Below are 57,671 nucleotides of genomic sequence, written 5' to 3' on the forward strand. Positions count from 1 at the left end.
AAGATAAATGTCGTATTGGGTGTCTGAAAGACAAGGTATCTAATACAGGTGGCAAATGTATTTATTGTGAGGCTCAGGTTATGTTGGCGGCGGCAACAAGTGGTTTTGTAATGGGTGGAACGCTCATAATTGCGGTAGGGGCGCAAAACAGTTTTCTTATCGAACAATCGATGAAGCGACAATGGACAACCCTGTTTGTATTGTTGTTTATCTTAAGCGACGCCATTTCTATTAGCTTAGGTGCAATGGGCTTTGGATTGTTGCTACAAGAATACCCGACACTTGTGACTATTACTAAGTGGGCTGGTGTTGCCTTCTTACTTTGGATTGCCTACAACAAAATCAAGTCATCTATGGCTAACGATGCACTAGTGCTTGAGATGGCTAAAAAGCAGTTATCGTTTAAAAAGGCTATCTTAATTGCGCTTGCCGTTACTTGGTTAAACCCACATTTTTACCTTGATACCTTGCTGTTGATGGGTAATTTGGCCAGCCAATGGCAAGAAAATAAATGGTGGTTTGTGGGCGGCGCTATTGGTGCTTCTGTTGTGTGGTTCGTTGGTTTAAGTACGCTCACTGCTCGTTTTGCACATCATATGCAACGCCCCAATTTCTGGCGTTGGTTTAACCGCCTCAATGCGGCAGTACTCGGTATGGTTAGTCTTCAATTGGCGAGTTTATAACCGCGACGGTTAATCGTAGTGTCACAAAAAAGCCCGCATACATTGCGGGCTTTTGCATTTATACAGGGCGTTTTTTTAGTTGTAGCCCAATTGTTTGCGTAGCTCTGCCATAAAGGCGTTGATACGCTCAGCATTTTTACCTAGGTCGCTTTTTCCAACGCGCGACTTACTGCGAACGTCAACCAAGGTGTCGTCGTTTTTAGCGGTAAGGCGAATAACTACGTCGTCTTTAAAACCAAACCAGGTTGTCGTATCTGTTGCCTCTAGCGTATTAGGCAAGGCTCCTTGTGTTACACGCTCCCATCCTAGTGCATCGATGGCTTTTTCTGAGGCGGCAAACACGTTGTCTATCTCTTGAGGTAGCAGCTGAGTTTTTATTTCAGGGTAGGCTTCTAACTGCTGTTTAGTGACTTCACCACCTTCGTAGCTTACTGGGTTGGGTGCGCCTTCACGAAGTGGCGCAATAGCGACAAATTCAGGCGGATTGGTCACGTCAGTGGTAATGTCATGAATAGGTGGAACAGCTCCCGCTTTACTCATCATGCTCACAGGCATAGCAACGGCGATAATTGCAAGCAATGCATACACAAAGGTACTACCCCAGCTTACGTTTTTACGGTTTATTAGAACTTGTAGGATAATTAAAACGATGGCCGCGCCGCCGACATAAACACCAAAGCGCAATGACGTAAAGGCCGTGCTAAGGCTGACACCAGCGTACTGATAAAGTGGGCCAGGCAATACCACCATTAAGAAGCCAACGATGCTGGCCAGGGCAATTAGTACTTTCAAGTGAACTCCAAATTTTTTGTTGTAGTTTGGTGAGATGCTACTTTAACAGCCAAACGCGACTTTTGGTTTACTTTATCGTAAATATACCGTCTGTTGTTGATAGCTTAGCGTAGCGTAATTAAGATAACTTACCGAAGCGCCTTATGCGAATAACCTGGAGTAATGCCGTTGAATAACAGCAGCGAAGTCGTCGATGACTATGAGCTTAACGCCGACATGCTTGTTGATGCGCTCTCAACCATGCGGGATACCTTTGAAAAAGGAACTAGCGAGTTTGCATTAATCACCACGCTAAAACAGCCGCCGTTTCTTTTTTTCGATGACGATGCACTTCGCGACCCTCTTATGTTGTTTAGGACACATTTTGTCTTGTTCCATGCGCTGTATCGCTTAAAAGTTCTGTGGCGGGAAAGCGGGGTAGGTGAGCTGACTATACACACCCTGAATATAAAGCTTCTATCTCGGCAAGCTACGACATCAGACACATTACATGCATCAAACGAATTGCGTGAGCATGATGCTTTGGCTGCCTATTACTTGTCATGGTCTAACTTTCAGCAAACCGATGCGCAAGATGTTGAAGGGTTGCTTAATGACTTTTGGGAGAAAATGGTCAAGGGTGAAATCCTGTTTTTAACTGACGATGAGGTGAAAGACGCCCATAATACGCTTGAGATAACGCCAGATGAACATGCGCATATATCTCTTACAACACTGAAAAAGTGCTATAAAAAAGCCCTCCTCAAAGTGCATCCAGATAAAGGGGGAGTCAAGAGGGAGCGCAGAAAGTTATCCGTGCTTTTAAAGTATTAAAGCAACATTATTCCAGCTCAGCTGCCGCTACCGTCATTGACCGATAAGTTAAGCAAGTTCAGCTTCCTTTGCTTTAACTAGTGCGTTGAAGTGCGCACAATATAAACCAAACGCGGCATACTTCGTATACACGCCGCACGGCATCACACCATTATTTTTAAACAGTCTGCGAGTGTACGGGCAATTGCTCGGCAGACAACTCAGCGCATCACAAGCGCTTTGCTATAATTAATTTATTCTTGGGTAGGCGAGCAACAGGTTGTTCTTGCCCTTCTATGTTATTGGGAATTGGAAAGTCTATGAGACGCATAGTTTATGTTACTGCAGCATTGGTCACCTTGTTGGGTATGACTGCATGTTCAAATGAAGGCGAACAACAGCAAGGTGCTTCGCAAAGCATGCCAGCGCCAGCGGTATCTGTTGTTAAGTTGGCCAAGCAACCTGTAGTGCATGAAATGATTTTGCCTGGCCGCGTAAGTCCATCTCGACAGTCACAGGTTCGTCCGCAGGTAGATGGTGTAATTACCGAGCGTTTGTTTGAGGAAGGTGCACAAGTCGAAAAGGGGCAGCAGCTTTACCAAATTGACGAAGCGCGCTATTTAGCGCAGTTAAACAGCGCGAGAGCCGATTTGAAAAGCGCACAGGCAAACCTTAAAACCCTTGAAGCAAAAGCGAGACGCTATGACGACTTAGTCGCGCAAAATGCCGTCAGTAAGCAAGAGTATGACGATGTCATTGCCCAAAAAGAGCAGGCACAAGCGGCAATCAGCGTGGCAGAGGCCGCAGTCGATGTGGCCAAAGTGAATATGGGATACACCAAAGTTTATGCGCCAATCAGTGGTCGAATTAGTCGCTCTTTTGTGACAGAAGGTACTTTGGTTACAACTAACCAGTCGCAGCAACTTGCCACCATTACGCAACTTGATCCCGTTTATATCGATATGCAGGAGTCTGGCTCAGCAATTCTAACGCTTAGACAAGCGATGAGTAAGCTAGGTGCAATGGATGTAGAGTTGACTGTAGATGAAGCCACAGGCGAACGCTATGGGCAAACGGGCAGCGTTAAGTTTTCAGAAGTAACTGTAGATGAAACCACGGGCTCGGTTACGCTTCGCGCGGAAATGCCGAACCCTGATGGCGTTTTACTGCCAGGGCTTTTTGTCAAAGGCCATGTAATCACTGGTCGCGAAAACGCGCTTTTGGTTCCGCAACGAGCAACAACACGTCAGCCCGATGGTTCGCTGTCGGTTTATGTGGTGAATCAAAATAATGAAGTGGAAGGCCGTACACTGAACATAGGGAAGATCTATCGCGATAAGTACGTAGTGTTAGGCGGCGTTAATGAAGGAGAACGCGTCATTGTTACTGCAGCTATCAAAAAGTAAAACCGGGTGCAAAAGTTAACCCATCAGATTGGCAACCTTCATCACGCGGCTCTCGCTAGTCAGGCAAGGAATTACGTATTATGGCTCGCTTTTTTATAGACAGACCCGTGTTTGCATGGGTGCTGGCAATTATCACGATGATGGCTGGGATCCTTGCCATCTACACCTTGCCCATTGAGCAATACCCTAAAGTGGCTCCGCCCACGGTTAGCATTAGTGCTACCTATCCTGGGGCGTCAGCTGAAACGGTTGAAAACTCTGTCACGCAGGTTATTGAGCAGAACTTGTCGGGCATAGACAACCTGCGCTATTTCTCTGCAAGCAGTTCAAATAGCAGTATGTCGATAAACCTAACCTTTGAGCCTGGCACTGACCCAGACATTGCACAGGTGCAAACGCAGAACAAAGTGCAGGGCGCACTTCCTCTGCTACCTAATCAAGTGCAGCAGCAAGGGGTAACGGTAACTAAGTCAAACAGTGCGTTTGCGTTGGTTATTGGTTTTTACTCTGAAGATGATGCCATGACGCAGTATGACTTAAGTGACATGCTGATATCGCAATTCCGCGACCCCATTTCACGGGTTAATGGTGTAGGAAATGTAAGGGTATTTGGCGCGCAGCGTTCCATGCGTATTTGGTTAGATCCCGATAAGTTATACAGCTATAACCTAACACCAAATGATGTTCAGGCGGCGGTTCAAGTTCAAAATACCGACGTGTCTGCTGGTCAATTAGGCGGTATGCCAGCTATTGAAAATCAACAAATAAACGCAACGATTCAGGCGCAAAGTCGCCTACAAACAGTGGAAGACTTTGAAAGCATTGTTTTACGGGTGAATACAGACGGTTCGCAGGTGCGTGTGCGCGACGTGGCGCGCGTTGAGCTTGGCGCTGAAAGTTACGATGTTATTGTGCGCTATGACAGAAGTCCAGCATCAGGTATGGCGGTAAGCCTGGCCTCAGGTGCAAATGCGTTAGACACGATTGAGGCGGTAAAAGCACGGGTTGAAGAGCTAAGAGCAAATCTACCTGACAGTGTAAAAGTCGTTTACCCTTTAGACAGCTCGCCTTTTATTGAGCTATCTATAGAGTCGGTTGTACATACGCTTATTGAAGCAGTTGTATTGGTGTTTTTGGTAATGCTGCTGTTCTTGCAAAACTGGCGCGCGACACTAATTCCGACTATCGCCGTGCCGGTGGTGTTGTTGGGCACGTTTGCCGTGCTACTTGCTTTCGGGTTCAGTATTAACGTGCTCACCATGTTCGCCATGGTACTTGCCATCGGTCTGTTGGTAGATGATGCCATTGTCGTGGTAGAGAACGTTGAGCGTATTATGGAAGAAGAAGGGCTTTCTCCGGCTGAAGCAACAAAGAAATCAATGTCTCAAATCACGGGCGCGTTGGTTGGTATTGCGGCAGTACTGTCTACCGTGTTTATTCCGATGGCCTTTTTCAGCGGTTCAGCAGGCGCAATTTATCGTCAATTCTCTATTACCATTGTTTCAGCGATGGGGTTTTCAGTATTGGTCGCCATCGTACTGTCCCCCTCGCTATGCGCCACGTTATTGAAAAAGCACCCTGAAGATCACGACAAGAATAAAGGTTTTTTTGGGTGGTTTAATCGTACTTTTAATAAAGGGCGTGATGGCTACCAGCGCACCGCAAGCCATATGGCAGCGCGCGTAAAACGCTATTTTGTTGTTTATGGGCTGTTGGTTGGCGGCATGGTTGTCATTTTCAATCAGCTGCCTGGCGCTTTTTTACCTGATGAAGATCAGGGACGCATGATGGTATTGGTAAGCACACCACCTGGCGCAACGGCGGGCCGAACGCTTGAGTCACTCAAACAAGTTGAAAACTATATTCTGGATGAAGAAAAAGACGCCGTGAACGGGATGTTTGCGGTAGTCGGTTTTAGTTTCGCTGGCCAGGCACAAAATGCAGGAATGGCGTTTTTAAACTTTAATGATTGGGATGTTCGAGGAGAAAACGATTCGGCATTCGCTGTCGTTGGACGAGCCTTTGGTGCTTTTAGTCAAATACAGGATGCTTCTGCGTTTCCTATTGTTCCGCCGCCTATTATGGAGCTAGGTAATGCTACCGGCTTTGATATGCAACTGGTAGATCGCGCCGGTAACGGTCATGAAGCGCTAATGAATGCGCGTAATCAGCTCCTTGGCATGGCTGCACAAAACCCTAAGCTGGCCGGAGTAAGGCCCAATGGGCTGAGTGACGTTCCGCAATTCAAAATCAATATAGACAGTGAGAAAGCTTCTGCTCTTGGTCTTAACTTAAGCGAGATAAACAGTGCGCTTCAGATTGCGTGGGGGTCAAGTTACGTTAACGACTTTATTGATAAAGGGCGAATTAAACGAGTGTATATGCAGGCCGATGCGCCTCACCGAATGACGCCAGAAGACCTTGATAAGTGGTTTGTGCGTAACAGTGATGGTGAGATGGTCGCGTTTAGTACGTTTGCAACCACACAGTGGGTATATGGCTCTCCTAAACTTGAACGCTTTAATGGCGTATCGTCGGTTAATATTCAGGGCAGCCCGGCCGAAGGTATTTCTTCTGGCGAGGCTATGATGGAAATGCAAAAGCTTGTATCACAACTGCCACCTGGCTTTGCTATTGAATGGTCGGGTTTGTCTTTCGAAGAGCAGCAAGCTGGGTCTCAAGCGCCTATGCTCTACGCAATCTCTATTCTCGTGGTGTTCCTTTGCTTGGCTGCACTGTATGAAAGTTGGTCTGTACCATTTGCCGTTATGCTGGTGGTGCCATTGGGTATTTTAGGCTCTGTTACCGCGGCATTTATCTTTAATTTACCTAATGATGTCTATCTACAGGTGGCGTTTTTGACCACCGTAGGTCTTGCGGCTAAAAACGCGATCCTCATTGTGGAATTTGCAAAAGAGCAGTATGAAAACGGCGTAGATTTGACGACAGCTGTCGCCAACGCCGCCACACAGCGTTTTCGCCCTATCCTGATGACGTCAATGGCGTTTATTCTTGGGGTAACGCCTCTTGCACTAGCAAGCGGTGCTTAGGTGCTGCCAGTCAAAATGCCATTGGTATTGCGGTAATGGGAGGCATGTTTGCCGCGACTTTCTTAGCTATTTTCTTTGTACCTATGTTTTATGTACTTGTAGAAAAGTTGTTCCACAGTACAGAAAAGTAATAAGTCGCTGATAAGGTAGATATATACGACTAATCGCTTATCTGTTATGCGGGGAACAAGGAGGCAAGTCGTTCATTTTGTGGCAATATAGACAAATAGCGACAACCAAGGCGAGACGGATATGGCTCCTAGTTTACCGCACGCACCTGATTGGCCCTCATTGATTAAGTCAGGGTGCAGAGTATTTGTCGGGGGGAACGCTGCTGTTCCCCACGCATTAGTGCAGCACCTTATCGACAATAGCGCAGGCTTTAGTGATATAGAGCTTGTGCATATGCTGGCATTAGGCGACACCCGATGGGTTCGCGAAGAATACAAAAACCTGTTTAAAGCTAATACTTTCTTTATTGGCGGCGAGACCATGCGAAAAGCCGTTGATGAAGGGCGAGCCGATTATACTCCCGTCTTCTTATCTGAAGTTTCAAGCTTATTCAGCGACGGCACCTTGCCTCTCGATGCTGCGCTGGTAAATGTAAGCCCTCCTGATGAATTTGGCTATTGTTCGCTTGGCCCAGCGGTAGATATCGCAATGTCAGCATTGCGACAGAGTAAGAAAGTTATTGCGCAAATTAACCGCCAAATTCCGAGAACCGCAGGCCATTCCTATATTCATATAAGTGAAATTGATGCCTGTATAGAAGCCGACGAATCCTTAGTTGAAGTAAGCCCTCCGCCAATAGATTCGGTGGCGGAACGAATTGGACAATATGTATCGATGCTGGTGGACGATGGGGCAACGCTTCAATTTGGTATTGGTAAAATACCAAGCGCTACGCTGAAGTATTTATGCAACCACAAAGACTTGGGCATTCACAGCGAAATGCTCACCGACAGTATTATTGAACTGTTGGAATCAGGCGCCATTACCAACAAAAAGAAAACATTCCATCCAGGTAAAATAGTCACCAGTTTTGCCATTGGCACACGCAAGTTATATGACCTAATCGACAGCAATCCTCACATTGAGTTTTACCCTAGTAGCTATGTGAATAAACCCACAAACATTGCCAAAAACGACAATATGGTCGCTATTAACAGTGCGCTCGAGGTTGATTTAACGGGGCAGGTGGTGGCTGATTCGTTAGGTTATGACTTTTACAGCGGTATTGGCGGTCAAGTGGATTTTGTGACCGGAGCGTCGATTAGCAAAGGCGGTAAAGCGATAATAGCGCTCCCGTCTACGGCAAAAGGAGAGAGTATTTCGCGTATCACACCTCGTATCAGTGAAGGAGCCGGTGTGGTAACGTCGCGGGGTAATGTGCAGTACGTGGTGACTGAATATGGCATTGCTTCTCTTAAAGGGAAGAGTATTCGCGAGCGAGCACTAGAATTGATTCGCGTTGCTCATCCAAAGTTTAGAGCAGCGCTACTAGAAGAAGTACGGCAGCATTACTGGGTACCTCACTACCAAGAAAAATACCCTACTGATATTCCAGAGTTGGGTGATATTCAGCTTAAAAAGCTTCATATTCAAGGTGAAACCTTTTATATGCGCCCTCTCAACCCCGCTGACGAGCGTCGTTTGCAAGAGTTTTTTTACTCACACACCAAAGAAACACTGCGTTTGCGATATAACTACGACCCTAAGCAGATGTCTCGTGAAAAGTCTTGCAACTTGGTGTCGGTAGACCAAAGCACCGATGCAGCTTTGTGCATTGTAAGGCAAGAAGGGTCGCGTATTACCATTCATGCGGTAGGTAGGTTTTATTACAATGCTTCAGACAATACGTGCGAGGCCGCCTTTGTTACGAGAGAAACGCAGCAGGGTAAGGGCATGGCGAGTCGCCTTTTAAACGAATTGGTTGCCGTGGCGAAAAAACGCGGCATTGATAAAATGATGGCGTATGTGCGCGGCGACAATAAACCCATGATCGCCATATTTGAACAGGCCAAATTTAAACGTAAATTTACCGGTGATCCTAGTGATGTAGAGCTGGTGTTGGATGTGGCTTCACTATTATGACCATCAGGATTTACCGAGGAAAGCACGGTACAAAGCACGATTTAGGCAACACACACCCAGAGTCGCCTGATAGACTCTTTGCCATCGATGATCAGCTGTTAGCGTCAGGCTTAGACATGATTTGCGAACATGCTGACGCGAGTCCTATTGCAGAGCCTTATTTGCAATTGGCCCACGACCCTTATTACGTCAAAAGTGTGTTTGAACGCGCTGCACAAGCCAATTTTTGTGATGAAGAAAAAACCCTTTATGCTAGTGATAACAAAGTCATTGCTTGGCTAGATGAGGATACGGGGTTAATGAAGCACAGCCTAACGGCGGCGCTCGAATCTGCTGGTGCAGGCTGCAATGCGGTAGATTGGGTGATGGATGGCGAAGACCGTCAGGCTTTTTGTGCAACACGCCCACCGGGCCACCATGCCACTTATGATAGTGCCATGGGCTTCTGTTTTTTTAACAATATTGTTATTGCTGCACGTTATGCGCTGCAGAACTTCGACCTAAAACGGGTCGCTATTGTCGATTTCGACGTTCATCATGGAAACGGCACCGAGCAAATCGTCGCTGGCGATCAGCGAATTATGCTGTTTAGCAGTTTTCAACACCCCTTCTATCCGCACTGTGGGTCGCCCGTTTCTGCAAGCAATATATTGGCAGTACCGCTAGACAGCCGGTACAACAGGGAGTGTATTTCGCGAGAAAGTGAAGCATTGGTTTAACGCGCTCGAAAATTTTCAACCTGAGCTTATTTTAATTTCGGCAGGCTTTGACGCCCACGCAGAAGATCCCATGGCTCACTTGAGGCTGGTTGAAGATGACTACTTTTGGATTAGCCAACAGTTGCGGGACATTGCTGACAAGTGCTGTAAGGGCCGTATAGTCAGTATGCTAGAGGGAGGTTATGACTTAAGTGCGTTAGGAAGAAGTGTTGTGGCTCATTTAAAAGGTTTGAGTCAAGGCACAAACTCAGCGTTATGAGCAGAAACAACCCTGTGCATCAGCATTGATCACTGCACCCTGATAGCGTGAAGATTGTGCGTATGAAGCCACTTTTTCTACCAAGTTCTTCCCTGTGAAACAGCCGTAGCCAGTGGCATAAGGGCCTAGGTAGCGCAGGTTAAAATTGCTGTCTATAACCATTAGCGCAGGCACGGCAGTCAGCAGGCTTTGAAGCGCAGGAGAGTCTTCGATATTGAGCGTAACAAGGTTATAAGCCGATGTTTTAAGTTTATCGACAAGCTGAGTTTGATGAGGCACTGTTAACGTTTCACAGTAGCACTTTTGGGCGGTGCCTATATGCACAATGGACCTGGCACTCACGCCCGCATCTTTTAGCAACGATGTAACGTCTTCGTCGAAGGTGGGCGAAGTGGATTGGTGTAATAAAACCCCTGATGGGTCAAATTCAGCAAGCTGTTTCTGCCCATAAGAAAGCAAGGCGGTAAGAATACCTACCGCCCAAAGTATTAACAGTGCCCAACCCAATCCTTTCGGCATGAATTACAACTCAAAGCGTTCTATGGCGCTGCGCATTTTTTGTGAAATTTTCGAGAGCACTTCTACTTCTTGTGCCAATGACTCTGCTGTAGCCAATTCTTCTGATGTGAACTCACTCAAGCGAGCCGTACTTTTTGCAATAGAGGTTGATGCCGTTTCTTGTTCTACAGCAGACGTAGCAATTTCGGTCATACTCTCACTGGCATCGCGAATTTGTTGCATAATTTCTGTCATAGCACCCGTTGCGTTTTCACTTGAGGCAACGGCTTCATCAACTAACTGTATACAGGTTTGCATTTGCTCCACAGAGCTTGCGGTTTGCGCAACGAGCTGTTCGGTGATATTCGTAATTTGATCAGCGCTTTCTTTCGAGCGTATCGCAAGCGTGCGCACTTCGTCTGCCACTACAGCAAACCCGCGACCATGCTCTCCTGCTCGTGCAGACTCTATTGCGGCATTCAGGGCTAGCAAGTTCGTTTGCTCGGCAACAGCAGTGATTGAACGCATGGCGTCAGAGATATTGGAACATTGTTCGTTGAGCGCTGAATTCGTCTTCGCCGCGTCGTTTAGCGTGTTACGCAGTGAGTCTATGGTGCGGCTTGTGTTAGCAATAGACTCACGAGTGTTTTGTGATGACGATTGTGCTGCGGAGGCCTTGTCACTTGCTAAGGTGGTTTGTTCAGCTGAGATTTGCATGGTTTGCGCTATTTCTTCTGAAGACGCTGACACCATGGCAATTTCTTGGTCTGTATTGCGGCTGATTTCGAACATGTTTCCGGCAGCAAGCTCCATTTTACCGCAGCCTCGCACCACCTCTTCAGTAAGTGAAGACGCCAAGTCTATGAGTGATTTTACCTGGTCAATAAGCTCGCCAAAGGGTTTAACAATAGCGTGTTGGCGGTTTATTTCTACCGTTAAATCTAGTTTCCCGTCTGACTTCAACATGCTTTCAATAGCTAGGCGTAATTCGGCGGCACCCGCACCATCTTGATGAGCCTGTTTTGCCATGTAAATCAATACGCCGCCTTCAGCCAGCGCGAAGGCCGCATGCATTAGTAAAATCGAAAAGGTGACATGACCTTCTTCGAAAATAAATACCGACGCACCTCCGGCTTGTAGGAAGAAGAAACTAATATGATGCACTGCTACCACGAGCGTACCCGTAGCAACCACTTTCCAGTCACGGAAACACGACAAGAAGGCAAGCAGAACAAAAATCTCGAAATGGATCTCAATCAAACCAAACGATTGATGAATATGTAAAGCGGTGAGCAGTTGAGCGCCTATAGCCATGGCATGTCTGCTGATAGACGAATAGGGATCTTGGAAGCTCAGTGCTAATGGCACTGCCGCTATCGGAACCCCAAAAATAAATGCAGGGAGTAACTCGCCTGTGATAAGTCCTATCACTATGGCAATAATGAGCTGTGCAACAATTACAACGCGGAAAATCTTGTGACCTTCCAGCAACCAAGGGTACTGCATGCCAATCTCCAAAAAGGAATATCTGGTGTAAGTGTAGGTTAAAAAAACTGGGTGTGCTATGTTCGGCAATTGTAGTCAACTACTCGTTTTTAAACCATTTAACTTTGGTATAGCATTAGGCCTATTGGCCACTTACACGTCCATGTTGGCATAACAAAATAATGGCAAGAAACGTTAACGTTTCGCCCACCAGCGCGGATTTCAAAACAGGTTAGTGGTTACTGCCTGAAAACATTAATAGATCACTTATCATAGGTTCTTTATGCCCCATATTGCTTTTCTATCCACCGATAATTTAGACGATTTCTTTGTCTACGATGAACTTTTGATCCCTCATTTCGAGGCAAACGGATGGAAAGTATCTACAGTATCGTGGCACGACAAATCTGTAGATTGGTCTAGGTTTGATTACGTGATTGTGAGAAGTACGTGGGATTATCAGCAGCACGCGCAAGCATTTTTAGCATGCTTGGAAACAATTGAGCAGTCTTCCGCAGTGCTGCTAAACCCATTGTCGCTAATAAAATGGAATATCGAGAAACATTATTTACGTGATTTAGACGCGTCTGGTGTACCGATTGTGAACACCCTTTGGTTTAGCCAATTTGACGAGAAAGACCTTTATAACGCATTTGATACACTAGGGTGTGACACGCTTGTTGTGAAGCCCGTGCTAAGTGCCAATGCAGATGACACGTTTAAACTGTCTAGAGATGATATACAGACACAGTCAGACCATTTGAGAGCGCTTTTCTCTTCACGAGAATTTATGGTTCAGCCTTTTCTAGACTGTATTGTCAATGAGGGTGAATACTCACTTTTTTATTTTGGTGGGCACTACAGTCATGCCATCAAAAAAGTACCGCAGCAGGGCGATTTCAGAGTTCAAGAAGAGCATGGAGGAAGTCTTTATGCTGTTGATGCTGACGCTATTCAGCAAGGTATGGCGCAGCGTGCGCTTGATGCCATGCCTACTCCTGCATTGTATGCTCGTGTCGATTTAGTGCGTCAACAAGACCAATGGGGCATTATGGAATTGGAGCTTATTGAGCTGTCGCTGTACTTCAACTTGGATGACGCGTCGCCTGTAAAATTCGTCGAGGCAATGATGGCACTTCATCATTCGCACACGGCATAAAAAAGCCCCGACAGCGCAGATCATCTGCCGGAGCCAAACTTGCTTAGTTTTTAGCGAATTTACGTTGCGATGACGACTTGTCTATGCGCGTTACGCTGCGCTGTGGCTTAGCACTGTAGCTCTGTCTTACGCTTCGACTTTGCTTTGTACTATTCACAGTGCTCCGTACCGTGCGCTTGACCGTGGTTCGCTTGGTCGTTTCTTTAACACTTCGCGACGGAGCAGTAGTGCGTGCTCTGTCTACCTTCTGTTGAGCAATGCGCTGAGGTTTTTGCGGGTTCAGCGACTTAGGCTGCGAGTATGCACGCTCTATACGCTGAGACTGCTTACGTTGTGGAGCCGTTCTAACAGGTTTGTCCCGCTTCAGCTGTGCCATTGCCACATCTCTTGATGGGCGCTGTTTAGCCACTATCGCTTGGTTTCGCTTTAGCGCATGTTCAACGGTTTGTTTTCTGTTAATAGGTACGCTCGTTCTCGCTTTGTCTACACGGATATCGCGCTGCCTAAGCGGCGTAACCGCTTTTGGCGGGATGACATTTCGCACTTGCTTTTGTGTTCTCACCACGGTTTGACGTTCAAATCGTGCCGGGGCACTGCGTACTACGCGTGATGAATAGCGCGCACGTCTATGATCGATACGGTGTTCCCAGCGCTGATAACCATGACTAATAACACGTTTACGTGGGCTGCCGTGGAAGTACCGTCTTACTGGTGTTCTGTGGATCACAACATGGCGATTATGCCAATGTACGCCACCAAAATAGAAGAATGTCGACAAGCGTACCCGCGGTGCCCAAAACACATTGTGGTGATGGTGATAACTAATTCGGTGGTTCCAAAAAATAGGCGCTCTTGCATGCCACCAATGACCGTACACCACGTGGGGGTTGTAGTACGGAACATATACTACTTCACGTTGGCGCGGTTCAATGTAGATAATTTCTCTATCGCGCTCACGCTCTGTTTCTACCTCAATGTAGTCGTTGGTAACTAAATTCCCTGTGTTGTGAGCATGCTGGCGTAACACTTGAACACGGTCTAAAACCCGCTCTTGGCTTATCAGCACATTGTCACCCAGTTGCTGTAACCACTCGAGATCTTTTGCCATGGTATTAAGCAAATCGGTAAAGGGGGCAAGCGCCTTCACACTTGGATCCCACGTGACATCTTCAAGTACGTCTTCAACTTGCTCTGGTGTGAGATGCTGGTTACTCTGACGCCATCGGTCGGCTGCGACAACATCTAGCGGATAAGTTGCCGCAATAAGAATATGAGTAAGCAAGGTGTCAGGATAAAGCGCAATAGGCGCTAAGATGCTGTCGATGTCAGCATCAGAGTACTGTTGTTCGCTGACGGCAACGGCAAGTTCGCTCGAGGGTTGTGCGTTACTTGACTGTGCCATAGCTGGAACTACACACGCACCTGATAAGGCAATTAGTACAGATAGGGTTATGTTTTTCATACATCCTCCTTACATTGCGCAGATACACGTTTCAATTCATGTAGCGAGCAATGTGGTAAGTCTGTATACGTTATAACCAATGATTAATTAACTGAACCTGAATGGTTGAGCAAAAGAGAAAACGACGGGTATTAATTAAGCGATATTACAAAAACGCCCGCTAGGTAGCGGGCGTTGTCGGAGTTATTTAAACACATGTGGGTCAAATGCATGCCCCAGCTTTTCGGTTTTTGTTTTGAGGTAGTGTTTGTTGTCTTTGGTAATGCCATGGTCAATGGGCTTGCGCGAAACAACATCAATACCGAGTGCTTCCAACGCTGCCAGTTTTTTAGGGTTGTTTGTCATTAACTCTACGCGTTTAACGTTAAGCGTATCAAGCATAAGCTTGCAAATATCATAGCTGCGCAAGTCGGCATCAAACCCAAGGTGTTCATTTGCTTCAACGGTGTCCATGCCGCTGTCTTGCAGGTTGTAAGCGCGGATCTTATTCAGTAAGCCTATGCCACGACCTTCCTGACGAAGATACAATAATACGCCATGACCATTGTCGACGATGTTTTGCATGGCTTTTTCTAATTGAAAGCCACAGTCGCAACGCGTGCTAAATAGTGAGTCGCCAGTTAAGCATTCAGAATGAATACGAATAGGAACAATATCGCCTTCCTTCCAGTTGCCATAGGAAAGCGCCACGTGCTCTTGGCCACTGGCTTCTACAAAGCCATGAATTTTAAAATCACCAAGGCGCGTTGGTAATTTCGCGGTGCTGACATATTCGTATTTAGGCTGTTTGCTACTCATGATACTTCTACACTTTGGACAGTAGGCTGTATGTGGGGATAACTTTTCGTTTTACAAGACCGCTTGAGAAAGGCCACTGCGCTTGATAATTAACCGCACATTGATGAGCAATACTCATTGCTCACGCTATTGCTATATTATACGCGCTTTCGTACATTTTGGGGCGTTAGCGATATCACTCTTTTTTATGCATTATTACAGAGGGACAAATTCGCTAAGCGGCATAGGCTTGGCAACGCCATAGCCTTGGGCGAAGTCTATACCCATTTTTCCAAGTTGAGCCATGATGGCGTCATTCTCGACAAATTCTCCTACCGTCTGCATTCCCATGGCCTTAGCGACATCATTGATAGACGCAACCATAGCGGTATCTACACTGTCATCAAGCATGTCTTTAATAAACATGCCGTCTATTTTTACCAGGCTAACAGGTAGACTTTTCAGGTAACTGTAGGACGAAAATCCGCTACCAAAATCGTCTAAAGCAAAAGAGCAGCCTAAGCGGTTAAAGGTCTGCATGAAGTTTAATGTGTCTTCCATCTTAATGATGGCGACAGACTCGATAACCTCAAAACAGATTTTGTTGTAAGGAATACCATAGGTCTCAAATGCATTGAGAATAAACAATGTGAAGTCTCTGTCCGCCAAAGAGTGACAGTTGAGATTGATACTACAGCGTTTTAGCTGTGCTAGATGCTCGGGGTTTTCTGCAAGCCATTTAAAGGTATTGGTTACCACCCATTTATCTACGCTCACATTCATTTCGAAACGCTCAGCGGTAGGGAGGAAGTTAGCAGGCTCCACTATTCGGCCATCTGCTTCTTGAAGACGAAGTAACACTTCATAGTAATGCCCGTCGTTGGGCTTATTAAGCGGCCTTAAAGATTGATAATACAGTGCAAACCTACCTTCCTCTAAGGCAAGGTTGATTGAAGATACCCAGTCAAGCTCACGCTGATACCGCTGCATGCTTTCATCATTTTTATTGTATTTATGAACCTGGTTCCTTCCTTGCTCTTTAGCGAAGTAGCACGCGGCGTCCGCCATGCTCAGGTAGTTGCCTGAACTGATTGACGTATCGTCGCACACGACCATACCAATACTGACCCCTAAATTAAAAATGCGGTTATCCCACATAAAGCGGTAAGCTTGCACTGCATTGAGTATACGGATGGCGTTTAGATAAACCTCGTCCTCATCAACTCCCGAATAGACAATACCGAATTCGTCGCCGCCTAAACGTGCAAGCAGCGCATTGGGGGTCAGCGTGTTTTCGATTAATCTGGCAATATCCTTAATCAACACATCACCCGCTTTATGACCACAGGTATCGTTGACTACCTTAAAACGGTCTAGGTCGAGGAACAAAAGACAGGTATGTGGTGTGCTGGGCTCTGCTACCTTTGCTTTAAACTCGCTTTCAAACTGCCTTCGGTTATACACACCCGTTAACGAGTCATGAGTTGCTAAATATTGCAGGCTCAGGTCAGATTGTTTTTTCTCTGTGATATCAATGATAGAACCAAACAAAAAGCGACCATTACTGTTCTCTCTTATTTGGCAAGAAAGTGAAAACCAAAACTCACTGCCATCGCGGCGCTTGCCCCGTATTTCTTTGCCAGTCACATGACCTTGGTGAGATATCTCGCCAAGTAAGATATGGCGGTCTTCCGGGTTAGCATAGAAGGCTTTTGTACTTACAGCTTCATCAAGCATTTGTTCGTCATTGTCATAACCAAACACCTTGCACATGGCTGGGTTGACAGAAATGAGCTCGCCTTCCCATGTTGAGGTGTAATGACCTTCTGCCGAATTTCGAAAGAGATCGTAAAAGTGGTTTAGGTTTTCTATGGTTTGTGCTTGAGAGGAAAGTTTCTTCTGATTTAACGAACGCTCTTTGGTAATGACAGCAAAACCAAAACACATAAAGCCTGTGGTCAAAAAGAACAGCATAACGATGGCATATTCAAATGTGTACACCATATCGCCAAACAAGTTTGAAACTACAAAAGCATAAAAAATGAAGAAAAAGAGCCAAGCAACCGTGTAAGTACGACTGACCGCAATGCTGTCTTTATCTCTGAAAATGAGCGCTAGTAGAACATGGTACAGCCCCATCGCAGCCATAAGCAGTAATATGGCGAGAGTAGCGGTATAGCCGTCAAGGGAGAAGCTATACAGCGTAACGGCAATGGGTACGACATAACTCACGCCCCTTAAAACAAAGGGTATTCGTTCGAAAAGATGGTGAGTAACCTTACCGATACACAGCAACAGCATACTAAAACAGACTACGTATGCCATTTCGATAGCATTCGTCAGGCTAGGCCAAAGTGACAGCCCGCCTTGAGTAAGGAATAACAGCGCCAGCAAAACCAGCGATGACATAGTTAACCAAAAACGTGTTGGCATGCGCTGTTGCACATACGAAAACAAAAAGTAGAACGCAATCAACGACAGCATACCTGATACTGCTCCAAGCAAAGTGAGCATATTGGTATCGTGTTGTTTTAAGACATCGCGCTCCCAAATAACAATAGGGAATCGCGTTAACCCTTTGTCCTGCACACCAATGATAAGCCGCATGTTTTGGTATGGTTGTAGCGTAAACGGTAATCGAATAGCGGGAATGGGCTGAGGCAAAGAGTAGTCACCTTTACTTGCTTGATAGCGATAAGAGCGCACAATTCTTTCACTGTCATCGAGTAAGTAAATTTGAAGGTCGTCTATATTCAGCCTGTCGATGTTGAGCACTAGGGGGACATCGCTGTAGCTAGTATGTTGTAGCGTTGTTGAAAGCCAAAGGCGTTGGTGAGATGTTTTCGTTAGTCGGTTAGTGGCAGAAATACCGCGTAAAACATCAAAGTAGGTAGCGCTATTGGCCGCGAGTGTTACCGTTGCGTGCTCATTGACAGTGGCGCGCTCAAAAGATTCATCAATATGCAGAGAAGGAGCAGCAAAAACGCGCATGCTTGGTATTAAGCTGACAAATACCCAGAGCATTAGCGTAAAAACCTGTTTCGTCAGTGTCATCGAGCTATCTACCCAATACAGACGCAGGCTGCGCTAAATCACAAGCCCAGATAAACAAGAGGATTGCACTTGCCAGTTCCAGAATCATTTACGTCATGTACATGTTAATGTGTGTTTTTAACTAGATTAATACTAGAAGAAGCATAACGTCAAAGACAATTATCGAGGAAATTCAGCTTGGTACATCCAAGTCGCGTGTTTATTGACGAAAATAATCAGCAAGCATTTGTGGTGACTGTTGCGCGCCAATTGGTTCAAGCCACATAGCTTCACAAAGCCACTCTATGCATAAAATACACTGAAGGTGCGGTTCGTGTTGCTGGGTATTCAAAACAACTTGGAATCGGTCTGCGCCCCAGTCAAATTCTGATTGCTCTAGCTTAAATTGATTTGCAAATTCGTTGGCCCACTGCTCTGTTTTTAAAGGGGTAGGGGGTAAAGGTAGGTGAATCTCGACGCTATGTTGCGTGATATGCATAGCGTTTAAAATCTCATCTTTTGATATTTGTGACATAAAGCGCTTACCCAGTTTCTACAAGCACGTGTTAAAAAGATCCGCTTGCTCTAAACCAGCACGCGTAAAAGTATGTATAAGTAACAACATAATACAACACTATAACAATAGCGTTAATCAAAGCGTTTTAAGGAAGGAATATGCTAACACTGCACCATTTAAACAACTCTCGTTCTCAACGAATACTGTGGCTACTTGAAGAGCTGGGTGTTGAGTATAACATCGAGTTTTATCAGCGAGACAGTACAACAAATCTTGCGCCAGACGCATTGCGTGCAGTTCATCCTCTTGGTCGCTCGCTGAGTGTTAACAACTCCTCATGGCGCCATTGCAGAGTCAGGTGCGATTGTTGAATACCTAATTAACACCCATGCGTCTGAATCATTTAAAGCCCCTAGTGACGCAGAATCCCTGCAGCAGTATTGGTTCTGGATGCATTTCGCTGAAGGTTCTCTCATGCCGCCGTTGGTTGCCAATTTGGTGTTAGAAAAAGCGCGTCAGAAAGGCTCTAAACCTTTCTTTATTAAACCGATTACTGACAAACTGGTAGACGGTATCTTAAATGCTTATTACGGTCCTAACTTAGCGCAAAGCCTGCGTTATGTTGAATCTTACCTCGCTAAGAATACGTGGTTTGCTGGTGACGAGCCCACAGGCGCTGATGTACAGATGATATTCCCACTCGAGTCTCTAGTGGCAAGCGGCAGAGCGAAAGAGTTTGCGGCCATACAAGCATTTGTTAAACGAGTTCATGCTCGACCAGCTTACAAGGCTGCACTTGAAAAAGGCGGTGAGTACGCTTACGCCTAGCTGTCTCTGCTAATGTAATCGCTGATAAGTTGGATAAAGGCCTCACCGTAACGCTCGAGTTTGGTTTGGCCTACGCCGCTTACTTCAAGTAGCGTATTGCGTGTTGTAGGAAGTTTGCTGGCCATATCAACCAAGGTGGCGTCACTAAATACTACATATGGCGGCACTTCATTCTCTTCTGCCAATACTTTGCGAAGGTGTTTTAGCCTGGTAAACAAGGTTCTGTCGTAGTTGTCGGGTACTTGTTTGGCTTTTTTCTTATCCGGTTTAAACTCGAGTCGAGGTACAGCAAGTTGAACCGCGACTTCGCCCTTAAGAACAGGACGCGCCGCTTCGGTAAGTCTCAAAGCAGCATGTGCGGTTATGTCAACGCGAACAAGGCCTTTGTGAATAAGCTGATTAATGATGTTGTGCCAGTAACTGTCAGATTTGTCTTTACCAATACCATAGGTCGATAACTGGTGATGTCCTGCTTCTTGTAGTCGTCGCAGCTGCTTGCCTCGCAATACATCAATGACGTACTGACTAGATGCTTGCTGAGACAAGCGCAGTACGCATGAAAGTACTTTCTGCGCAATCACAAGGCCGTCTATCATTTTTGGTGGGTCAAGACAGATATCACAGTTGCCACATGCACTGTCACTGAATTGGGAGAAATAGTTTAAGAGCACCTGGCGACGGCATGTTTGCGCTTCAGAAAATGCCTCCATCGCAGCAAATTTCTGTAGCTCTATTTGATTTCTGTCGGCAATTTCGCCTTGTTCTATCCATTGTTTAACGCGTGCTGCATCTTTTTCATCGAACAGCAACAGTGCTTCAGATGCCAGCCCATCACGCCCTGCGCGGCCTGTTTCTTGGTAGTAGCTTTCTACACTGCGCGGTACGTCGTGATGCACCACGTAGCGAACATTTGACTTGTTAATGCCCATGCCAAACGCCACGGTGGCAACCACAATATCAATTTTGTCGTTCAGAAACTGGCGCTGCACGAGTTCGCGTTCATCAGCATCCATTCCAGCATGGTAAGCGGCACAACGAAAACCCATACGAAATAATTTGGCATGTAAATCGTCGACCTTTGCCCGACTATTACAGTAAATAATCCCGCTGCCTTCTTGCTGTTTTACGTAAGCAACAACCTGATCAAAAGCTTTATACTTACTCATTACGCGATAACGAATGTTAGGGCGGTCAAAGCTCCCTTTATATACAAGGGGCGTATCAAGATTAAGCTGCGTTAAAATATCGGCTTGGGTGGCGGTATCAGCTGTCGCTGTTAGCCCAATAACCGGTATGTGAGGAAAGCGCGATTTAATTTGCCCAAGTGAACGATAATCTTGTCGAAAATCGTGGCCCCAGTGCGACACACAGTGAGCTTCATCAATGGCAAACAAGGCGATATCAGCAAAGTTAAGCGATTGCTGAAAAGAGTATTGCATTAAGCGTTCTGGTGAGACGTACAGTAAGTCGAGCTTACCCGCTTGCAAATCGTCATTGATGCGGCTTTGTTCATCGCTTTCGAGCGTAGAATTAAGGTAAGCCGCTTTAACGCCAAGTGCCTTGAGCTGCTCTACCTGATCTTGCATTAACGATATCAAAGGCGACACGACAATAGCCGTTCCGTTGCGGACTAAGGCAGGAATTTGATAGCACAGCGACTTACCGCCCCCCGTGGGAAGCAATACCAGTGCGTCTTTACCTTCACATACGTGATGAATAACTTCGCCTTGCCCATCGCGAAACGCATCATAGCCAAAAACGTCCTTAAGGACTTGTTCTGGTGTAGTGCTGATGCTTTGCGAAGAAGCGACTGTTGATTGAGCTATTGCAGTTGTCATGACGTGGGATTTTACGCGTTTTTGCTGCTGTCTTCACGGGGCATTTGCAAAAACTAGACTAAAATGCAGCATAAAAGTACGAGATAATGCACATTGACCGTTTAATGCACAAAATGACAAAAGTAAACGTGCGCGTTAGTGTTAATTAAGGCAAATATAGGGAAGTTGATAGTATGGCACCTACGAAAAATAATCTTACCCACGCAGCGATGATATCGCATGTGATCTCACTCTTTCGTGATACTATGCCGTTTAACCAATTGTTAGGGCTTGAGTTTATTACCAACGGGCAAGGCCAAGACACGCAAGTGCAATTGCAACTTAATTGGCAAGCCTCGCTTACTGGTAATCCCATGCAAAAAATTCTGCATGGCGGAGTCACTGCCACAATGCTAGACACTATTGGCGGCTTAGTCGCTATCATCGAAACTATCAAGCAAACAGACAGTGATGCATTGGATGACTTGCAGGTTCGTCTACCGACTATGGGTACCGTTGATATGCGCGTTGATTATCTGCGACCAGGTAGAGGGGAGCAGTTTATTGCCACTGCTTCAATCATTCGAAAAGGCAGTAAACTTGTAGTCTGCCGTATGGAGCTTCACAACGAAAAAGGCGATCATATTGCATTTGGTACAGGAACTTACATGCTGGGTTAATGCGTATAAGCGTTAGCTTGTTTTGTCAGGAGGTGTAGTATGGCTGAGCCACTACCAGATTTAATCGAAGAGATTGTTACAGACAGCTTGGGTGATGACCCAGCTACCTTATTGGCAACGCTAAGTAGTCAAGATGAGGTAAACATTGCTTCTTTGTTAGAATCACTGCCTGTCGAAAAACGTTTAGCGGTATGGGAAGGGATCCCGAGAGACCGTAAGCTTGATGTATTGGTCGAGATGCGTAGCGACCCACGTGAAATTCTTATCGACAATACGCCGCATAACGAGTGGGCTTCCATTTTCGCCGATATTGACGCAGAAGACCTTCTCGAACTATTAGATTCCCTGCCTAAGCGGTTGGTTGATATGGCTTACGAGTCACTCGACTCGAAAGAACGAAAGTATTTCAGGGAAGCGACCCAGTTTCCAGACAACCAAATTGGCCACTGGGTTAATCACGAACAACTCGTTTTACCGTCGAATGCTAAAGTCCGCGAGGGGCTCAGGCTGTTACGTCGAGATATCCCTCAGCACTGTGACAGTATTTTCTTAGTTAACCGTTCGGGGCAGTTTTCGGCATTAGTAAAAATTAGTCACTTGTTTACAGCGCAAGACCACGTGTCATTGTTCGATTTGTCTGAGGAAACGGTCACCACAATTCAAGGTGTCGACGACACGATGAACGCGTCACTACTCGTGCAGCGCTCAGGGCTTGCGTCGTTACCTGTGGTTGACGAAAACAATAAGTTGTTAGGCCGTTTGGATGTCACGTCAGCTAGTGAGCTTGTAAACGAGTTCTATGAACGCCAGGTCATGGCCTCCGCGGGTATGGATGAAGATGAGGATTTGTTTTCACCTGTAGCCAAAAGTGCGCGTAATAGAGCGTTGTGGCTAGGTATTAATTTGCTTACCGCTTTCTTGGCATCTTGGTTTATCGGGCTTTTTGAAGGTACGCTGCAACAGGTGGTTGCCCTTGCTGTACTTATGCCTGTAGTTGCAAGTATGGGCGGCATTGCAGGTAGTCAAACGCTAACGCTTATTGTGCGAGGTCTTGCCTTAGGACAAGTCACACCTGCTAACTTACGTGCTCTAATGGTAAAAGAACTTAAGGTTGGAGGCGTAAACGGCGTTATCTGGGCACTTGTGATTGGCATTGTTGCCTATTTCTGGTTTACAGACGTTATGCTTGGGTTGGTTATCTGCCTTGCCATTCTCTTCAATATTGTGGCCGCGGCTCTGGTAAGCGTATTTGTTCCCGTTATTCTCGATAAACTAAAAATAGATCCTGCGTTGTCCGGCTCGGTTATTCTTACCACGGTTACAGACATTGTGGGCTTTGTTGCTTTCTTGGGGCTAGGAACACTTCTCTTACTGTAGTGTTTCAATGCGTTCAGCAAAGCGCGGCTAAACCTAGTTGGCCTAGCGGTTTAGAGGCGCGCGAATACATCCCAATTCCTCTACGTTTTGCCCCAAAGGAAACCAAAAGAGGTTGTGTATTGAAAGTTGCTGATAAACAATACGCACCTCTCATCTTTACGAACGTCGGAGCCTTCCTTGTCCAAGCAAACTAATGCCGCTCAAGTCGGTGTAATTTGTGCCATTGCAGCGTATAGCATGTGGGGTGTTGCGCCTGTTTACTTTAAGCAGCTTATGGTGCTACCCGCTGCTGAAATTTTGATGCATCGTGTGATTTGGTCTGTTGTGCTTTTGGTTGCGCTTATTGCAGGGCTAAAGCAATGGCCTAAGGTAATGGCTGCATTTAAAAACAAACGCGTTATGCAAATACTGTTTGTGGCAGGGCTGTTGTTGGGTGCCAACTGGCTATTGTTTATCTGGGCTATCAATAACGACCACATTTTAGACGCCAGTCTTGGTTACTACATTAATCCATTAATTAACGTGTTTTTAGGCAGGTTGTTTTTAGGGGAGCGCCTTCGTACGTTACAACGCGTAGCGGTTGGACTTGCCGTTATTGGTGTGGCTATTCTCATTTTTTCATATGGCCAAGTGCCGTGGATAGCACTGGTGCTAGCAGGGAGCTTCAGTGTATACGGCTTGCTGCGCAAGCAGGTGGCAGTAGACTCGTTACCGGGCTTATTTATAGAAACATTAATGTTATCGCCGTTGGCCATATTTTACTGGGTATTCTATGGCTCACAATACAGCAACTTATTTGCAAACGATGTCGATTTAAACCTATTGATATTGGCGGCGGGTATCGTCACTACGGCACCACTGCTATGTTTCACCGCAGCAGCAAGGCGGATCATGTACTCCACGCTGGGCTTTTTCCAATATATAGGGCCAACGTTTATGTTTATTCTTGCGGTTTACCTTTACGGAGAACCTCTTGAGGGGGCACGATTAGTGACATTTGGGTTTGTATGGTTTGCGCTTATTCTATTTAGTGCTGACTCGCTATTTAATTATCGCCAACAGCGTAAAGCGCAAAGATTGGTTCCAGAATAATTAAAGCAAGGGTGCCTGCTCAAGTTGAGGGGCATCTGGTGTTTCAAACATTACGCGGTTGCGCCCGCTGTTCTTTGCTGCGTAAAGTTGTTTGTCGGCTAAGCTGAGAAGCTTATCTATACGCTGTGTGACGGCGCCGCAAACCCCAATGCTGCAGGTCACTTTAATATCGGTAGTTGGAAGACGTATAACTTCAGCCTCTACAACTTTCCTAAAGTCATCAAGCCGCTGACATGCTTCTTCCAAGCCCGTATGAGGTAAGTAGATACAAAACTCTTCCCCCCAAAGCGAGAAATGATTTCGTCGGGAAAATAAAATTCAATAAGTGCGGCCATCGCCTTGAGTACAATGTCCCCCGCATCATGGCCATGTGTGTCGTTGATAGACTTAAAAAAGTCTAAATCGATCAGGGCAAGTGCGTGTTCATGTGAAAGTTGTTGGTGTTGTACTGTAACCATATAAAAGAAATGGCGTCGATTAGGCAACCCAGTTAAGTAATCTGTGTTGGCGACACGGCGGATTTCCTCAACACTTTCGATGTACTCTACGTTTTGCATAACGCGGCACAAGAACTCTTCGTGGCAGTAGGGAACACGTAAAAAGTCGTTTGCTCCACTCTTAATAAAGTGTGCAGACATCAACATGCCTTTGCCGCCCGCAATGCCCATAATTGCCAACTGCTCTTTAGAGAAGGCCTTGCGTAGACTTGCGACAAACTGCGTACCCGTCATGTCCGGCAGAGTATTGTCTGTGATGACAAGCTTAATGTTATTGTGCTCCGCTAGGCGCTGCATAGCGTCTGTGGCGGTAAGGCATTCAAAGGCGATAAAGTTATGTCGCTGCAACAGCGATACCGTGCGCGTTCGTAGCACGCGATTAGTACTAACAACGATAACCCCTGTGGATTTGTTCTTTTCGAGACGACTGATAAGACGGCTCAAATAATCGTAGTTTTGCGAGTTTTCTTTGGGGACGTAGTCCACCACATCGCGTTCAAGTACTTTATCGCGAATGGCGCTATCTAAGGACTCAGTGGTGGCAATAGTAGGAATAAATGCATTCGCTGCAAAATCGATGGCTTGCCCTTGCTTAGCATCGGGCAGAGAATAAGCAACAATGGCACATAGAAACGTTTCAGGCATGTTTTGCTTAAAACGCGCGCGCCCTTCAATAAGCGATGTTGCGCCCACAGGCGTAAGCCCTGCTCGTCGCACAAGTTTCGCTATTAATTCAAGATTGCCTTCACCGTTTTCGATGATCAGCACGTTTTGCTGCATACATTTCAACTATGGTTTAGGCTACCTTGCCTTACATTAACGGTTACGCTTTCTCCAGCTTTGCGTAAGCGAGTACTAGCCATTTGCTACCAAACTCATCGAAGTTCACTTGAACACGCCCGTGTTCACCGCTTCCTTCATAGTTTAGTACAATGCCTTCGCCAAATTTACGATGCACCACACGTTGGCCCAATTGAAAGCCTGTTTCTTCAAAACTTGCATGCGACGTCGCTTGGCTAAATCGATTGTGCACAGGACGAGAAATCGTTGTTTTTAAACGTACTTCTTCAACACAGTCAGACGGCATTTCACGAATAAAGCGCGACGCTGTATGATACTTGTCCTGTCCATATAATCTACGACTTTCTGCATAAGTTATATACAACTTTTGCATAGCACGTGTCATACCTACATAACAAAGACGGCGTTCTTCTTCCATTCTGCCAGGCTCGTCGTTGGTCATTTGGCTTGGGAACATGCCTTCTTCAACCCCTGCTAGAAAGACCAGTGGGAACTCCAAACCCTTAGCCGTATGAATGGTCATCATTTGTACTGCGTCTTGATCGGTATCGGCCTGAGTTTCGCCAGCTTCAAGAGAAGCGTGTGCTAAAAATGCCGCCAGTGGCGTCATTTCTTCGGCTTCTTCAGGCACAATAAAGGTTTTACATGCACTGACTAATTCTTCTAAGTTCTCTAGTCGTGCTTGCGCTTTTTCACCTCGTTCCGCTTGGTACATGGCGTATAAGCCAGACTGACGAATAGCTTTATCAGCCTGTTGCTCAAGAGGCTCATCCAATGTTGCTTGCTCTAACTCAGTGATAAGAAGCACAAAGCTTTGCATAGCGTTTAACGCGCGGCCTTTAAAGCTGCCTTCATTGATTAGCAGCTGACATGCCTGCCACATAGAGCAGTTGTGCATGCGCGCAGCGTCTCGCACTTGTGATAGGGTTTTTTCACCTATGCCTCTACTGGGCGTGTTAACTACGCGTTCGAAGGCGGCGTCATCGTGCGGATGGCTAACCATGCGCATATAGCCCAGCGCATCTTTAATTTCTTGGCGTTCGAAGAAACGCAAGCCGCCATAGATACGATACGCCAACCCTTCGTGCAGTAGTGCTTCTTCCAATACCCGAGACTGCGCATTGTTGCGGTATAAAATAGCCGTGTCGCTTAGTGCATTACCCTGATTAAGCCAGTCCTTAATTTTTGACACGATAAATCGCGCTTCATCAAGTTCGTTGAACCCCGCGTATACCGATATAAGCTCGCCTTGGGCATCTTCTGTCCAAAGTTCTTTTCCTAATCGGCTAGGTGTTATTGTCGATAACCGTATTCGCCGCTTTCAAGATATTGCCTGTTGAGCGGTAGTTTTGCTCGAGGCGGATAGTGGCAGGGTCGTCAAAATCTTTTAAGAAATGCTGAATGTTGTCTACATTGGCGCCTCGCCAACCATAAATGGATTGGTCGTCATCACCCACAATCATGATGTTGTTATTGTCGCCGCTGCACAGCATTCGCAGCCAGGCGTATTGTATGTTGTTGGTATCTTGAAATTCGTCTACCAACACTGCTCGAAAGCGTCGTTGGTAATGAGCGAGTACGTCTGGATTTTTTGCCCACAATTCGTGTGCACGCAGCAGTAGCTCAGCAAAGTCTACCAACCCCGAACGGTCACAGGCGTCTTGATACGCTGCGTACACCTCACGCATAGTTTTTTGGATATGGTCGCCGTGCGTCTCGATATGCTGCGGGCGCAAGCCTTCGTCTTTGTTGCCATTGATGTACCATTGAATTTGTCTAGGTGCCCAGTGCTTTTCGTCTAAATTCATTGCTTTAAGAATGCGACGAATGAGGCGATACTGATCGTCAGAATCGATAATTTGAAAATTCTCAGGCAAGTTTGCTTCTGCGTGATGGGCGCGTAGCAAACGGTGTGCTAATCCGTGGAAAGTGCCTATCCACATGTTGTGCAAACTGCGCCCCATGAGTGATTCTATTCGACCGCGCATTTCTTTCGCAGCTTTGTTGGTAAACGTTACTGCTAATATCGAGAATGGCGCAATATTTTCGACTTCCATCAACCACGCAATGCGATGCACTAATACACGGGTTTTCCCGCTGCTTAGGCACCTGCCAGTACAAGCGCGTTTGATAGCGGGGCTGCTACTGCTTCACGTTGTTTATCGTTAAGCTCGTCTAGCAGTCGAGATACATCCATAGTGTGGCACCTATTTAGCAAATTTATATACAACAATGAGAGACCGCAAAGACGTTCAACATGCGTTTTCTATACTTAAGCGGTCAAAATGCTCAATGCTTATTATGCCAGCTGCCTGTTAATTTATACAGTCCAGTTTAACGTCGTTTTGGGCACTCAATCTATGCACTCACGGCGACTTGGAAACAAACGTAGATAAAAATATGCAAAACAGCAAAGCGTAATAACTAATAACGAAACAATTCGATAAGTTGATCGAAATTTACGCTTGTTGGGTACTACATCGGTATTGAAACGCAGTAAACTTAGGTAAACTCGTTACCTTCCATAGGCTTTCGCTCGTTGTTGGGCGCTGTGGCTTTTGTATATTCGCTATATGGCTGACAAGTACTTTGTCTCTCTATCGAGACGACAGCGCACTTGACGCAAGCAACGTTTTATTCACATTGGAACACGTTCATGAACGCACTTTCTACGCCCATCGATTTTTGGTCGACGCTTAAACAAGAAGCGCAAGTTGTTGCCGACAGCGAACCACTGTTGTCCAGCTACGTGCATGCAAGTGTGCTTGCCCATCATAATTTTGAGTCGTCGTTGAGCTTTATTTTGTCGAACAAGATGGCGGACGATGTGATGCCTGCACTTGCCATTAGAGAAGTGTTTGATGAAGCCTACTTACTTGAGCCGGGCATTAGTGAGGCGGCGATTGCCGATATAGTCGCTATAAAAAATCGCGATGCAGCGGTGAATGATTTTCTTACGCCTCTTATGCACTTTAAAGGCTTTCACGCCGTGCAGGTTCATCGTATGGCGCATTATCTTTGGGTTCATGGTCGCCATCAGCTAGCGCTTTTCTTGCAAAGTCGTAATTCGGCGAGTTTCGGTGTAGATATTCATCCGGCGGCGCGCATTGGTAGCGGTGTTATGTTTGACCACGCGACTGGTATTGTTGTGGGCGAGACAGCGGTGATTGAAGATAATGTCTCTATCCTCCAAAGTGTGACGTTAGGCGGAACGGGCAACGAGTCTGGTGACCGTCATCCGAAAATTCGACAAGGCGTGTTGATAGGTGCTGGTGCAAAAATCCTTGGTAACATTGAAATTGGCGAAGGTTCAAAGGTAGGTGCGGGAAGCGTTGTGCTTGATAGTGTTCCTGCACACGTCACTGTGGTGGGCGTTCCAGCAAAAGTGGTTGGGAGACCTAGGTTTGTCAAAGCCCTTGCGAATCGATGAGACAGAACGTGCTAGAAGATAACTCTCAGGTGTGAGGTCTTCTTTCTATAACTACGTACCTTAAAGCGCGAAAGGTTAAACGGCGTGCTAAGCCGCAGTTACGCAGTTTCCGCCCGCACTTTTAGATTGATATAGCGCGCCATCAGCGCGCTTGATCAGGCATTCTAATGTATCGCCCCGTTGCAATTGAGTTATGCCAAAACTGGAAGACAGTGCGATACCACCAATCTTAATTTTACTTATCGCAACTCTTAGCTTTTCTGCCAAGAGAAGCGCGTCTTCTTGCGCTATTGATGGCAGCAGCAAAACAAACTCATCACCACCAAAGCGCGCAAACACATCCGTTTTTCGAAGGTTTTGCTGTGTTACTAGACTGAGTTGTCTTAGCGCACTATCCCCATCGACATGCCCCAATTTGTCATTAATGTCTTTAAATTTATCCAAATCAAAAATAACAAAGCACAATGGCTGACACGACTCATGAGACTGGGCAATTTCAAGTGCAGATCGCTGTGCTAAGTAATCACGGGTGTAGGCTTGCGTGAGTGAGTCGATAAAAACGCGATCTTTAAGCTGAGCATTAGCTGCTTGAAGTTGTGGAATAGCAATACCAAATAACGCATTAGCCGCAATAACGTTCAGTGCAAATTGATACACTTTCACATGCTCCATTAAACCAAATAAATGCACGAGTAAGACAATGGTGACGCTGCTTATTGCTAAGCTAATCACATTGCGCTTTGAACTTTCGGTACAGGCAATCCACATGTGTGTTATGGCGAGGAAAAATATGGCGAACGCACTGTCTCGCGATTGGCTTACTTTGGCCAACAACATAACAAGGAAAATCAAAGTTAAGTTAAAAAGCACCTTCTTAAGAAAGCTTCGAGGGGCAGGTGATACGCTATTGGAAAATGCCAATAAGTCCACTTTTGAAACCGCGCAAATTTGAATAAGCATGCCTGTGAAAAGAGGCGCGAGTACAACCACGCCTGCCATATCGCCAATCCAAAATGGTAAAATGGCATCGCTCACGTCGTTCATTGGCATTTGGTTAGTTATGACTAAAGAGCCAATAACAAGTTGCGTCGCGATGAGCGATGAAAGACAACCAATGATTAAAAATGAAATAATAAGCTGAGGGGTAGTGACCTCCGGCTTTCTGAGAAGATGACCCAACAAGCTTGCCCCTGCAAAATAGGGCAGAATATGGGCAACACCAAACAGCAGGCCGCCCCACATAAGTTCGCTATTTGTAAGGTTAAGCCCGTAATGATGGCCATTCCATACGGTAATGACCACCGCGGCTATCATTATAGGTGTAAAAGCGCGAAGCCCTATAACGAGAAAACAAGAAAGGGTAAAACCAAGCAGCGGGGAACCACACACTGGCATGTTCAGTGTATTCAACAATGCGACCTATTTGCCATACGGCAAGCCACGACAAAACAATGAAAACGTCAAGCATGACGCCAGACAGTGTCCTGTGGCTCCATTTACCAAGCCAAGGAAAAACGTGATGCACTGCCTGCTTGTCTTCCTCTACAACGGGCTGCATGGCGTAACTACTAGTCTCTTCTGGAGAGCTTGATCGTGAGACCGCTTGTTTTTCCATAAGACCACAAAAACAACTTCATCTGATTTTAGTGTATCGTGGTGAGCGCCTGAAATCTACTCGCCTGTATAAGGTCAACACGCTCTAGCTTACAAAAACGGTGAGCTCATCGATTGTGGTTAGCTTTACATGGGGAAGCACGAATACTCGCTCGTGTGATAGCCGCATGGGGCGATTACAGGCAAACCAAGCTGCTTGGTATCCTGCATTGATTGCGCCGTATACGTCTTTGATAAGATTATCGCCTACGTGCAATATATGCTTGGGTTTAATTTCTAATATGTTGGCCGCTTCATCGAACATATCTTTAGCAGGTTTCATGGGGCGAGAAACACTTGCATGCAGAATAGTCTCGAAATATCCATTAATGCCAATTTTATCTGCATTAACATTGCCGTTGGTAATGCCGATAAGCGGAATGTGAGTGCTTACTTTTTGTAAGGTTTCATGAAAAATGGGGTCAAGTTTAAAATCACTTCTAGCGTCGTAGAAGCAATCGAAGCACTTATTTACCGCTTGGTTTAAGGCATTATCTGGTGAAGGAGTGATTGATAGGGAATTGGCTGGCGTACCAGATAGGGCAGCGGTCAGCACAACACGCCTAAGTTGACCCATATCAGAGGCAAGACGCGGGTCGCGTGATATTGCTGCGCGTTTTAATTCCCACCATTGTTTTTGCGTTAGCTTCGCCGCATCACTGTGGTGGGACTCGAGATAGGCCTGCAAAACACGCTCGGCATGGCGGATGATTGGCTCATTGTTGTATAAGGTGTCGTCAAGGTCAAAGGTCATGGCCTTAACCATTTCAAGCGGTCTAAAAAACTGCATGTAATGTGCCTTTATTTTTTATGTGCACGGGGATGTGCAGCATCGTAAACATTAGCAAGATGTTGGAAATCTAGGTGAGTATACACCTGAGTAGTAGAAAGGTTTGCATGTCCCAACAACTCTTGAACGGCGCGTAAGTCACCGCTTGATTCTAATACGTGAGTAGCAAACGAATGGCGCAATTTATGTGGACTCACTTTTTGAGACAGCGACTGCTGGTCAGCCATCTTATTCAGCTAGGTTAGCCACCTGACGGTTTGAAATACGTGTTTTTCGCTTGCTGACGAAGACAGCACTTTCATAGGGAGATGCATAGGCGGGGCGTACTTTTAGCCATGCATTAAGCGCCCGTTGAGCCTGTCGACCTAACGGTAAAATACGTTGCTTACTGCCTTTACCCATCACCCTTAACGTACCGTCTTTAAGACAATCTGCTAAGTTTAAACCTGTTAGTTCACTTAAGCGCAACCCGCATCCATAAAGCAATTCAAACATGGCGGTGTCGCGCAATTGCATGCCTTCATCGTCGTCGCTATTGGTGGAGGCGGTTGAACTAAGGAGCTGTTGCATTTCATCAACGCTAAGTTGTTTGGGTAAGGGCTTTCCTTGCTTAGGAGCTTGTATACCTTCAACGGGGTTGCTAAATAATTGTTGGTGGTCAATGAGATATTGGCAAAATGTTCTAAGTGCAGATAGGCGTAGCGCGATACTGCGCGCACTATGACCGGACATCTTTGCATCTGCCATAACCCGCTTAATGTCACTGGGGGTTAGCCCAGACCATTCGTAAAGGCCCAATAATTTGGCAACTTCTGTAAGCTGTCGCTGATAGTTAGATAGTGTATGAGGAGATAAACCGCGCTCTACTTGAAGGTGTAGAATGAATTTATCTAACCAATGCTGGCATTGCTCACTGATTATGGCGTCCGCAGACACTACGGTTAGTATCCCATCATTTCAGGCAAGATGATGTTTAGCACTTGCTGTAACTGTTGAAGTAACAGTGTATCCATGTCTGGGGTGAAGTGGCTGGCATCACTACTGCTAATTCCCAAAATACCTAAGTCTCTGTCATCACCAAGTAGCATTAACGCGACTGATTCAGCTGGGCTTTCACCAAATAAAAGCTGCCTTTCATGCTGTGAAAGTCGGCCAAAAAAGAAATTGGTGTTTTTAAATCGTTTTTCGGTAAACAAGCGTCGCTGCAATTCGGGTATTGCATGGGGGCCTTTAAAGCTTTTAATCACCGCTGACGATAGTTGCAGGCGCTCTTGAAGTACATCTTCAAGCGTAAACTGCACTTCGGCTACACTTTCACAGCGCAATAGCTGCACATTTAAGTCGGTGTAAACGCGATAAATTTTTTCATTTTGTTTGGCTATTGTAACCAGTTGAGTCAGTTTGTAGTTGAGCTGGCGAACTTTTTTACGCAACTGTTCACTTTGGATTTCTACCAAAGACACACTGCCTTTTTGTTCGTGTGGAAGCTTTATTTTTTCGAGAAGATCAGGGAACTGCACAAAAAAATCGGGGTTTTCCAATAAAAACGCTCTCACGTCCTCAGGTGATAATCCAGAGGTATCGGTAAAAGGCTCAATAATTTGTGTGGCGCTTGATTGCCCTGATACGTCGCTCATAAATTTATCGTTCCATCGTATACATGTTCAGCAGGGCTTAGGTCATCTTAAGTACATTGTCTGGCCCGGGCCAACGAATACGTAAACTGCCTCCAGGTAAATCAACCCGCACATCTTTGCCTAATTTACCCTGTATTTGGCCAATTGCAACAGCCGCGCACGCGCCACTGCCGCAAGCAAGGGTCTCTCCAGAGCCTCGTTCAAACACGCGCAACTTAATGTGCGATTCGTTTATCACCTGCATAAAGCCAACATTGACGCCTTCTGGGAAACGTTCGTGCTTTTCAACCAGTGGGCCAATTTCAGCAACATTGGCAGTATTAACATCGTCTACTTCCATAACACAATGCGGGTTTCCCATAGACGCTGAGCCAATAAATAGGGTGCTTTCACCCACTCTTAAAATGTAGGTGTTTTCTTGTTTGTTGGCTTTAAGGGGGATGTTAGCAGGCTCAAACTCAGGCTTACCCATGTTCACCGTTACTTGGCCATCTTTTTCAAGATAAAGCACCATTTTTCCGGCTTTGGTACTAACAACAATTTTATTGCGGTTTATAAGCCCTTTTTGTTTAACAAAGCGCGCAAAACACCGCGCGCCGTTACCGCACTGTTCTACTTCTGAGCCATCGGCGTTAAAGATACGATAGTGGAAGTCTTGTTCTGGATCGTATGGCGGTTCGACCATCAACAATTGGTCGAAACCAATACCAAAGTTTCGGTTTGCCAATTGTTGAATCTTTTCTTTTGAGAAAAACACGTTCTGCGTAACGTTATCAATGACCATGAAGTCGTTACCTAAACCGTGCATTTTTGAAAATTGAACCTGCATTAACAGCGCATCTATCTTATTTATTTGACCCTAGTTTACGGAAGTTTGTACTCACCTTTCCAGAGATCTTTTTGATTTTCTCTTTCTCGAACCACAAACACCTTGTCGCCATCAACCATAATTTCTGCAGGACGACAACGACTGTTGTAGTTAGAGGCCATTACAAACCCATATGCACCAGCACTGCGCACCGCAAGCAAATCGGAAGGTTCAATAGCGAGTTCACGGTCCTTACCGATAAAATCATAGGTTTCACACACAGGACCTACAACGTCATATTTTTGTGATGCAACGCTGGCTTCCTGTTTTACAGGTATGATTTTTTGCCACGCTAAATACAATGCTGGGCGAAGTAAATCGTTCATTGCGGCATCGACGATGGCAAAGCTTTTTTCCTCGCCTTCTTTAATAAACTCTACTTCTGTCACCAAAATTCCGGCATTAGCCGCAATAGCACGGCCAGGCTCGAGGATAAGCTTAAGGTTATCGCGACCAACCATTTTTTCTGCCATTGCTTCAGCATAAGCCTTAGGGTGAGGAGGCGCTTCGTCGTTATAGGTCACGCCCAAACCACCACCAACATCCAAATGTTCAATAATGATGCCGCGTTCGGCAAGTTCATCAATTAGCAGTAATAGGCGTTCTAGTGCATCGACGAATGGACCAATTTCGGTAAGTTGTGAACCAATGTGGCAGTCCATACCCACTACATTTAAGTGTGGTAAAGACGCGGCAAGCTCATAGGTTGCAAGAGCGCGCTCTCGCGCAATACCAAATTTGTTCGCTTTCAAGCCCGTTGATATATAAGGGTGTGTCTTCGCGTCAACGTCAGGGTTTATACGCAATGAGATTGGCGCTTTTACACCAAGCTCGCCAGCCACTTCATTAATGCGGTGAAGTTCAGGCTCAGACTCAACGTTGAAGCACATAATACCTTGCTGCAGCGCATAGTGAATTTCATCGTGCTTTTTACCTACACCAGAAAACACAACTTTGCTTGCATCGCCGCTGCAGCCTCAATAACGCGAGCTAGTTCACCTGCTGACACAATGTCGAAACCTGAACCTAGCTTGGCAAGTACACTTAAAACACCAATGTTCGAGTTTGCTTTTACGGCATAACAGACCAAATGCGGGTGTGCTCCAATAGCATCATTGAAGGCATGCCAGTGGCGCTCAAGCGTGGCGCGAGAATAAATATAAACTGGCGTGCCGTGCGTGGCGGCTATATCAGAAACAGCCACATTTTCAGCGTGAAGCTGACCTTGACTGTAAGCAAAGTAATCCACTAGTTCAGTTCTCCAGGTGTAAGTGCGGGCTTAGCATTAGGCACAGTGTTATTGCGCGTCGACGAGTCGTCAGCACTTGATGAGGTTGATTCTACAGGTGAGTTTTGCTCTGGCGCGTCAGGAATGTATAACGCACCTTTGTATCCACAGCCACATAATGCTGTGAGAGTAAGCAGAAGAACAACCGATTTTTTAAACACGAAAATACCCGCGAAGAAGTCGACAAATGCCGCTATCATCGCATTGCGGCGTCAAATTGCAAGAGCCAATAATCGTTCTCGTGTTTTATCGCCGTATTGCACATTTTTCCATAGTGCGTCACAGAGACTTTGCGTGTCCTTAAAGTTTCCTTTTTTGAGCCAGTCAATGAGCACATTTGGATCGTCTGGAAAAGCGATAGCCTCGTTATCTGGTGCTTCTAGCCACTCTTCGACAATGTCTGTGTCTAGCTGAAACAAGGTTTGACACAAGTCGAGTTTATTCAATGTCAGTACGTTAGACAGTTGCTCGAACTGGCCATGTAAAGGTTTGATGAGCAGTTTCTTACCTAATTGTAATGCTTCACTTGATAGCTCAAACCCACCGTTAGCAATGACGCCACTGCAATGTTGAAGGGCTTTTTGAAACTCTTTTTTGGATGTGGGATTCCAATGTATATGCTCTGCTTCACGATGCTCACTGATATCCGGATGAAAGCATTGGAACTCTTGATCGCTAAGCGGCTCTAGCATTTGCTGTACGTCGTCAACATCTTCAAACGGAAGGTACACAAGTACATGACCTTTTGCTAAGTGACAATGCGGGCTTGTCTGCAACAAAAGGTGGAATGATAGGTTGGTTAAAATGATACCAGTGCACGCCGAGTTGTAATTCAGTCGGGGCAAATATCTTCATCAGCAAGCTATCAAAGACCGTATTACCACTTTTGGGTACATCATAAGAGAAGGCCGCTTGGTGACTGATAGATATAGAGGGGATACCTTGTTGCTTAGCTGCCCATGCAGTGACGGGCTCAAAATCGTTTACGAGCAGGTCGTAATCACTGGCGTCAAAAGCTTTGACGTCTTTTATAAATTGACGAATGTTCGCTTCGCGTAGCGTGGCGAGTTTATCAACTTTACCGCCTTTAGTAATAAAACTAAGCCCGGAATAAGTGCGGTAGTCGCCAAACACATCCATATCAAAGTACTTTTCTGGTGCACGACCAGTGAATACAAAGTCTACCTTGATATCGTCTCGGTCGGCTAACGCCGCCGCCATAATTCGTGCGCGGGCAATGTGGCCGTTGCCAGTGCCCTGCACGCCATACAATAATTTCATACTAACCCAAAATAGAAATGCTCAACGATGCAATAGTGATACCCAAAAGCGTACCTGCAAAAACATCAGACGGATAATGCACGCCAAGTAATACGCGTGATAATCCAATAAGTGCAGCCCAGCCATAGGCGAGCAAAGCGAAAGGAGGGTAGTAATGCGCTACGATGCTGGCCATCAACCATGCAGCAGCGGTGTGACCTGAAGGAAGAGAAAATTTGTCAGAAGGCGTAACGTGTGCTGTTAAATTCACTAGAAAATCGCAAGGGCGAGGGCGCTTGAACATTTTCTTAAGCAGCACATAAATAGGTAACTCAAGCGCATATGCCATCAGCGCCGTGTAAAGGAATAACTCTCCGTGCTCTGGTTCGAAAGCCCAAAGCAACATACCGATAACGAAGTACAAATAGCCGTCGCCGGTTTTTGACAACCAGATAATACTGCGACAGTCTCTTTTAAGCGTCAGTTTGTAGAGGCGATAAAATAGGTCTGTGTCGACCTTAGTCAAGGATTTCATCAGCATCGCCTTGTCCTCTATCGGTTAATTACTGCACAGGCTAAAGGTGCTCTGTGACCGGTGGGTGACGGAAAAAAGAAACTTTTCTTACACCGTTTTATATACCAGGTGAAAAAAGGGAAGGTGTTCCCATCAAGGACGATGCAAAGCAAAATGCGTGCACAAAAAACGCGTTAAACGGCCGTATCTGAACTATTTTCTACTGAAGTCAATAATTCGATGAAGCGCTATAAATCAGTCGTTTGCAATAGGCTTTTTAATGCTATGCTAGACATAGCTTCTCAAAATTACTCTTCATTTAACTAAGGCGGAATAATGGAATACAACACATCTGAACTCTGTGATTTGTTTGCAGACAGTGTAGACGTCGTCGACCCGATTTTTGCAAGCTACGGTGGTCGTTATTCCTTCGGTGGCGAAATTACCACGATAAAATGTTTTGAAGACAGAGGGTTGATAGACCGCGTTCTCGCTCAACCAGGTGCGGGTAAAGTGTTGTTGGTTGATGGCGGAGGTTCCACTCGTCGCGCACTGTTTGACGCATCTTCTGCACAAATTGCGATTGATAACGACTGGGAAGGTGTAGTTATTTATGGAAGCGTGCGCGAAGTTGATAGCTTGGCAGAGCTCGATATTGGTGTTTTAGCCGTTGCTGCTATTCCTGTTAATGCTGAAAGTGAAAGCATTGGCGAGGTAGACTTGCCAGTTAATTTTGGTGGAGTCACCTTTTTACCCGAGGACCACCTTTACGCAGACAGCACGGGCGTAATCTTATCTCCAGAGCCACTCGATTTAGATTAGCCTAAAGTCTGTCGCCGTTAAGATGTAAGTTCTGCTACTCTCTATAAAGCGTGGAATGGGAGTAGTTTATGCGCTTGTTTTGCTTGACTATGAATTTCGCAATATTGTGTATATTCATATCGTGTTCTAGCCATGCTAGAGAAGTTTTAACGGTTGGCCTTGTGCATGACAATGTCAATGAACGTTATCTTATCCTTGAACTTGAAAAAGAGTTTGAGCGCCGAGCTCCGCATATTGATATTCAAGCGGTCGGTGTACACACCAATCAGTACAAATACAAAGTCATAGACTGGCTAAAGCAGGAAGCTGGACCAGACATACTTTTTTGGTATGGCAGCGAAAGGCTTAAAGAGCTTGTGAGAAGTGGGTGGGTTAGTCCCATTGACGACATTTGGGCATCGCACTCTCTTAGTTCGACTTATCAAGCATCGGTCATAGACCAAGTTAAAGAAGGAAAATCGTATTTCGGTATTCCTGTTTCTTACTACTCATGGTCATTATTCTTTAATCAAATGCTTTTTCATAAGCTTGACCTTGCACCTCCACAAACATGGGAAGCGTTTTTGAGCGTATGCGAAAAGTTACACGACGAAAATATTATTCCTATTGCAATAGGGTATCGAGACCCTTGGACGCTCACTGCATGGTTTGAATTGCTCAATTTGCGCTTACATGGCGCTCAATTTCACAATGCAGTGTTAAGCGGGACCGTCGCGTATACAGAGCCTCGCATTAAAGATGTATTTCAACGTTGGAAGCTTTTAATCGATAAAGGCTACTTTCAAGAGAACGGCGACGCATTAGATTGGGACGACCCAATGACTTATCTGTATAGAGAGGTCGCGGGTATGACATTGATTGGTCACTTTTTTAGCTCGCGGATCCCTAGTAATCTTAAAGAAAGAATAGGGCTCTTTTCTTTTCCAGAATTAGTCCCAGATCAAGCCAGAGTTGAGTTAGCTCCATTGGACGTGTTCTTTGTACGGGCCAGTTCTCCAAAGCAAAAGTACGCCATGCAGTTTTTATCGTATTTGACTTCAATAGAAGCACAAATAACGCTGAACCAGTATACGGGGGGATTTACTCCAATGCTTGGCGCCCCGCCGTCTGTAGAGCGGCTAGATGAGGCTGGTGCTTACTTATTGAAACAGGCCAGTGCAACCAGCCCTTACTTTGACAGAGCCGTACCGACCAACTTTGCAGAGCCAAGCAATGCTCGAATTGAAAGCCTTTATGTTAAATCCAGATATTGAGCGCGTTACCGCTGCACTGGAAGCATTAAGACAAGCCAAGTACAGCGAAAAATAGTCGAGTACTTGGCTTCACTTTATTAGTGATTCGCCTCTTCAAAAACCTTGTTCAAATACATAGCGATGCGAATTCCAGCCATTTGTAGGCGCTGTTTAGCGATTGGCAAATGGTCGTACAAATAGTCGTAGCTCATGTTGTTTGCGTTTTCAGGGTAAATGGTATCGCGAATCTCTGTGCTTTCGGCAATCCATTCAAGCACGTCTGTGCTGGCCCAATTACGAATATCTTCCGGAGTAATCGTTTTGGTTAGCTGCGCCGTCCATTCTGTGTAAGAAAGCTGCCTTTGCGCCAACATTTGCGTATCCCATACTCTGTGCAAGTTAGAGTCTTGCCAAAAAAAACGTACTTTCACATCGTTGCCGCCGCGGTCTGTACCATTACCCGCATGCAAAGGCTGATGTAAATCGCCAATTATATGGACAATAAACTGCAGTGCTAGACGTCTTTCTTCTATGCTGGCACTAGGGTTTTTAAGTGTGTTGGTAAAGGCGTTTAATGCAGTCACCGCATCACCTTCATCTGGTGCGCCTACTTCTGCGTAAGTTTTGCCTTCAGGCACAGATACATAGTGCCAAGGGCTTGGCTTTCTTTTGCCAAAATTCACTAGGGTTAGAGCGCATTTCATCGGCATGTGTTGATGCTTGTGCTAGAGAACTATCTGGCAGTAACTCCATCATTGCCGCCTGTGATAAAGGGCTAAGGTACTGCTGTGCAATAGCGCCTAGTAATTCGGTGCCCTGTTTGTCCCCAGCCCAATGCGGGTGAAGCGATGCACGCAGTAAGCAGTGTACCGAGCGCAGTCATAAGCAATCGATTAACTATTGCCGACATGATTATTCCTCTGAATGCTTAGATGATTGGTAGCCCCATCTGGCGACCAAAGATTGTTCAATTGAAAGGTGGTCGAGTATACGTGCCACAACAAAATCGACCAAGTCGTCTATCGTTTTTGGATTGTGATAGAAACCTGGGGCCGCTAAGCATAATTGTGGCACCCATTTGTGACAGTTTTAGCATATTTTCCAAGTGGATAGACGATAATGGCATTTCTCTGGGCACAAGAATAAGTTGTCCACGTTCTTTAAGTACCACATCCGCAGCGCGCTCAATTAAGTTATCGCTTGCGCCTATGCTAATGGCAGACAAAGTACCCGTTGAGCATGGACAAACCACCATTTTCGACGGTGCTGCAGAGCCTGATGCGACGGGAGAAAACCATTCTTCTTTTCCAAACACTCTAATTTGGTCAGGTTTTGCGCCGCAGTGCTGCGTGAAAAATGCTGCAGCGTCTTCTGGCCGTGCAGGTATTTTTACATTTTCTTCTGTCGCAAATACAACCTTGGCCGCTGATGATATTAATACGAAAACTTGGTAATCAGCATTCACAAGCGACTGCAATAAAGTTAGTGCATAAGGAGCACCTGATGCTCCGGTAATAGCAAGTGTAACTTGCTTATCATGTTTCATGGTATTGCCTCACTAGTTGGCATCGGTCTCTTGTTGCAAGCCATGCCAAGCCAGATTTTTAAATTCAAAACTAATTGTGTTCGTCCAATGCCGACAAAATTCGGCCATGAATACCTTCAAAACCACCGTTACTCATAACCAAGATATGGTCGCCGGGTTTTGCCGATTGTTTTAAGGCCTGAACGATTTTTTCAACGTTTTTAAAACAATGAACAGGCGAGTTACTGTGCGATGCAGCATCAACAAGCGACCAGTCCATGCCGTCTGGCTCAAACAAAAAAACATCGTCGGCTTTTTGCCACGATTTCGCCAGCGTGTCTTTATGTACACCCATTTTCATTGTATTTGAACGCGGTTCTAATACGGCCAAAATGCGTGCATTGCCCACTTTTTTGCGCAATCCATCAAGCGTAGTCGCAATTGCGGTCGGATGATGCGCAAAATCATCATAAACAGTAATGTTGTTAACCGTACCCTTTACTTCCATTCGACGTTTTACGTTCTTAAACGAAGACAATGCTTCAATGGCATCTGGCAAAGTCACACCTGCGTGATGGCTACTGGCGATAGCCATAAGCGCATTATCAACGTTGTGTTGCCCCATTAGTGACCATTCAACTGTGCCCACGTTTTTGCCATTGAGAAGTACATGGAAAGCGCTGCCGTCTTTGTTAACTAACTCGCTATTCCATTCGACCCCTAACGATTGACGTTCCGACCAGCAGCCGCGTTTCAACGTTTCTTCTATAGAAGGCGTTGCGTGCGGTGTCAGTATTAGTCCGTTCTCCGGCACCATTCTAACCAAATGATGAAACTGCGTTTGAATGGCGGCTAAATCGGCAAATATGTCCGCATGATCAAACTCTAAATTGTTAATGACTAAGGTTTTGGGGCGGTAGTGAACAAACTTAGAACGCTTGTCGAAAAAAGCACTGTCGTATTCATCGGCTTCGATAACAAAAAACGGACTATCACCGACGCGCGCAGACACACCAAAATTTTCAGGTACGCCACCGATAAGATAACCCGGATTTAGCCCCGCAAATTCTAGAATCCATGCCACCATGCTGCTGGTTGTCGTTTTTCCATGAGTGCCAGACACACCAATAACCCAGCGGTCTTTTAACAGGTTATCTAAAAGCCACTGTGGGCCGCTGGTATAAGGTAAATTGCGGTTTAAAACGTATTCCACCGCAGGGTTACCGCGCGACATAGCATTGCCAATGACTACCATGTCAGGTGCCGGGTCAAACTGGCTAGCATCATAGCCTTGGGTTAACTCAATACCCAAGGCTTCTAATTGGGTACTCATGGGAGGATAAACATTTTTATCCGACCCCGTTACTTTGTGGCCAAGGGATTTGGCGATGGCGGCAATGCCACCCATAAAACTGCCACAAATGCCTAAAATATGTACATGCATAGTGCATTCTCAACGAATTGTCATGTGATGTGGCTACTCTATCAGAACCATCGCCGAGAAAGATAATGCAATTTAATGTGGCCGCTGTGTTATACGTTAAGGGCTATAAGGCACTGTCATACTGGTATGGTGTGTGAATACGTCACTATATGCGTGTTTCACTTAATGGCGAACGCGGTTACAATCTAAACACAGGCAATGTGTGATAAAAACACCGTGTTCTGTGAATGTCGTAAGCGATAAGCCGTAAGGAAAGCTGTGCACCTTACGTCATTGAAAACCCTACACACAAAAAAAGGCTTACATTCAATGAAACGTTTAAATTCCCAATTGCAACAAGACGGTGCGCCGCTTGAGCTGATATTGCTCATTCGTACCCTGTTAGCAGGTTGCAAAGAAATCTCTTTCCGCGTGAGTCAAGGTGCGCTAGCAGGCGTTCTAGGCTCAACCCTCTCTGAGAACGTGCAGGGCGAAACGCAAAAGAAGCTCGATGTAATTTCGAATCAAATTCTAAAAGATACGTTAAGAGAGTCGGGTTATGTAAAAGCGATATCGTCTGAAGAAGAAGACGACGTTGTGCCGTGTAACCCCGAAGGTAAGTACCTTGTAAGCTTTGACCCACTTGATGGCTCATCGAACACTGAAATTAATAGTTTGATTGGTACCATATTCTCTATCACACACGCTCCGCAGTGGATGGAGCCTGAGGACCCATCAGCATTTCTGCAGCCCGGTACGCAAATGGTAGCCGCTGGCTACGTATTGTACGGCCCATCTACTATGCTTGCGTTAACGACCTACCGTGGTACACATATCTATACGCTGGACAAAACGCACGGTGGTTTCTTACTTACTCACCCAAATATTAAAGTGCCAGAGCAAACGTCTGAGTTTTCTATCAATGCGTCTAACCAACGTCATTGGGAGCCTTCTATGCAGGCTTATATTGCAGATTTGCTTGCAGGTGAAGAGGGACCGCGCGGGAAGAACTTCAACATGCGCTGGGTGGCGGCAATGGTCGGTGACATTCATCGCTTGTTATGTCGCGGCGGTATTTTTATGTACCCTTATGATAATCGTGACCCTTCTAAGGCAGGTAAGCTACGTTTATTGTATGAAGCGAACCCAATGGCGTTCCTTATGGAGCAGGCGGGTGGTAAAGCCGAAACAGGTACTGGACGTATTCTTGAGGTGATGCCAGAAGAAATTCACCAACGTGTACCCTGTTTAATTGGCTCGAAAGACGAAGTTGAAATGTGCGTTAGCTATCGAGATAAGCACTAATTCACAGTCTATGGCGGCAAAATTTAGCGAAATATAAAGAGATTACTACGACAACAGTCGTAAACCGTTTTTATTTTGCCGCACTCACCGTATACTTAGCCCCAAATTTCTAATTTATCATTGAAAGGATCAAAGAATGAGCTTGAGTGCTATTCCTGCTGGTAAGAACGTACCAGACGAAGTAAATGTAATCATCGAAATTCCAGCACACGCTGACCCGGTGAAGTACGAAGTGGACAAAGACACTGGTGCACTATTTGTAGACCGTTTCATGGCTACCTGTATGCATTACCCAACTAACTACGGTTACGTAAACAACACGCTGTCTGAAGATGGCGACCCAGTTGACGTATTGGTAATGACGCCTTTCCCTCTTCTTGCTGGTTCTGTTATCAAGTGTCGTCCAGTTGGCGTACTAAACATGACTGACGAGTCAGGTAAAGACGCAAAAGTACTTGCTGTTCCAGTAGACAAGCTTTCGACTATCTACCGCGACGTTAAAGAAATTGAAGATTGCCCACCGCTTCTTCTTAAGCAAATTGAGCACTTCTTCGAGCACTACAAAGATCTTGAATCTGGTAAGTGGGTGAAAATTGACGGTTGGGCGAATGCCGCTGCTGCAAAAGAAGAAATTACCGCAAGCATCGCGCGTTTCGAAGCAGAATAATTCACGCTTCCTCAAATTGATGTTAAAAAGGGCTGGTAATAAACCAGCCCTTTTTTGTTTGCCGCTGGCAGATATTTAGGGTTAAAGACATAGAGAGTAATATGCAACAGTTTAAGCGATCGCTACTGGCTTTTTGGACCTGCGTTTTTGCGCTAGTAGCTTGCAATGCCATGGCCGCAACCGATGCAGTTGAGGTGTATTGGGAAGACTTAGTGCCAGAGGGTTTTAACGAACTTGCTCCGCCAGCGGTGCAGCACAACGGTGAAATGAGTCAGCTACAGCCGGATGCGCCTGTGGTAGATACTTATGATGGTAAACGCGTAAAAATTCCTGGGTTTGTGGTACCGCTAGAAGGTACAGCGGAGCTCACAACAGAGTTCTTGCTTGTTCCCTATTTTGGCGCATGTATTCATGTGCCACCGCCCCCGTCAAATCAAATTGTGTACGTAAAGTTTGAAGAGGGCGTGCGCATCGACAATATTTACGACGCCATATGGGTAACGGGAGAGCTTTCTACCGACGGCTGGAAGGGTGATATTGCTTCAGTAGGTTATCGTCTTAAAGGCGAGGTTGTAGAGGGGTTCTAGTTAGACCCCTTCGTTTATGACAACCGCGATATCTTTTGCAAATCGCGATGCGGTGTCTGGCTCTATCTTTTGAATGCTTACTCTGATGGCGTGCGATACGTTGTCCACGTCAAAAGAGCTGCCGGGCCTCACTAACCAGCCTTTTTGCGACAGCGAAAAGGCGACCGCTTTGCTATCTGTGTTAACAGGTATCCACACATTTAACCCGTCAATTGCATGGGTAAACCTAACCCCTTCTTTGGATAGTGCACTAATCAGCGAATCTCGCTGCTGTTTGCACAGCGCTTTTGCATCGACCAATTGCTTTTTAAATGTGTCGTTGGTTAAACAAGTGTAGACCAGGGCTTGAAGGACGCGGCTTACCCAAGACATTCCTGGTGCAAGGCGTGTATTTATGCGCTTTACCGATTCTTTATCTGCTGCCACAAAGGCCATGCGAAGATCAGGGCCTAAGCCTTTTGAAACAGAGCGAAATATTGCCCAGTTGCGAGTAGATGCAGGAATAATACTGTTGTGCTCGGTCGTCGCAAGCAGTGAAAAGTGGTCATCTTCTAACACCACGACGTCTGGGAATTGGCGCAATACGTCTTGCAACTGCTTAGCACGCTTGGCAGTAATTGAAACCCCTGTAGGGTTATGTGCTCGTGGTGTAATAAGCACGGCTTTAGCGCCTTTTTCAAGCGCACGTTGTAAGGCGTCAGGCATCATGCCTTCATCATCAACAGCAGCCCCTATTACCTGCATACCAGCAAGTCTAATAGCATTAGCTGAACTGATATAGCATGGGTCTTCTACAACAAACTTATCACCCGGAACAAGATAGGCCGCAATCATGCGTTCCAGGGTATCAATAGCGCCGTTACACAGAGTGACCGCAAAGTCATGCGGGCAGTTACCGTCAAACCACGACTGGGCATAGCGATTAATGTCAGGAAGGATTGTGTCTTCGCCATAAAGATATTGGTTAAGTGGTGTTTGCGACGCGACACTGTTTAGGTCGGGCAACCAACTTTTGCGGGGGCTTCCGTCGGCTAAATCGAAAAGCAATGTTCGGGTGCTACCCTCTTGCTCACCAGCACTGATATCTTCACAAATACGCGTGCCCAATCGCCCTTGCGTAATGGCAATACCTGCTTTAGACAGCTTTTGGTAGGCTGATGAGACGGTATTTCTGTTTACCCCTAGCTGCTGTGCTAATTCCCTGACAGGGGGAAGTACATCGCTTAAGCAACGAGGTCTCCCTCTTTTGCGAGTTGGCGCACAGACTCAAAAATAGTGTGTGCAGAATCACCTGAAATCTTGACTTTCATTTTTGTCCTATGTCAATATTATTTTTGTCATGGGTGAATATGTAGTGCTCTTTATCCCATTTCGCGGGGCATTTTTCCATATTTTAAACAAAGCGGGGCGCAAATGTTTACCGGTTTATCTGCTTTTCCAATTACACCTTTTATCAACGAAGAAATTGACTACAAGGCATTTGAGCGCTTAATAGACAATTTAGTGAGTGCGCGTGTCGACTCTATTTGCGCTATGGGCTCAACCGGGTTGTACCCGTATTTGTCTAAAGCCCAGCTAGAGCAAGTTGCCAAAACGGCGGTTGCTAACGCACAGGGCACACCTGTAATGGCGGGAATAGGGTCGCTGCGCACGCAAGATGTGCTGAAAAACCTTGAAGCCGTGCAGCATGCCGGTGTTAATGCAGTGCTACTTGCTCCAGTGTCGTATCAACCACTCAATGAAGAAGAAGTGTTTGGGTTGTACCACGCTGTTAGCCAAGAGACGTCGGTACCCATTTGTGTGTATGAAAACCCTCGTGTGACTAATTTTACATTCAGTGATGCGCTGTACCAACGCATAGCGCAGCTGCCGCATATTGGCGCTATTAAAATACCGGGTATGCCATTTGCTTCTGAAACCGCTAAAAATGGCAAGGTCCAAAATGGCGCAGAGCGCTTGGCAACCCTTAGGACACTATTGCCACAACACGTTGCAATAGGTGTGAGCGGCGACAGCTTTGGCGCCGCAGGTATGGCGCAAGGCTGTGATTTATGGCTTTCAGTACTTGGTGGAATTTTTCCAAAAACCGTTCAACATATTATCGCACAAGCGCAGTCTGAACGCGCTGATGAAGCCATGGCGCTTTCTAACTCGTTGAACCGCATATGGGCGTTGTTTTCTCGTAACGGTGGTGGGCTGCGCGTGGTTGCCGGGGCCGCCGCTATTTTAGGTTATAGCGAACGCGTAAATCTGCCAGCGCCATTTTTGCCAATTAGCGATGAAGACTTTTCTGAGCTTGAAGGCTTAATTCGCTCTCTTGAGTTAGCGTGAAGAGCTTTCGACACGGCATACTGCAATACCTGTTAGCAGCTATTCCAGCACGGGTTGCAACGGGAGGCGCAGCGGTCGCCACAGTATTGCTAGCACGTTCATCGGGAATGGATGGAAAAACGGCGGGTTTGATGGCCGCTTGTTTGACAGCACCTCACGTATTAGGGCCTCTGTATGGCAGGTGGTTAGATAGCGCAGAGGATCCTCGTCGCATTATTGCAGCGGCATGTTGTTTATTTGTTATTGGCTTTCAAGTGGCTGTAATAGGTTTTGAAAGCAATATTCTACTCGCCGTTATTATTGCCTTGCTTGTTTGCGGTACCTGCACCTCGTTTATGATGGGTGGATTGAGTACCCAAGTGGTCAAGCTGGTGGGCGATAATCTTTCTCAAAAACGCAAAGCCCAGAGTTGGGATACCTTTACATATGGATTGGGGCTTACCTTGGGCCCCATGTTGATTGCTTTATTTACTGAACACTACGCTGTCTCTGTGAGTGTGCGTGTAGTAATGAGTTTGGCGCTTCTAGCGGGAGTGCTTACTTTGGTTATCCCAATTGAGCTTAGTCGCGATAAAGGCAACGCTACTCAGGAACAAAAGATTGCGTCGGTTATCACCATCCTATGGCACTCTGGGCCGCTAAAACGCACGCTTTTAATGACATCAGGTGCGGCGTTTAGTCTTGCAGCACTCCCCGTACTTGCTGTCTATCTTAGTGAAAGCTGGCTGCACGGTGCCAAAAGCGGCGCGTATTTAGTCACTGGGTATGGTGTAGGTTGTTTGTGTGGCGCTATTATTTTAATGCTTCGACCATTGCGCAGCGAAGCTTTGATATTACTGAGAAATGTCGGAGGCGCTTTACTGATTGCCTTAGTATTGGTAGCGCTTTGCGGGTCGTTTACGATGGGAATGCTGACTTACTGGCTGTGCGGCGTCGTAAACTCGATATTTTTTGCCGTTACGTTAGCCGCCCGAAGCGATTACGCGCCCGCTCAAGGGGCTGCGCAAATTTATATGTGGGTGGCGGCTGCAAAAATAAGCTTTGCATCACTTGGCGCATTTGCCGCTGGGCTTTTAGTCGATATCGCACTTAAAATGCCGCTTTTTGTTTCTGTCTGCGCGCTATTACTTTCGTTGCTGCTGTGTTTTGCGTTGCCTGGCTATTCATTCAAAGCGCGCCGCTTGCACAGGTCGCGACGCTAATCCCAGGCGCGATGTATATTGTCAGCGCGCTGCGATGTTTATTTTCAGCCCGCAGCGGCGCCAGCGCCTTTGACGGATAGTTAGCCATTGCCTGCTATCAACATATTACGTTAGCTGGGAGTATAAATACGCTCCGCGCGGTTAAATAAGAGCCAAGAAGTAATAATGTATTTGTCATTGCTCTTTGGTATTTGGCCACGGTGAGTGTGGGTGAAATACGCTGGGGCAATCACCATGCGTCCGGCTTTAGGCTTCACTGCTCGATTTTGATAGTAAAACTCGGTTTCGCCACCTTCCTCAACGTCATTAAGATAATACATAAACAGCAAAACGCGATGCAGTGCGTCATTATGCTGTAATTGAGGGTACACTTCTGAATGCCAGTAAGGATATCCGCCACTACCGCGGTATAACGCTGGGCATTAATGTCACCAACGCGATAGAGGTAGTTAACCAAGTTCGCTAAATTCGGCTTGCCAACTTCTTCAAAGTTCTCGCCCGTCACTTTCACTGGCTCGCCAGTTTTTGGGTGGCGTACTGTCAATCCTATTGGGCCGACAAGTGCATAAAAGTATTTTTCTATATAGCTAACAAGCTGTTTGCCTGTATGCTGCATGACCTGCTGATAGAGGTCTTGAAATTCGCTGTTGCGGCTAATTGATACATCCATGCTGCGCTTTTTGTCTAAATCGACACCGCCACCCGTACGTCCTAGTGACACATTAGGGCTTTGCTCAAACCTGTCTATCAGCGCGGTGCAAAGTTCTGCTGGAAGTGCATTATCTATTACTTCTATTAAGTCGCTCATGTTGCCTGGTTACTTCCTTTCTTAAAACGGTTTATTATTTCGAAATATCTTTAAAGTGGCTTTGAAGGGTATTTTTTATCTCATCAGGGATAGGCGCTGAGCGCTGCGTTTTATAGTCGAAGTGAACCATGGTGGTAACGCCTGTTGAGCATAGTTTGTCGTCTTGCCAAAGCTCTTGAAAAACGTCAAACGCGCTGTTGCCCAGCCGACTTATAAAGGTTTTTACCGTTACGGGTTTGCCATAAAAAATCTGTGCAAGAAAGTCTACTTTGTAACTTGCTAAGATAAGCGGCCAGTTTTGCAGATCGAGTTCTGGCGTGAACATGCGAAAAATGGGCTCGCGAGCTGCCTCAAACCAAGCAACAAGTGCTGTATTACTAACGTGTTGTAATGCATCGGTTTCGCAAAAACGCACATCAAAAGATGTGACTAACGGCGCTGTAGTTGTCATATAGATGTAAGGTTTATTGTTGCTTTGGGCTTAACTCTAGCATTATGTGCACGTCATTTCAGTGCTTTATCTATCTGCTCCCATGAAAACTGTATTGGCTAACTTTACACCCTTATTAGTGACGTACCATCAACACGGTCGAGCTGAGCGTTAACAATATCATGTGTCAATGTGGGTAGCCTTTTGCTACTTGTTAGTGTTGTTCAAACAACATTTCGCAGCATCGTTGTGCAGTCGCTTTTACATTTGGGTTTGGGTCTTCGGTAAGTTTGTGAATAAGTTGAAAGCCCGCATTACAGTCCAACGTATAAAGATTCAATGCCGCGTTCCAACGAACAAAATAGTCGGCATGGGCGGCTAGTTTCTCTAATACAGATATCGACGATTTATGCTTCATGTTAGCCACTGTTTCAGCGAACATCTCTGCTCGAGACGAAGACAAGTTGGCAACACTTACGTTGACGAGTTGAAGTGATGTTGGGTCATACTCTCCAATCACTTTTACATCGCTTTCAGGGCAAGAAAGCTCATGGTAGAGCATGTCGTCCTTTATTACTCTGAAGTGCACGGCATGACGGCCAGCCTCAAGCTTGACCATCGCACCATCGTTAAGTGCCACAGATGACTTTAGTGAAATCGACTGGCATGCTCTTTCCGTATCAAGTTCATCGGAAATCTCATAAATATCGAGTACAGAGCCTTCTGATTTTGCGAAGTAAAGCAGCGTATCATTAGACACAGTTTTGAGCACGCTATGGTTTTGTGGCCCGCGTTCAAGATGTGATTGTGTACTATTCTTGGCAAAAGAAAAGGTGGTTAACCTAAAATAATGCGTGTTTATCATAGACCAGCCCTTCACGTTCACGCCTGAATCATGTAATGGCAGTTGGTAGTATTCTTTTTGTTGAAAAGCACTTATTTCTTTTGGGATTGCAAAACTAAAGAAGTCAGCAGACAGCAATTTTTCAAAGTCATCAGAAAAGTCAAAAAATGAACTGTAGGGCGTTGTCGCAAGCTTTTTTATCAGCTTAAAAAGCATGGGGTGCTGTTCTGACGTTTGATAAATGCTTTGGGGTAACGCGCTAATGTTACCGAGTGTATTGTCGGTGTTCATGTTCAATTCCTCGAATTTTGCAAATTTGCTTATCGGTGATTTTCGTTATGAGAGTTTGGCTGAATCATGTCGCTGATATTTGAGTATCACAGCCCTCAGCTCATTTATTTCCCTGCAAAAGAGCCAAAATTTGTCTAACTGTTTTTCATGAAATCTTTGGGGGTGCTTACTTCCATTTTTCTATCATGTATTTTTTTGCCGCCAATTCGCTTTTTAATGAGAAAGACGTGTTCGTTAGAACAAGCAGTGTTAAACCTGACGTTCTAGATTTATCGCCAACGATCATCGCCAAAATACCTGGGTACGTAGTACTGTCATCCGAGATTGCTAATTTATCGCCAATAGACAATTGACTGACATCGCCATTTAAAATGGTGAAGTACAATTGATTTGCGTCTGAACTAGGCACAACCAGTCCTATTACGTCTCCTTGATTAATAGTTTCGCCTACCGACTTTTGCGGGGTGAATACACCCGATATAGGCGAATAGATGGTATGTTCTTGGTCAACGTTTTCGACGGCAAGGGTGAGCAACACATCGTTGACTTCAACGTATTGACCTTCAGCTTTTTCCATTGCTGACACCACGCCGCTTTGCGGAGCGTATATGTGAGTGATTGTTGGTGTCGTTAATGACGCGGTAAGTTCATGTCTACCCAGTGTAGTTTCAAGCACTACAATACTGCTAGCCAAAACAACTATTAATCCGACTACAAATTTCCAATCTCGAATTCGCTGGCCTTTCGCTAGTTCTTCCGTTTTAGCATGGTTCATGGTCACATTCCTAAAAGCTGGTTTAAGTGGCACAGTGCAATTTGCCGTCGATAAGACTTTGCTAAGTCCAAGTATTGATATGTTGTTTGTCGTTTCTTCTTCTGTTTTGCGTTATGAGTTTCTCAGCATGATTAGAGGAACTGTTGTTCACTACACATAGTCAACAATTCCCGTACATAAGGGCTAGCATGAGTCACAAGGGGTAGGTTGCTCAGACTATAGCGGCGCAGTGATGTTCGTTTCCACTCTACTCCACTGCGCTTGCGCTACTTCACATCCGTAGAAAAGCAACCAACTCCAAAAAACGAGCCTGCGTTAGTCTCTTGCACAAAGTTTCGGAACCATAGTGCAAATAGTCGCTGGCTCTGAAGTAGTAGAAGCGCCATTTTGCCCTTTCGTGCTGCTTTTTGAGGTTGTGGTTTCAGTGGCGCTAGCTGCGCTTGCAACTGACAAAGTAAGAAGTGTTGCTGCTGCAAAAGTGGTAATTGTGTTAAGACGTAGAGTAGTCATATTTCGTTTCCTTTCTTGATTTGTAATTGTTGATTTCTCAATTCATAGACACAGTGCACGAAAATCAGCAGCAGTAATAGAACCATAGCAATACTGTTTCATAATTTTTATACAACCCGAAGTGTAACCATGTCGAATTCTCGATGGTTACAATTTGGTTTCATTTTTATGTCTATGTTTTTATTGGTATATTTTGGTTTTTCTTGAAACCCAAGGACTAGCGTACTGTTAACGCGGTTGACCTTTTTAGCATTGTTCTCGACGTTAATTAAGCGCTAAAACAGTAGAAAAAGTGTGTTTTGTTGGTGCGATTAGCACGCGACGCTTCCCTATGACTTTGCATCGCTACCTGAAAGTGCCGAAGTGTTAAGTAAGAGAATTTCAGCTTCTGAATAGGGCCAGGTTTTTAATACTGCCTTAGAACGTTTATCGTCAACGTCGAACGACGCGCTAATAGACGATGCGCTAAATGTTCTCTCATTGATAACAATGCCGTTGTGGTCGAGCACGGTAAAATGGGTCTCTTTTCCATCAAATTCGCTAAAGTAAATATACTGCTGATCAGCATACCAATTTGTGTTTTCCGCTGACTGTAATGAGTAGGGCAAGGTTTGTGTGGTGTTGCTTTTACTGTGAAAAACGTTAAGTACGTTGTTTTCATCAAGTAAGAAAACTTTGTCTTGTGTTGGTCGTGCCGATTTATAGCCATCAAACAGCGGCGCTATGGTTTGGTTGCCCAAGTTATAGGTTTTTATATTCCACGCCCCCAATTCTTTTGCGCCAAACAAAACGCTATTTCCATCAGAGCTAAATACCGCATCTTTGGCAATCATCTGGCCGCCAGAAGTAATGTATTGGACGTTGTTGGTTTCTATTTCTAGCAGTGCTAAAAGGCCGTCGAGGGTAAGTAAGATAAAACCATCTTTTGGGCTGATATCAAGCACGTTTAGTGACATTGTGGTTTGTAATAATGACGCTTGCTCGTCATTTTTCCTTATGGCAAGTTCCGTATGCTCGCCATCTTTTATGACGTATATGAGATTTGATGACGTGGCTAAGTAACGGACTTCACTTATAGAGTTACCTGGCGTCGCGATAATCTTCTGCGTTGACGTGTCGAATGAGGGGAGATCTACCTCAATAAAGTATGATTCAGAAACTGACTTTCGAACAATCATAAATTGCCCGCCGCCCAGTGGTTCTATGTCAATTATGCTGCTATCTGGGTTGGGGCCCACATAAGTTTGCGTCGCGTCTTCAATGTCTAACGTTACTATTTCATTGCTATCGAGGAGCAAGATTTCCTTGTCGTTTAACCAGGTTACTTCATAAAAACCGGTACCGTGAAAAATACGTTTTTCAATAGCTCTATTGCGTGTATTAAATATTGATAAAACATGCTCTTCTAGACCACTTACCGAGGTGGTAACAAGCAAGTACTCTCCGTTAGGTGAGATATCTACGCGATAGTCGTTAGAGTCAGTATCGTGTGCAAACGTGACCACATCTATGTCTTGTGAAGCATAATCTAAATAGTAGACTTGGCCTGTCCCTTGGACGTCTTTAACTGCGGTAAAATAGAGGCCGCTGCCGTCATGTGATTCCTCAAAGTCCGATATAATACTGAAACCATCCACCAACGTTGTAGCATCTTCGCTACCATGAACGTTTTTACGTAAGATTTCTGATGCCCCGAGAGTAAGATCGACAAACAGAATACTTTGCTGATCACGCGAGTACTTCACTTCCGTCACATTGTTCGCGTTTTGAGTCATTTGATGAATGAATTGGGTCTCAAGGTTTGCGTGGAACAACTGAAAGCCTTGCTCTCCGATTAATTTGCCTGCAAAGGCGACAGCACTTTCTTCCTCATTCACACTGGCGCTTATCTTTTCCCCTGAAAAATTGACGAGCTTTTTCTCTGTCGGGGTTTGGCTTTGATAGATAGAAAAGAACAGCGTGCCGATGAGCAAAGCCAGAAAAAATACGGACCACGCCACAATGTGTCCAACAGGCCGAGAGGGTGTTTTTGGAAGTAGTGTTTCTTCTATGTTCTGTGATTCTTCCTGGATGCCTTCGCTTTGATGTGCAGTGTCATTGTTAATTTCACATGTGACCTCGCAATCTAATTTGTACCCGCGTTTATGCACTGACTTTATTAACGACTGGTTATCGGCGCCGCCGAGTAAATTTCTTAACTTACTGATGGCTCGTCGAACGGCGGCATCACTTACTACCCGGTCGGCCCACACTTCCTCGTGCAATTCACTGACTAATACGTATCTGTCAGCATTTCTACACAAGTAGGCTAATAAATCGAAAACTTTGGGCTCTATGGGGACTTCATTGCCGTTGGTAAGAAGCAAACCTTGCTGCGTGTCTACGGCAAATTGTTCAAAGTAAAAAATTGCGTGGCCGGAATCGTGCAATGTCTCTGTTTGCGAATTTGTGGGATCTCCACCTTGCACTATTACCGTGTTACTCATACCAGCTAGCTCAATTTTTTTAGAATTAGAATATTGATTCAACCAAACAATACACACTTTTGAGACAATCTTAAACATTCAAAGTCTCTGCTAACTACTGGTTACTAAGAATGTGCAATATACACAAGAAGTTTAATGTATCTGTTTGTGTATTTTGCTATCGCAGTGTAGGGGCGCTAGTCTTATAATTTTCATTTAAATCAGGTGGTTGCTTCAACGTCCCTGCCCATGGCAATAATCATCGGTCACGTCATAGGCTAGAACCATTTTGTATAGTAGACTTACCCGCTATTTTTTAGAAAAACGCTAGGTGCAAAGACGTTACTATGACTGCGATTGGGATTGATTACGGTACATCAAACTCTGAAGTTGTGTATTTCGATGGGGAAGTCCATCAGCACATAAAACTTGACCCGTTGGATAAGAAAGGGAACAAGATTCGTTCATCGGTATTCATCTACTTTGAGGACGAATTACCACCGCCGCCAGACGCTATGGTTGAAGCGAAAGTGGCACAATTGCAGCGCATGATTAACGACCAGATAGATAAAGCTAAAGACGGCTACTATTCTGCTAAAGATCCTAAAGAGCAGGCCATGTATAGCGACCGAATCGACTCGCTGCGAGGCGATTTACACAACAAACCTGCGCTTCAGCGAAAGGCCATAGCGCAACTGATGCATGCCATGTCTCTTGATGAGATACCTTTGTTGCGTTTAGTCGAACACGGTAAGTTTGCCTTTGGCGAAGAAGGGTTCAGACGTTTTCTAAAAATGCCCGATAAAGGCAGATTGATTTATTCTCCGAAAAACTTTCTTGGCGCGTCGTTGGATAAAGACCAAAAGCAGGCATTCATTGGCATTATTGCGAAGCAGTTGGCGTACTTCAAAGGGTGTGCACAGCAGCAGCTTGGCAAGGCAGTAGATAGCGCTGTTATTGGTCGCCCGGTAAAGTTTCACGGCACGCGCGGTGAAGAAGGCAATGTTCAAGCTATCCAAATTATGACTGAGGCTGCAACGATGGCAGGCTTTTCATCGGTTAACTTTCTTGATGAACCTATTGCTGCCGCATACAAAATTGAACAAACACTGCCAAAAGATACCACGACACTTATTGTCGATATCGGTGGAGGGACTACTGATATCTGCTGCATAAAGCTATCTCCTGAACGCACGAACCAATTGGACAGAAAAGATGACGTATTGGCAGTGACTTAGCCGACGCTTAGGGGGAATGGACTGCGATAAAAGTTTAGTGCTTAAAGCTATTGCACCAGAGATGGGGATGGGCCTTAAAATGATTAATGGTCTACCCGTACCACCAACCTATTTCTCTGATATGTGTGCGGTAGATAATATTCCCGCGTTAACCCGGTTTTTCTCTGATGACTATGGTTTAGATATATCTCAAACGATGTCCGTCATCAAAGAGCCTGAGCAGTTAGAGCGACTGTTAATCGTACAGGAAAACAAGCTGTCTGCACGGGTAGTTAACTCGGCACGACTTGCAAAAGAGCTATTGTCGAGCAAACAAAATATCACGTTACCACTGCACTACATTGAAGATGATTTTGACGTTGAGATAACGCAAGAAGCATTGAGAAAAGCCTTAAAGCCATGGTTGGATAAAGTGAAAGCGTTAGTGGTTGAGTGCTTAGAAAATAGTGTAGAAAAACCTGAAGTGGTTATGATTACAGGAGGTATGAGCTTGTCGCCTATTGTTGTCGATGCGCTTTACGAAAACTTGCTGACAGGACTGCCTCGTCTTGAGAATGACGCATTTAATTCAGTGTGCGAAGGACTTGCTATTCAGGCCGCAAAGCACTGAAACAAAGTCAGAAGTAAGCAATTAAAAAAGCGTTAGTATGATCACTAACGCTTTTTTTGTATTTAGTGCTGGAGAATATTGTGCTGCTTTAAATAGTTAGCTATCGCCTCAGGCGATTCAAAGGCTTTCAATAGCATCTCTTGTGCGCGCGCTTTAACATCGTTATCTTCTGATGATGAAAGTAAGTGATACCAAGTTTTTACTAAGGCTAATGGCGGCGTTTGGTTCATGCGTTGTCGCTCCAGCAATTCTTACTGCAATATTATCCACGAATCATCGTATCCTATGATTCACCAAAACAAGCTCTGACCAGCGCTAATTTTATCAATTTTTGCGACAAAACGTTTTTTTTCGAACATTTTGTCGTCAAAACGCGGTGTGTGCTTGCTACAGCATGGGCTTTAAGAAACGTCCAGTGTGTGAGACTGATTGTTCAGCCACATGCTCTGGTGTTCCTTCTGCAATAATCTGGCCACCTCCGGATCCACCTTCAGGCCCAAGGTCAACTATCCAGTCAGCAGTCTTGATTACATCAAGGTTATGCTCAATAACGACAACGGTATTACCGTGGTCGCGCAGCCTGTGTAGCACTGCAAGCAACTGCTTAATGTCGTGGAAGTGTAACCCTGTTGTTGGCTCATCCAGAATGTAAAGGGTTTGCCCAGTGTCTCTTTTTGACAACTCTTTTGCTAATTTTACACGTTGGGCCTCGCCACCTGATAACGTCGTTGCTGCTTGGCCTAGTCGAATGTAAGACAGCCCAACATCCATAAGCGTTTGCAGTTTTCTCGAAATAGCGGGAATGGCATCAAAGAAATGACGCGCGTCTTCGACGGTCATTTCAAGTACTTCGTGTATGTTTTTGTCTTTGTATTTAACTTCCAACGTTTCGCGATTGTAGCGTTTGCCTTGGCAAACATCACATGGCACGTAAACGTCGGGCAGAAAATGCATTTCTACCTTAATAACGCCGTCACCTTGGCATGCTTCACAACGTCCACCTTTCACGTTAAAGCTAAAACGCCCCGGCTTGTATCCGCGAGAGCGTGCCTCTTGTGTGCCTGCAAACATTTCGCGGATAGGAGTAAAAATACCCGCATATGTCGCTGGGTTAGAACGAGGTGTTCTGCCGATAGGACTTTGGTCAATATCAACCACTTTATCAAGGTGCTCAAGGCCAGTCATTGACTTGTGCGGTGCGGGCTCAGAGGTAGTCGCTTTATTTAATTCACGCTGTGCAATTTTGTAAAAGGTATCGTTAATCAACGTAGACTTACCCGAACCAGACACGCTTAGTGACACAGGTCATTACACCAGTAGGGATCCGTAAATCTACAGACTTTAAATT

The 57,671-nt window shown here is 45.6% G+C and carries 37 protein-coding genes and 16 pseudogenes (1 of these 53 cut by a window edge); 22 read left to right on the forward strand and 31 right to left on the reverse strand.

The annotated features are described in order from the left end of the window. Positions 1–80 precede the first annotated feature (80 nt). Positions 81–683 carry a LysE/ArgO family amino acid transporter gene (locus tag V6N89_RS00880; protein ID WP_338519751.1) on the forward strand — a complete coding sequence of 201 codons (603 nt, stop codon included), beginning with the start codon at positions 81–83 and terminating at the stop codon, positions 681–683. 75 nt (positions 684–758) lie between these two features. Here the strand turns inward: V6N89_RS00880 and V6N89_RS00885 are convergent, their stop codons facing one another. Further along, entirely contained in the window at positions 759–1,475 is a 717-nt protein-coding gene (locus V6N89_RS00885; protein ID WP_338519752.1) for a DUF1499 domain-containing protein, read from the reverse strand. A 162-nt stretch (positions 1,476–1,637) separates the two neighbouring features. Between V6N89_RS00885 and V6N89_RS00890 the strand changes: the two genes are divergently transcribed. The 5 genes and pseudogenes from V6N89_RS00890 (at position 1,638) to V6N89_RS00910 (ending at position 9,795) form a co-directional block, all read left to right on the forward strand. Further along, the gene (locus V6N89_RS00890; protein WP_346993287.1) at positions 1,638–2,288 is read left to right on the forward strand and encodes a DNA-J related domain-containing protein; all 651 of its coding nucleotides are present in this window, start codon (positions 1,638–1,640) and stop codon (positions 2,286–2,288) included. A 299-nt stretch (positions 2,289–2,587) separates the two neighbouring features. Continuing rightward, positions 2,588–3,732: pseudogene (locus V6N89_RS00895) on the forward strand (efflux RND transporter periplasmic adaptor subunit). Between the two features lie 21 nt (positions 3,733–3,753). Further along, positions 3,754–6,854: pseudogene (locus V6N89_RS00900) on the forward strand (efflux RND transporter permease subunit). A gap of 121 nt (positions 6,855–6,975) precedes the next feature. Beyond that, entirely contained in the window at positions 6,976–8,817 is a 1,842-nt protein-coding gene (locus V6N89_RS00905; RefSeq protein ID WP_346993288.1) for a GNAT family N-acetyltransferase, read from the forward strand. Next, positions 8,814–9,795 (forward strand): annotated as a pseudogene (locus tag V6N89_RS00910) (histone deacetylase family protein). The gene V6N89_RS00905 and the pseudogene V6N89_RS00910 overlap by 4 nt, the downstream one beginning before the upstream one ends. Here V6N89_RS00910 and V6N89_RS00915 read toward each other — a convergent pair. Together V6N89_RS00915 and V6N89_RS00920 are read right to left on the reverse strand one after the other, a co-directional pair. Beyond that, positions 9,790–10,314 (reverse strand): DUF6436 domain-containing protein, encoded by a 525-nt coding sequence (locus V6N89_RS00915; protein WP_338519755.1) that lies wholly within the window; start codon positions 10,312–10,314, stop codon positions 9,790–9,792. The pseudogene V6N89_RS00910 and the gene V6N89_RS00915 sit on opposite strands and share 6 nt — an antisense overlap. A 3-nt stretch (positions 10,315–10,317) precedes the next feature. Next, entirely contained in the window at positions 10,318–11,799 is a 1,482-nt protein-coding gene (locus V6N89_RS00920; RefSeq protein WP_338519756.1) for a methyl-accepting chemotaxis protein, read from the reverse strand. 262 nt (positions 11,800–12,061) lie between these two features. On the opposite strand from V6N89_RS00920, the gene V6N89_RS00925 reads away from it, so the two are divergent. Next, entirely contained in the window at positions 12,062–12,937 is an 876-nt protein-coding gene (locus tag V6N89_RS00925) for an ATP-grasp domain-containing protein (protein ID WP_338519757.1), read from the forward strand. A 43-nt stretch (positions 12,938–12,980) separates the two neighbouring features. On the opposite strand, the gene V6N89_RS00930 is transcribed toward V6N89_RS00925, so the two are convergent. The 4 genes from V6N89_RS00930 to V6N89_RS00945 form a co-directional block, all read right to left on the reverse strand. After that, the gene (locus V6N89_RS00930) at positions 12,981–14,399 is read right to left on the reverse strand and encodes a DUF3300 domain-containing protein (RefSeq protein WP_346993289.1); all 1,419 of its coding nucleotides are present in this window, start codon (positions 14,397–14,399) and stop codon (positions 12,981–12,983) included. Between the two features lie 183 nt (positions 14,400–14,582). Then, a complete protein-coding gene (gene ribA / locus V6N89_RS00935) occupies positions 14,583–15,197 on the reverse strand; it encodes a GTP cyclohydrolase II (protein ID WP_338519759.1) in 615 nt (204 codons plus the stop codon). 195 nt (positions 15,198–15,392) lie between these two features. Then, complete coding sequence (locus V6N89_RS00940; RefSeq protein WP_346993290.1) at positions 15,393–18,230, reverse strand: putative bifunctional diguanylate cyclase/phosphodiesterase; 2,838 nt, start codon at positions 18,228–18,230, stop codon at positions 15,393–15,395. A gap of 199 nt (positions 18,231–18,429) precedes the next feature. After that, positions 18,430–18,744, reverse strand: a complete 315-nt coding sequence (locus tag V6N89_RS00945; protein ID WP_338519762.1) for a hypothetical protein — start codon at positions 18,742–18,744, stop codon at positions 18,430–18,432. 140 nt (positions 18,745–18,884) lie between these two features. On the opposite strand from V6N89_RS00945, the pseudogene V6N89_RS00950 reads away from it, so the two are divergent. Next, positions 18,885–19,554 (forward strand): annotated as a pseudogene (locus V6N89_RS00950) (glutathione S-transferase). Here V6N89_RS00950 and recQ read toward each other — a convergent pair. Next, complete coding sequence (gene recQ, locus V6N89_RS00955) at positions 19,551–21,392, reverse strand: DNA helicase RecQ (protein WP_338519763.1); 1,842 nt, start codon at positions 21,390–21,392, stop codon at positions 19,551–19,553. The pseudogene V6N89_RS00950 and the gene recQ overlap by 4 nt on opposite strands. Positions 21,393–21,565: 173 nt before the next feature. Here recQ and V6N89_RS00960 point away from each other — a divergent pair, with 173 nt between their 5' ends. The 3 genes from V6N89_RS00960 (at position 21,566) to rarD (ending at position 24,520) form a co-directional block, all read left to right on the forward strand. Then, on the forward strand, positions 21,566–22,051 hold the full coding sequence (locus V6N89_RS00960; protein ID WP_338519764.1) for a thioesterase family protein: 486 nt from the start codon (positions 21,566–21,568) through the stop codon (positions 22,049–22,051). Positions 22,052–22,090: 39 nt separating this feature from the next. After that, on the forward strand, positions 22,091–23,428 hold the full coding sequence (locus V6N89_RS00965) for a magnesium transporter (RefSeq protein ID WP_346993291.1): 1,338 nt from the start codon (positions 22,091–22,093) through the stop codon (positions 23,426–23,428). 177 nt (positions 23,429–23,605) lie between these two features. Next, entirely contained in the window at positions 23,606–24,520 is a 915-nt protein-coding gene (gene rarD, locus V6N89_RS00970; RefSeq protein ID WP_338519765.1) for an EamA family transporter RarD, read from the forward strand. On the opposite strand, the pseudogene V6N89_RS00980 reads toward rarD, so the two are convergent. Both V6N89_RS00980 and uvrD read right to left on the reverse strand, forming a co-directional pair. Next, positions 24,521–25,797 (reverse strand): annotated as a pseudogene (locus V6N89_RS00980) (GGDEF domain-containing response regulator). It abuts the gene before it with no gap. A gap of 43 nt (positions 25,798–25,840) precedes the next feature. After that, positions 25,841–28,015: pseudogene (gene uvrD, locus V6N89_RS00985) on the reverse strand (DNA helicase II). 459 nt (positions 28,016–28,474) lie between these two features. Here uvrD and cysE point away from each other — a divergent pair. Then, positions 28,475–29,283, forward strand: a pseudogene (gene cysE, locus V6N89_RS00990) (serine O-acetyltransferase). Between the two features lie 52 nt (positions 29,284–29,335). On the opposite strand, the gene V6N89_RS00995 reads toward cysE, so the two are convergent. From V6N89_RS00995 to V6N89_RS01040, 10 genes and pseudogenes are all read right to left on the reverse strand, one after another. After that, on the reverse strand, positions 29,336–30,550 hold the full coding sequence (locus V6N89_RS00995; RefSeq protein WP_338519768.1) for a GGDEF domain-containing protein: 1,215 nt from the start codon (positions 30,548–30,550) through the stop codon (positions 29,336–29,338). Next, positions 30,510–30,863 carry a hypothetical protein gene (locus tag V6N89_RS01000; protein WP_346993293.1) on the reverse strand — a complete coding sequence of 118 codons (354 nt, stop codon included), beginning with the start codon at positions 30,861–30,863 and terminating at the stop codon, positions 30,510–30,512. Before V6N89_RS01000 ends, V6N89_RS00995 begins: the two co-directional genes overlap by 41 nt. A gap of 84 nt (positions 30,864–30,947) precedes the next feature. Next, on the reverse strand, positions 30,948–31,691 hold the full coding sequence (locus tag V6N89_RS01005) for an HAD-IA family hydrolase (protein ID WP_338519770.1): 744 nt from the start codon (positions 31,689–31,691) through the stop codon (positions 30,948–30,950). Between the two features lie 11 nt (positions 31,692–31,702). Then, a pseudogene (gene xerC, locus V6N89_RS01010) lies at positions 31,703–32,627 on the reverse strand (tyrosine recombinase XerC). A gap of 5 nt (positions 32,628–32,632) precedes the next feature. Next, a complete protein-coding gene (locus tag V6N89_RS01015) occupies positions 32,633–33,328 on the reverse strand; it encodes a DUF484 family protein (RefSeq protein WP_338519771.1) in 696 nt (231 codons plus the stop codon). Continuing rightward, a pseudogene (gene dapF / locus V6N89_RS01020) lies at positions 33,325–34,157 on the reverse strand (diaminopimelate epimerase). The gene V6N89_RS01015 and the pseudogene dapF overlap by 4 nt, the downstream one beginning before the upstream one ends. Positions 34,158–34,192: 35 nt before the next feature. Beyond that, positions 34,193–35,445: pseudogene (gene lysA, locus V6N89_RS01025) on the reverse strand (diaminopimelate decarboxylase). Next, positions 35,445–35,684, reverse strand: a complete 240-nt coding sequence (lptM, locus tag V6N89_RS01030; protein WP_338519772.1) for an LPS translocon maturation chaperone LptM — start codon at positions 35,682–35,684, stop codon at positions 35,445–35,447. Before lptM ends, lysA begins: the two are co-directional and overlap by 1 nt. A 12-nt stretch (positions 35,685–35,696) precedes the next feature. Then, a pseudogene (locus V6N89_RS01035) lies at positions 35,697–36,765 on the reverse strand (MJ1255/VC2487 family glycosyltransferase). 1 nt (position 36,766) lies between these two features. After that, positions 36,767–37,279 (reverse strand): phosphatase PAP2 family protein, encoded by a 513-nt coding sequence (locus V6N89_RS01040; RefSeq protein ID WP_338519773.1) that lies wholly within the window; start codon positions 37,277–37,279, stop codon positions 36,767–36,769. 315 nt (positions 37,280–37,594) lie between these two features. Here V6N89_RS01040 and rraA point away from each other — a divergent pair, with 315 nt between their 5' ends. Together rraA and V6N89_RS01050 are read left to right on the forward strand one after the other, a co-directional pair. After that, entirely contained in the window at positions 37,595–38,080 is a 486-nt protein-coding gene (gene rraA / locus V6N89_RS01045) for a ribonuclease E activity regulator RraA (protein WP_338519774.1), read from the forward strand. Positions 38,081–38,148: 68 nt separating this feature from the next. Further along, positions 38,149–39,333 carry an ABC transporter substrate-binding protein gene (locus tag V6N89_RS01050; protein WP_346993294.1) on the forward strand — a complete coding sequence of 395 codons (1,185 nt, stop codon included), beginning with the start codon at positions 38,149–38,151 and terminating at the stop codon, positions 39,331–39,333. A 77-nt stretch (positions 39,334–39,410) separates the two neighbouring features. Here V6N89_RS01050 and V6N89_RS01055 read toward each other — a convergent pair. The 3 genes and pseudogenes from V6N89_RS01055 to mpl all read right to left on the reverse strand — a co-directional run bounded on the left by V6N89_RS01055 (position 39,411) and on the right by mpl (position 42,281). After that, positions 39,411–40,222 (reverse strand): annotated as a pseudogene (locus V6N89_RS01055) (S1/P1 nuclease). Positions 40,223–40,224: 2 nt separating this feature from the next. Further along, positions 40,225–40,858, reverse strand: a pseudogene (locus tag V6N89_RS01060) (flavin prenyltransferase UbiX). Between the two features lie 70 nt (positions 40,859–40,928). Further along, positions 40,929–42,281 (reverse strand): UDP-N-acetylmuramate:L-alanyl-gamma-D-glutamyl-meso-diaminopimelate ligase, encoded by a 1,353-nt coding sequence (gene mpl, locus V6N89_RS01065; protein ID WP_338519776.1) that lies wholly within the window; start codon positions 42,279–42,281, stop codon positions 40,929–40,931. A 309-nt stretch (positions 42,282–42,590) separates the two neighbouring features. Here mpl and V6N89_RS01070 point away from each other — a divergent pair, with 309 nt between their 5' ends. The 3 genes from V6N89_RS01070 to V6N89_RS01080 all read left to right on the forward strand — a co-directional run bounded on the left by V6N89_RS01070 (position 42,591) and on the right by V6N89_RS01080 (position 44,819). Continuing rightward, a complete protein-coding gene (locus V6N89_RS01070) occupies positions 42,591–43,565 on the forward strand; it encodes a class 1 fructose-bisphosphatase (protein ID WP_346993295.1) in 975 nt (324 codons plus the stop codon). A gap of 136 nt (positions 43,566–43,701) precedes the next feature. Then, a complete protein-coding gene (gene ppa, locus V6N89_RS01075) occupies positions 43,702–44,232 on the forward strand; it encodes an inorganic diphosphatase (RefSeq protein WP_338519777.1) in 531 nt (176 codons plus the stop codon). Between the two features lie 170 nt (positions 44,233–44,402). Next, the gene (locus V6N89_RS01080) at positions 44,403–44,819 is read left to right on the forward strand and encodes a DUF3299 domain-containing protein (protein ID WP_338520191.1); all 417 of its coding nucleotides are present in this window, start codon (positions 44,403–44,405) and stop codon (positions 44,817–44,819) included. Here the strand turns inward: V6N89_RS01080 and V6N89_RS01085 are convergent, their stop codons facing one another. Then, on the reverse strand, positions 44,820–45,926 hold the full coding sequence (locus V6N89_RS01085; RefSeq protein WP_346993296.1) for an aminotransferase class I/II-fold pyridoxal phosphate-dependent enzyme: 1,107 nt from the start codon (positions 45,924–45,926) through the stop codon (positions 44,820–44,822). A gap of 306 nt (positions 45,927–46,232) precedes the next feature. Between V6N89_RS01085 and V6N89_RS01090 the strand changes: the two genes are divergently transcribed. Next, positions 46,233–47,150, forward strand: a complete 918-nt coding sequence (locus V6N89_RS01090; RefSeq protein WP_346993297.1) for a dihydrodipicolinate synthase family protein — start codon at positions 46,233–46,235, stop codon at positions 47,148–47,150. Then, positions 47,147–48,352, forward strand: a complete 1,206-nt coding sequence (locus V6N89_RS01095) for an MFS transporter (protein ID WP_338519781.1) — start codon at positions 47,147–47,149, stop codon at positions 48,350–48,352. The genes V6N89_RS01090 and V6N89_RS01095 overlap by 4 nt, the downstream gene beginning before the upstream one ends. A 110-nt stretch (positions 48,353–48,462) precedes the next feature. Here the strand turns inward: V6N89_RS01095 and V6N89_RS01100 are convergent. The 4 genes and pseudogenes from V6N89_RS01100 to V6N89_RS01115 form a co-directional block, all read right to left on the reverse strand. Then, positions 48,463–49,160, reverse strand: a pseudogene (locus V6N89_RS01100) (2OG-Fe(II) oxygenase). Positions 49,161–49,194: 34 nt separating this feature from the next. Continuing rightward, on the reverse strand, positions 49,195–49,611 hold the full coding sequence (locus tag V6N89_RS01105) for an acyl-CoA thioesterase (RefSeq protein WP_338519782.1): 417 nt from the start codon (positions 49,609–49,611) through the stop codon (positions 49,195–49,197). Positions 49,612–49,804: 193 nt separating this feature from the next. Continuing rightward, entirely contained in the window at positions 49,805–50,725 is a 921-nt protein-coding gene (locus tag V6N89_RS01110; protein ID WP_338519783.1) for a HEAT repeat domain-containing protein, read from the reverse strand. A gap of 166 nt (positions 50,726–50,891) precedes the next feature. Then, entirely contained in the window at positions 50,892–51,500 is a 609-nt protein-coding gene (locus V6N89_RS01115; protein ID WP_338519784.1) for a hypothetical protein, read from the reverse strand. Here V6N89_RS01115 and V6N89_RS01120 point away from each other — a divergent pair. Beyond that, positions 51,499–51,660, forward strand: coding sequence for a hypothetical protein (locus V6N89_RS01120; RefSeq protein ID WP_338519785.1), 162 nt, complete (start codon positions 51,499–51,501; stop codon positions 51,658–51,660). The genes V6N89_RS01115 and V6N89_RS01120 overlap by 2 nt on opposite strands. Before the next feature lie 186 nt (positions 51,661–51,846). Beyond that, positions 51,847–52,029, forward strand: coding sequence for a hypothetical protein (locus V6N89_RS01125; RefSeq protein WP_338519786.1), 183 nt, complete (start codon positions 51,847–51,849; stop codon positions 52,027–52,029). Between the two features lie 310 nt (positions 52,030–52,339). On the opposite strand, the gene V6N89_RS01130 is transcribed toward V6N89_RS01125, so the two are convergent. Continuing rightward, positions 52,340–54,496, reverse strand: coding sequence for a winged helix-turn-helix domain-containing protein (locus V6N89_RS01130; protein WP_338519787.1), 2,157 nt, complete (start codon positions 54,494–54,496; stop codon positions 52,340–52,342). Positions 54,497–54,822: 326 nt separating this feature from the next. On the opposite strand from V6N89_RS01130, the pseudogene V6N89_RS01135 reads away from it, so the two are divergent. Then, a pseudogene (locus tag V6N89_RS01135) lies at positions 54,823–56,323 on the forward strand (Hsp70 family protein). Positions 56,324–56,385: 62 nt separating this feature from the next. Here V6N89_RS01135 and V6N89_RS01140 read toward each other — a convergent pair. Continuing rightward, positions 56,386–56,553 carry a hypothetical protein gene (locus V6N89_RS01140; protein ID WP_338519788.1) on the reverse strand — a complete coding sequence of 56 codons (168 nt, stop codon included), beginning with the start codon at positions 56,551–56,553 and terminating at the stop codon, positions 56,386–56,388. A gap of 157 nt (positions 56,554–56,710) precedes the next feature. Continuing rightward, positions 56,711–57,671, reverse strand: a pseudogene (uvrA, locus tag V6N89_RS01145) (excinuclease ABC subunit UvrA) (it continues 1,864 nt past the right edge of the window).

The organism is Alteromonas gracilis, from assembly GCF_036870955.2.
Lineage (GTDB): Bacteria > Pseudomonadota > Gammaproteobacteria > Enterobacterales > Alteromonadaceae > Alteromonas > Alteromonas gracilis_A.

Coding starts and splice junctions, on each gene's coding strand:
- V6N89_RS01115 (WP_338519784.1), bottom strand. CDS start 51,500: ATGAACCATGCTAAAACGGAAGAACTAGCGAAAGGCCAGCGAATTCGA.
- rraA (WP_338519774.1), top strand. CDS start 37,595: ATGGAATACAACACATCTGAACTCTGTGATTTGTTTGCAGACAGTGTA.
- V6N89_RS01050 (WP_346993294.1), top strand. CDS start 38,149: ATGCGCTTGTTTTGCTTGACTATGAATTTCGCAATATTGTGTATATTC.
- V6N89_RS01110 (WP_338519783.1), bottom strand. CDS start 50,725: ATGAACACCGACAATACACTCGGTAACATTAGCGCGTTACCCCAAAGC.
- V6N89_RS00915 (WP_338519755.1), bottom strand. CDS start 10,314: ATGCCGAAAGGATTGGGTTGGGCACTGTTAATACTTTGGGCGGTAGGT.
- V6N89_RS01070 (WP_346993295.1), top strand. CDS start 42,591: ATGAAACGTTTAAATTCCCAATTGCAACAAGACGGTGCGCCGCTTGAG.
- recQ (WP_338519763.1), bottom strand. CDS start 21,392: ATGACAACTGCAATAGCTCAATCAACAGTCGCTTCTTCGCAAAGCATC.
- lptM (WP_338519772.1), bottom strand. CDS start 35,684: ATGATAGCGGCATTTGTCGACTTCTTCGCGGGTATTTTCGTGTTTAAA.
- V6N89_RS00920 (WP_338519756.1), bottom strand. CDS start 11,799: ATGCAGTACCCTTGGTTGCTGGAAGGTCACAAGATTTTCCGCGTTGTA.
- V6N89_RS00880 (WP_338519751.1), top strand. CDS start 81: ATGTTGGCGGCGGCAACAAGTGGTTTTGTAATGGGTGGAACGCTCATA.
- V6N89_RS01080 (WP_338520191.1), top strand. CDS start 44,403: ATGGCCGCAACCGATGCAGTTGAGGTGTATTGGGAAGACTTAGTGCCA.
- V6N89_RS01130 (WP_338519787.1), bottom strand. CDS start 54,496: ATGAGTAACACGGTAATAGTGCAAGGTGGAGATCCCACAAATTCGCAA.
- V6N89_RS00945 (WP_338519762.1), bottom strand. CDS start 18,744: ATGTCACAAATATCAAAAGATGAGATTTTAAACGCTATGCATATCACG.
- V6N89_RS01005 (WP_338519770.1), bottom strand. CDS start 31,691: ATGCAGTTTTTTAGACCGCTTGAAATGGTTAAGGCCATGACCTTTGAC.
- V6N89_RS01120 (WP_338519785.1), top strand. CDS start 51,499: ATGGTCACATTCCTAAAAGCTGGTTTAAGTGGCACAGTGCAATTTGCC.
- V6N89_RS00960 (WP_338519764.1), top strand. CDS start 21,566: ATGGCACCTACGAAAAATAATCTTACCCACGCAGCGATGATATCGCAT.
- V6N89_RS00925 (WP_338519757.1), top strand. CDS start 12,062: ATGCCCCATATTGCTTTTCTATCCACCGATAATTTAGACGATTTCTTT.
- V6N89_RS00890 (WP_346993287.1), top strand. CDS start 1,638: ATGCCGTTGAATAACAGCAGCGAAGTCGTCGATGACTATGAGCTTAAC.
- V6N89_RS00905 (WP_346993288.1), top strand. CDS start 6,976: ATGGCTCCTAGTTTACCGCACGCACCTGATTGGCCCTCATTGATTAAG.
- V6N89_RS01000 (WP_346993293.1), bottom strand. CDS start 30,863: ATGGAAAAACAAGCGGTCTCACGATCAAGCTCTCCAGAAGAGACTAGT.
- V6N89_RS00940 (WP_346993290.1), bottom strand. CDS start 18,230: ATGACACTGACGAAACAGGTTTTTACGCTAATGCTCTGGGTATTTGTC.
- V6N89_RS00965 (WP_346993291.1), top strand. CDS start 22,091: ATGGCTGAGCCACTACCAGATTTAATCGAAGAGATTGTTACAGACAGC.
- mpl (WP_338519776.1), bottom strand. CDS start 42,281: ATGCATGTACATATTTTAGGCATTTGTGGCAGTTTTATGGGTGGCATT.
- ribA (WP_338519759.1), bottom strand. CDS start 15,197: ATGAGTAGCAAACAGCCTAAATACGAATATGTCAGCACCGCGAAATTA.
- V6N89_RS01105 (WP_338519782.1), bottom strand. CDS start 49,611: ATGACAACTACAGCGCCGTTAGTCACATCTTTTGATGTGCGTTTTTGC.
- V6N89_RS00930 (WP_346993289.1), bottom strand. CDS start 14,399: ATGAAAAACATAACCCTATCTGTACTAATTGCCTTATCAGGTGCGTGT.
- V6N89_RS01140 (WP_338519788.1), bottom strand. CDS start 56,553: ATGAACCAAACGCCGCCATTAGCCTTAGTAAAAACTTGGTATCACTTA.
- V6N89_RS01090 (WP_346993297.1), top strand. CDS start 46,233: ATGTTTACCGGTTTATCTGCTTTTCCAATTACACCTTTTATCAACGAA.
- ppa (WP_338519777.1), top strand. CDS start 43,702: ATGAGCTTGAGTGCTATTCCTGCTGGTAAGAACGTACCAGACGAAGTA.
- V6N89_RS01015 (WP_338519771.1), bottom strand. CDS start 33,328: ATGAGCGACGTATCAGGGCAATCAAGCGCCACACAAATTATTGAGCCT.
- V6N89_RS01040 (WP_338519773.1), bottom strand. CDS start 37,279: ATGAAATCCTTGACTAAGGTCGACACAGACCTATTTTATCGCCTCTAC.